Origin of the sequence: Aeromonas sp. 602658 (assembly GCF_049173005.1) — a bacterium.
Taxonomy (GTDB): Bacteria; Pseudomonadota; Gammaproteobacteria; order Enterobacterales; family Aeromonadaceae; genus Aeromonas; species Aeromonas veronii_A.
In genome coordinates, this window is the sequence record NZ_JAAKRF010000031.1 from 1 (window position 1) to 46,544 (window position 46,544).

General features: G+C 60.3%; 39 protein-coding genes and 1 tRNA gene. 23 read left to right on the top strand and 17 right to left on the bottom strand.

Features of this window, described 5'->3' with window-relative positions:
* Window position 1: 1 nt before the first annotated feature.
* A tRNA-Met gene (locus G5253_RS16660) sits at window positions 2-75 on the bottom strand.
* A 196-nt stretch (window positions 76-271) separates the two neighbouring features.
* Here G5253_RS16660 and glgX point away from each other — a divergent pair.
* The gene (glgX, locus tag G5253_RS16665; RefSeq protein ID WP_151285686.1) at window positions 272-2,335 is read left to right on the top strand and encodes a glycogen debranching protein GlgX; all 2,064 of its coding nucleotides are present in this window, start codon (window positions 272-274) and stop codon (window positions 2,333-2,335) included.
* Window positions 2,336-2,402: 67 nt separating this feature from the next.
* Here the strand turns inward: glgX and G5253_RS16670 are convergent, their stop codons facing one another.
* From G5253_RS16670 to G5253_RS16680, 3 genes are all read right to left on the bottom strand, one after another.
* Window positions 2,403-3,122 (bottom strand): hypothetical protein, encoded by a 720-nt coding sequence (locus tag G5253_RS16670; RefSeq protein ID WP_151285685.1) that lies wholly within the window; start codon window positions 3,120-3,122, stop codon window positions 2,403-2,405.
* Between the two features lie 168 nt (window positions 3,123-3,290).
* Window positions 3,291-4,928 (bottom strand): ATP-dependent endonuclease, encoded by a 1,638-nt coding sequence (locus tag G5253_RS16675; RefSeq protein WP_216953487.1) that lies wholly within the window; start codon window positions 4,926-4,928, stop codon window positions 3,291-3,293.
* 262 nt (window positions 4,929-5,190) lie between these two features.
* Window positions 5,191-6,069, bottom strand: coding sequence for a helix-turn-helix domain-containing protein (locus tag G5253_RS16680; RefSeq protein ID WP_266134870.1), 879 nt, complete (start codon window positions 6,067-6,069; stop codon window positions 5,191-5,193).
* 168 nt (window positions 6,070-6,237) lie between these two features.
* On the opposite strand from G5253_RS16680, the gene G5253_RS16685 reads away from it, so the two are divergent.
* Both G5253_RS16685 and G5253_RS16690 read left to right on the top strand, forming a co-directional pair.
* On the top strand, window positions 6,238-7,155 hold the full coding sequence (locus tag G5253_RS16685) for a DMT family transporter (RefSeq protein ID WP_266134869.1): 918 nt from the start codon (window positions 6,238-6,240) through the stop codon (window positions 7,153-7,155).
* Window positions 7,156-7,215: 60 nt separating this feature from the next.
* Window positions 7,216-8,082: a LysR family transcriptional regulator gene (locus tag G5253_RS16690; protein WP_266134868.1), complete on the top strand. Its 867-nt coding sequence runs from the start codon at window positions 7,216-7,218 to the stop codon at window positions 8,080-8,082.
* 76 nt (window positions 8,083-8,158) lie between these two features.
* Here the strand turns inward: G5253_RS16690 and G5253_RS16695 are convergent, their stop codons facing one another.
* The 4 genes from G5253_RS16695 to G5253_RS16710 all read right to left on the bottom strand — a co-directional run bounded on the left by G5253_RS16695 (window position 8,159) and on the right by G5253_RS16710 (window position 13,078).
* Window positions 8,159-8,935: a TSUP family transporter gene (locus tag G5253_RS16695; RefSeq protein WP_005333472.1), complete on the bottom strand. Its 777-nt coding sequence runs from the start codon at window positions 8,933-8,935 to the stop codon at window positions 8,159-8,161.
* Window positions 8,936-9,136: 201 nt separating this feature from the next.
* A complete protein-coding gene (locus tag G5253_RS16700; RefSeq protein WP_216953485.1) occupies window positions 9,137-9,892 on the bottom strand; it encodes a tRNA-uridine aminocarboxypropyltransferase in 756 nt (251 codons plus the stop codon).
* Between the two features lie 176 nt (window positions 9,893-10,068).
* Window positions 10,069-11,280: an ROK family transcriptional regulator gene (locus G5253_RS16705; protein WP_164536668.1), complete on the bottom strand. Its 1,212-nt coding sequence runs from the start codon at window positions 11,278-11,280 to the stop codon at window positions 10,069-10,071.
* 130 nt (window positions 11,281-11,410) lie between these two features.
* A complete protein-coding gene (locus G5253_RS16710; protein ID WP_266134867.1) occupies window positions 11,411-13,078 on the bottom strand; it encodes a methyl-accepting chemotaxis protein in 1,668 nt (555 codons plus the stop codon).
* Between the two features lie 123 nt (window positions 13,079-13,201).
* Between G5253_RS16710 and G5253_RS16715 the strand changes: the two genes are divergently transcribed.
* The 13 genes from G5253_RS16715 (at window position 13,202) to G5253_RS16775 (ending at window position 27,704) form a co-directional block, all read left to right on the top strand.
* Window positions 13,202-13,657 carry a YchJ family protein gene (locus G5253_RS16715; protein ID WP_216953484.1) on the top strand — a complete coding sequence of 152 codons (456 nt, stop codon included), beginning with the start codon at window positions 13,202-13,204 and terminating at the stop codon, window positions 13,655-13,657.
* Window positions 13,658-13,899: 242 nt separating this feature from the next.
* Entirely contained in the window at window positions 13,900-15,573 is a 1,674-nt protein-coding gene (glpA, locus tag G5253_RS16720) for an anaerobic glycerol-3-phosphate dehydrogenase subunit A (RefSeq protein WP_266134866.1), read from the top strand.
* On the top strand, window positions 15,563-16,828 hold the full coding sequence (gene glpB / locus G5253_RS16725) for a glycerol-3-phosphate dehydrogenase subunit GlpB (protein ID WP_266134865.1): 1,266 nt from the start codon (window positions 15,563-15,565) through the stop codon (window positions 16,826-16,828). The genes glpA and glpB overlap by 11 nt, the downstream gene beginning before the upstream one ends.
* Window positions 16,829-16,879: 51 nt before the next feature.
* On the top strand, window positions 16,880-18,082 hold the full coding sequence (gene glpC, locus G5253_RS16730; protein ID WP_266134864.1) for an anaerobic glycerol-3-phosphate dehydrogenase subunit GlpC: 1,203 nt from the start codon (window positions 16,880-16,882) through the stop codon (window positions 18,080-18,082).
* Between the two features lie 624 nt (window positions 18,083-18,706).
* Entirely contained in the window at window positions 18,707-20,152 is a 1,446-nt protein-coding gene (nrfA, locus tag G5253_RS16735) for an ammonia-forming nitrite reductase cytochrome c552 subunit (RefSeq protein WP_266134863.1), read from the top strand.
* Window positions 20,153-20,205: 53 nt separating this feature from the next.
* Window positions 20,206-20,805, top strand: a complete 600-nt coding sequence (nrfB, locus tag G5253_RS16740; protein WP_266134862.1) for a cytochrome c nitrite reductase pentaheme subunit — start codon at window positions 20,206-20,208, stop codon at window positions 20,803-20,805.
* Window positions 20,802-21,482, top strand: coding sequence for a cytochrome c nitrite reductase Fe-S protein (nrfC, locus tag G5253_RS16745; protein ID WP_266134861.1), 681 nt, complete (start codon window positions 20,802-20,804; stop codon window positions 21,480-21,482). Before nrfB ends, nrfC begins: the two co-directional genes overlap by 4 nt.
* 87 nt (window positions 21,483-21,569) lie before the next feature.
* Complete coding sequence (gene nrfD, locus G5253_RS16750; protein WP_266134860.1) at window positions 21,570-22,523, top strand: cytochrome c nitrite reductase subunit NrfD; 954 nt, start codon at window positions 21,570-21,572, stop codon at window positions 22,521-22,523.
* 172 nt (window positions 22,524-22,695) lie between these two features.
* A complete protein-coding gene (nrfE, locus tag G5253_RS16755; protein ID WP_266134872.1) occupies window positions 22,696-24,663 on the top strand; it encodes a heme lyase NrfEFG subunit NrfE in 1,968 nt (655 codons plus the stop codon).
* Window positions 24,660-25,274: a DsbE family thiol:disulfide interchange protein gene (locus tag G5253_RS16760; RefSeq protein ID WP_266134859.1), complete on the top strand. Its 615-nt coding sequence runs from the start codon at window positions 24,660-24,662 to the stop codon at window positions 25,272-25,274. The genes nrfE and G5253_RS16760 overlap by 4 nt, the downstream gene beginning before the upstream one ends.
* Window positions 25,271-26,476: a heme lyase NrfEFG subunit NrfF gene (nrfF, locus tag G5253_RS16765; RefSeq protein ID WP_266134858.1), complete on the top strand. Its 1,206-nt coding sequence runs from the start codon at window positions 25,271-25,273 to the stop codon at window positions 26,474-26,476. Before G5253_RS16760 ends, nrfF begins: the two co-directional genes overlap by 4 nt.
* A gap of 91 nt (window positions 26,477-26,567) precedes the next feature.
* Entirely contained in the window at window positions 26,568-27,197 is a 630-nt protein-coding gene (locus tag G5253_RS16770; RefSeq protein WP_266134857.1) for a DUF2268 domain-containing putative Zn-dependent protease, read from the top strand.
* Between the two features lie 54 nt (window positions 27,198-27,251).
* Window positions 27,252-27,704, top strand: coding sequence for an NUDIX hydrolase (locus G5253_RS16775; protein ID WP_266134856.1), 453 nt, complete (start codon window positions 27,252-27,254; stop codon window positions 27,702-27,704).
* Window positions 27,705-27,802: 98 nt separating this feature from the next.
* On the opposite strand, the gene phnX is transcribed toward G5253_RS16775, so the two are convergent.
* Genes phnX through phnW form a run of 3 tightly spaced genes read right to left on the bottom strand, consistent with a single transcriptional unit; the run spans window position 27,803 to window position 31,213 of the window.
* Window positions 27,803-28,642 (bottom strand): phosphonoacetaldehyde hydrolase, encoded by an 840-nt coding sequence (gene phnX / locus G5253_RS16780; protein ID WP_266134855.1) that lies wholly within the window; start codon window positions 28,640-28,642, stop codon window positions 27,803-27,805.
* Entirely contained in the window at window positions 28,635-30,074 is a 1,440-nt protein-coding gene (locus G5253_RS16785; protein WP_266134854.1) for an aspartate aminotransferase family protein, read from the bottom strand. The genes phnX and G5253_RS16785 overlap by 8 nt, the downstream gene beginning before the upstream one ends.
* Window positions 30,071-31,213: a 2-aminoethylphosphonate--pyruvate transaminase gene (gene phnW, locus G5253_RS16790; protein WP_266134853.1), complete on the bottom strand. Its 1,143-nt coding sequence runs from the start codon at window positions 31,211-31,213 to the stop codon at window positions 30,071-30,073. The genes G5253_RS16785 and phnW overlap by 4 nt, the downstream gene beginning before the upstream one ends.
* A 266-nt stretch (window positions 31,214-31,479) precedes the next feature.
* Here phnW and phnR point away from each other — a divergent pair, with 266 nt between their 5' ends.
* From phnR to G5253_RS16815, 5 genes are all read left to right on the top strand, one after another.
* Window positions 31,480-32,187, top strand: a complete 708-nt coding sequence (gene phnR, locus G5253_RS16795) for a phosphonate utilization transcriptional regulator PhnR (RefSeq protein ID WP_005300236.1) — start codon at window positions 31,480-31,482, stop codon at window positions 32,185-32,187.
* A 120-nt stretch (window positions 32,188-32,307) separates the two neighbouring features.
* Window positions 32,308-33,327, top strand: coding sequence for a putative 2-aminoethylphosphonate ABC transporter substrate-binding protein (locus G5253_RS16800; RefSeq protein WP_266134852.1), 1,020 nt, complete (start codon window positions 32,308-32,310; stop codon window positions 33,325-33,327).
* Window positions 33,328-33,599: 272 nt separating this feature from the next.
* Complete coding sequence (locus G5253_RS16805; protein ID WP_266134851.1) at window positions 33,600-34,694, top strand: putative 2-aminoethylphosphonate ABC transporter ATP-binding protein; 1,095 nt, start codon at window positions 33,600-33,602, stop codon at window positions 34,692-34,694.
* On the top strand, window positions 34,691-36,427 hold the full coding sequence (locus G5253_RS16810) for a putative 2-aminoethylphosphonate ABC transporter permease subunit (RefSeq protein ID WP_266134850.1): 1,737 nt from the start codon (window positions 34,691-34,693) through the stop codon (window positions 36,425-36,427). Before G5253_RS16805 ends, G5253_RS16810 begins: the two co-directional genes overlap by 4 nt.
* 18 nt (window positions 36,428-36,445) lie before the next feature.
* The gene (locus G5253_RS16815) at window positions 36,446-37,852 is read left to right on the top strand and encodes an FAD-dependent oxidoreductase (RefSeq protein ID WP_266134849.1); all 1,407 of its coding nucleotides are present in this window, start codon (window positions 36,446-36,448) and stop codon (window positions 37,850-37,852) included.
* Window positions 37,853-37,935: 83 nt separating this feature from the next.
* Here the strand turns inward: G5253_RS16815 and G5253_RS16820 are convergent, their stop codons facing one another.
* Entirely contained in the window at window positions 37,936-38,634 is a 699-nt protein-coding gene (locus G5253_RS16820; protein WP_266134848.1) for a TetR/AcrR family transcriptional regulator, read from the bottom strand.
* Window positions 38,635-38,830: 196 nt separating this feature from the next.
* Between G5253_RS16820 and G5253_RS16825 the strand changes: the two genes are divergently transcribed.
* Together G5253_RS16825 and G5253_RS16830 are read left to right on the top strand one after the other, a co-directional pair.
* Complete coding sequence (locus G5253_RS16825; RefSeq protein WP_266134847.1) at window positions 38,831-40,762, top strand: amidohydrolase; 1,932 nt, start codon at window positions 38,831-38,833, stop codon at window positions 40,760-40,762.
* A 251-nt stretch (window positions 40,763-41,013) separates the two neighbouring features.
* On the top strand, window positions 41,014-41,769 hold the full coding sequence (locus tag G5253_RS16830; protein ID WP_216953471.1) for an NYN domain-containing protein: 756 nt from the start codon (window positions 41,014-41,016) through the stop codon (window positions 41,767-41,769).
* Window positions 41,770-41,901: 132 nt separating this feature from the next.
* On the opposite strand, the gene G5253_RS16835 is transcribed toward G5253_RS16830, so the two are convergent.
* The 5 genes from G5253_RS16835 to odhB form a co-directional block, all read right to left on the bottom strand.
* Window positions 41,902-42,240, bottom strand: coding sequence for a hypothetical protein (locus G5253_RS16835; RefSeq protein ID WP_266134846.1), 339 nt, complete (start codon window positions 42,238-42,240; stop codon window positions 41,902-41,904).
* A gap of 291 nt (window positions 42,241-42,531) precedes the next feature.
* Window positions 42,532-42,999: a GNAT family N-acetyltransferase gene (locus tag G5253_RS16840; protein ID WP_266134845.1), complete on the bottom strand. Its 468-nt coding sequence runs from the start codon at window positions 42,997-42,999 to the stop codon at window positions 42,532-42,534.
* A gap of 126 nt (window positions 43,000-43,125) precedes the next feature.
* Entirely contained in the window at window positions 43,126-43,998 is an 873-nt protein-coding gene (sucD, locus tag G5253_RS16845) for a succinate--CoA ligase subunit alpha (protein ID WP_005333542.1), read from the bottom strand.
* Entirely contained in the window at window positions 43,998-45,164 is a 1,167-nt protein-coding gene (gene sucC, locus G5253_RS16850; protein ID WP_005346090.1) for an ADP-forming succinate--CoA ligase subunit beta, read from the bottom strand. Before sucC ends, sucD begins: the two co-directional genes overlap by 1 nt.
* A gap of 171 nt (window positions 45,165-45,335) precedes the next feature.
* On the bottom strand, window positions 45,336-46,523 hold the full coding sequence (gene odhB, locus G5253_RS16855; protein WP_266134844.1) for a 2-oxoglutarate dehydrogenase complex dihydrolipoyllysine-residue succinyltransferase: 1,188 nt from the start codon (window positions 46,521-46,523) through the stop codon (window positions 45,336-45,338).
* Window positions 46,524-46,544 lie beyond the last annotated feature (21 nt).

Genomic DNA, 46,544 nt, shown 5'->3' on the forward strand with positions numbered 1-46,544 from the left:
GTTGCGGGGGCCGGATTTGAACCGACGACCTTCGGGTTATGAGCCCGACGAGCTACCGAGCTGCTCCACCCCGCGTCTGAGGTCGCCAATAATAGGCGCCAGCGCACAGATTGCAAGTAAATATCTCAAAAAAAGTTTATTCGTAGATTAATCAGACAGAGAGTGAGGACATTAGCAGCATCATGCTGTTTTTTCAGGCAATAGAGTCAAAGCCACATACCAGGCACTACACTCAGTGAGATGAACACTCCTCATTTTGGGTAGGTATGATATGCGCATCTCCGCCGGTCACTGCCGTCAGTTGGGGGCGACACCCGACAACCGCGGCGTCAACTTCGCCATCTGGGCCCGCTTGGCCAGCCGGGTAGAGCTGCTGCTTTTCTCCAGTGCCGAAGATGATAGTCCCGAGGTAATTCCCCTCTCCCCCCGTTTCAACCGAACTGCCTACTACTGGCATATCCATATTGAAGGACTCCCCATCGGGCAACGCTACGCCTACCGTATCCAGGGACCATGGCGTCCCTATTGTGGCACCCGCTTTGATGGTGACAAGGTTCTGCTCGATCCCTATGGGCGCAGTATTGAACTGGGCCCCAACTATGACCGATGGGCGGCTGCACGCCCCGGCAGCAATATGGCTTGCTGCGCCAAAAATCGGGTAGTCGATACCCGCCACTACAACTGGGAAGGAGACAAACTGCCTGCTCACTCTCTCTCCCGCTCGGTGATTTACGAACTCCATCTGGGGGGGTTTACCAACTCCCCGAGCTCCGGGGTTGATCCTGCATTGCGGGGCACCTATCTTGGATTGATTGAGAAGATCCCCTATCTGCAATCTCTCGGAGTCACCGCCGTTGAACTGCTGCCGGTGTTTCAGTTCGATCCTCAGGATGCTCCCAGGGGGCTATCCAACTACTGGGGATACAGCCCCATGTCCTTTTTCGCCCCCCATGCCCAGTACGCCTGTGGCGATGATCCGCTGACCGAATTTCGCGATATGGTCAAGGCGCTGCACAGGGCCAATATCGAGGTGATCCTGGATGTGGTCTACAACCACACCGCCGAGGGGGGAGATGATGGCCCCACCTTCTCGTTTCGCGGCATCGACAACGAGGCCTACTACATCCTCGACAACAACCAGAAGGACACCAACTACTCGGGCTGTGGCAACACCTTCAACGGCGCACACCCGGTGGTACTGCGGATGATCATGGACAGCCTGCACTTCTGGCGCCAGGAGATGCACGTCGATGGCTTCCGGTTTGATCTGGCTGCCATTTTGTCGCGGGATGAATCGGGCCAGCCACAGGCCAATGCCCCGACCCTGCGCACCATAGATACCGATCCCAAGATCGCCGATATCAAGCTGATCGCCGAGGCCTGGGATGCAGGGGGGCTCTATCAGGTGGGATCACTGGCCGGCGCCCGCTGGCGTGAGTGGAACGGCCAGTTCAGGGACGACGTACGCCGGTTTCTGCGCGGGGATGACAACAGCGTCACCGCCTTTGTCGAACGGTTGTGCGGTAGCCCCGATATCTATCACTATCACCATGCAGATCCCGAGAAGAGCATCAATTTCGTCACCTGCCACGACGGCTTTACCCTGTGGGACTGGGCCAGCTACAACAACAAGCATAACGAGGCCAATGGCGAGCAGAACCGTGATGGCTGTGATCACAACTTCAGCTGGAACCACGGCCATGAAGGGGTAACGGACGATCCCCAGATCAATGCCCTGCGCACGCGCCAAGCCAAGAACATGATGGTGGCAACCCTGTTATCGGTGGGATCCCCGATGCTGTTGATGGGGGATGAACTGCTGCGCACCCAGCACGGCAACAACAACGGTTACTGTCAGGACAACGCGACCTGCTGGATGGATTGGCAACCAACTCCCCGCAGCCAGGAGATGTTCCGCTTCATGAAGGAGCTGATCCAATATCGCAAACATCTGTTCCAGCGCCCGGAGCAGGAGAGCATGCCACTGTCGCTCACCGAAATCCTGCGGCACAGCGAGATCTGCTGGCACGGAGTCAATGCCATGCAGCCAGACTTCAGTCCCCACTCCCATGCCATCGCCATGTCGGCCCTGTCAAGCGAAACCCGACTGGCCCTTTACGTACTGTTTAACGCCTACTGGGAGCCCCTCACCTTCAACCTGCCCAGCCCGCCCAAGGGAGTTGGCGGCTACTGGCGGCGGATCCTCGATACCGCCCTCCCCTCACCGCAAGATATCTGCACTTTCGGCATGCCACTGGAAGGGTTGACCAGAGAGTATCTGGCCCAGCCGCGCAGCAGTTGCCTGTTTATCTGCGGGGCCGATGACTTCTATTGATTCTCGAGAGTCAGATATGAAAAAGCCCCGGGCCTTGGCTCGGGGCTTGCTCTTTTCAGTACCAGTGTCAGATCAGCTGGTACAGCACGCTGGTAGCGGCAATCTGGGCGATAAGCAGGCCACACAGGGAAGTGGAAACCACCACAGGCGCGGTATCACGCTGCAAGTAGAGCGGGCTGAACCAGAGCAGCAGGGAAGCCACCAACAAGGCAGCCTGTGTCACCACCGCCGGGATCAGATCATCGAGATTGGCTTCAGCCCCTTGCCAGCCCACCAGCACGGCCAGCCAGATAAGGCTGGCCATGGCGCCCGCCAGCGCAGCCAGCGGCAGAAGAGTATTAAACGCCTTGAGGCGGTGACGGGCTCGCAACAGCATCAGGTGAGCAAAGGCCGCTCCCAGCATCACCATCTGCAATAAACCGCTCACCCAGCCCTGCAGCTGCAGCAGCCCGAAGCCATAAACAGCGAGTGGCAACGCCGGTAGCCAGAGCAGCGTTGAGGGGACTGCACGCTTGCCCTCCAGCCGTGACTGGGCCAGCGACAAGCCGACCCCGAGCACCAGTGCGGCACCACCACTCCAGATCAGCCAACTGGCCGCCTTGGCCTCTACCGCCAGCATCAAGGAGAGCGCGGTAATGACCCAGATGGAGAAGAGCTGCTGAGTGATGCGTGAGCGCTGGCCGGGGCAGATATCACCGCGCCATAACACGATACCGAGGGCAATGAGGGCACCAAGCGCCATCAAGCCGGTAAGGGGAAAGAGCCAAAGTGGGAGTTGGACGAACATGACGCCTCCAGCAGCAAGAATTCGGGAGCGCCACCGGGGCGCCGGAGAAGAGTGGGCGAGTATACCCAAACCTGCGGCTATCCCCAATCACGACAAACAGACCGGCAAAAAATGAGCAGATGCCCCGAAGGTCATGATGCAGCCGACAGGCCCATTATCACACCGACTTCACACCTGACCGCGAGCCAGTGCCACTACCCGCGCAAACATCTGACGCAGCACGGGAGGAATATGCTCGGCACCAAGCCGCTCGGCTTCTTCCACCACCGCCAGTGCCATCCCCGGCTTGCTGCGGTGATGAATCGCCTTATTGATGATATGACTGGCACTCCACATGGCTCGTCCGCCCACCCCTGCTTCCCGCCGGAACACGGCTTCAAAACCATTGTGATAGAGGTAATGTTCAATGTCAGAGGCTGGCAACTGAGTCAACCGATCCCGTTCCCGCTCCCCTTTGAGTTGGCCCCGGGCCGAAGCAGCATACTTGAGCCCCGCCTCGTCGCCATCGGTCAACAGGTGCCACTCGATACCAAAATCCCGCGCCACCTTGATCAGCGGTGACTGGCCGCACTGGGCAAACTCGATAATCCGCACCCCTTCGGCCCGCAAACTGTAACCACAGATCTGGGCCAGCTCGGAGAGCAGCCAGATCTCGGTCTCCCCCTCCACCAGCAGCCAGCAACGGGCAAACAGCGACATGGGGCGGTTGATCCGCACGTGGAAGGCGATCTTGCGCAGATCGTCGCTGCTGTAACGCTCGCCCCCCAGCTGGTGACAGAGGATATCCTGCTGACGGCGCACCAGTCGTCGCACCTGATTGAGCGGCAGGGAAGAGAGCAGATCTCCCGAGTTGGTGGTGAGCAGCTTCTGGCCCGGCAGTTGTTCCAGCAGCCCCCACGCCAGCGCCAGCATGGTCGGGTGCAGCCGGCTCTCAGGATCCTCCAGGATCATGATGGGACGGGCCCCCTCCTCCAGCTCGCGATTGCCTCGCGCCTGCAGCAGGGTCGCCGCCATCCCGGCCATCGCCAGTTGCAGGGTGCGGTTATCGGCATGGCGCAGCAGGGTGTGCAGGTTGCCAGGATTGCGCAACGTCATGGGACGATTGATGATGTCACGCTGGCTGCGCGGTTTGTTCTTGATGGGGGCCAGAGCGTTGAAATAGTGATCCATCAGCTGGCGCACTGCTTGCAGCGCCTCCTTCAACTCCGGCTCCCCGATGCGCTGGGGCTCATCGATCAGCTTGTCGGCCAGTTCACTGAGTCTGTGCTCCGAGAGATCTCCCCACTGCAGGGTTTCCACCCCGTTGCGGGCACTGCGAGCGTCCCGCAGCCGGAACACCGGGTTCATGGTGATCAGCAGGCTAACCAATTCGTTAGTATTGGCAATAGGCAGGCTCTTGCCCACCCCGTCGAGAAAGTCGTGAATGGTGAGCACAGAGCCATCAGCTTGCAGCTCGGCACTGGCACGATAGTGGATGCGATGAAACTTGTCCTTGTGCAGCACCCAGGAGGCGCCAAGACGAGCCAGACGGCGAGAATGCTGGCACATTTGTGGCCTGTGCTCACTGAAGGTGAGCACCAGTTGCAGATGACGCGAAGGGGCCAGCTCGGGATCTTCCGGTTGGTGAAAATCATCGGCGGTGAACTGATAGGGCTCGGCATTTTGCCCCAGCAGACACCAGAGCGCGCGCAACAGGCTCGACTTGCCCCAGGTATTCTCGCCAATCAGCACTGTGGTGTGATCCAACCCGAGCGAAAGACGATTTATACCACGAAAACCTTTTACTTCAATACGTTCCAGAAACATCCTGCAATGTCCACGTCACTCAGATTGAGCAATAGTGGCAAAGTTAACTGGAAAATCCTATCGGCAGCCGGGCTTTTTCAACGTGAACTGTGAGGCACTGCAGGTTCGGGAGGGGTGACGACAGCGGTGCGATCTTGCGGGGCATTCCAGTGGCTGAACCAAAGGTGACGGGTACGGATTTGACGTTTGCGATAATTCAATGGGCATTCCTTTCAATGGATAAGTGGTAGAGAGTACACCTCTTTTGCCCAAAGTCTCAGGCTTATCTGTGACGGGAAGATGACAATTGCGCCCGCCACTGCCCCGGCGTCAAACCAAACGCCTCGCGAAAACGATTACCGAAATGGGCCTGGGAAGAGAAGCCACACTGACTGGCGATGCTGGCCAGAGGCTCGGGGCCAGCCAACAGTTGCTTGGCCCGTTTGAGCCGCAGCCCCAGCAGGTAACGGTGGGGCGGGCAGCCGAGACTCTGGCCGAACATGCGGGCAAAGTGATACTCGCTCAGCCCCGCCTGCTGGGCCAGCTCTGCCAGCGTGACCGAGTCGGCCAGATGGGCCTGCAGATACTCCTGCACCCGTTTGATAACCACGGGCGCCAGCCCGCCGCGCAGAGGCGGCAAACCGGGAGCCTCCTCGGTGTGGTGGCGGTAGGCGTGGAGGATCAACATCCAGGCGCCGTGGGAGAGTGCCAGCCGATCGACCCCGTGCTGCCACTCCAGTTGCATCAACTGGCGCTGCACCAGTCCGGCCGCCTGCGGATCGTCGATAAAGGTCTTGTCCACCAGTTGCAGGTGGCGCCCCTCCTTGTCACACGCCTCCTCGGCGATACGGGTGAGGTGAGCCGGGGTGAAGTAGAGATGAAAGAAGCGAAACTCTTCGCGCACCAGCCACTCGGATCTGTGGTGATCCGGCATGATGCACACCTTGCCGGTGCCACCGTGGCCACCCGGCCCATCGAGTCGCTCGGTCTGCTCGCCTCCTTGCAGATAGACGCTCAGGGTGTGGTGGCCCGGCTTGTGATAGCGGGTCTGGTCATAGCAATTGCGCCAACTGGCCACCCCGAGCCCGGGTTCGAGCCAGCAGGCGTCCTCCAGCCGGGCGCCGGTGCTGACCAGTGCATCAAATACCCCTGCTGTTTTCATTCGCCCCTGCCGCCTGTTCAGGTGTACGTATTATGCCGCAGCCATCCATCTTACCAACCGCGCCCGCAGATGACAGCGCAAGGCGATGAAAAACCGCAAGATGGTGCAATCCAGCCATCAGGGCTCGCCCCATAGTGGGTCATCTCTCCCTGACTCACCGGAACTGTGATGAATCTGATGCTCTATTTTGCCACCGTACTTATCTGGGGCAGCACCTGGATTGCCATCGCCTGGCAACTTGGCCCCATCCCCATCGAGGTGTCGGTGCTCTACCGCTTCCTGCTGGCAGCGGTGGCACTGTTTGCCCTGCTCACCGCCAGCGGCCGCTTTCCACGCCTCCCCTTGCACGGCCAGCGTTACGCCGCGTTGCTCGGAGCCCTGCTCTTTTCCACCAACTTTCTCTGCTTCTACCACGCCACCCGTTACATCCCGAGCGGCATGTCGGCGGTGATCTTCGCCAGTGCCAGCATCTTCAACGGCCTCAACCTCTGGCTGTTCGAGCGCAAGCGCCCCACCCTGCGCTGGCTGCAAGGCTCCTTGCTGGGGCTCTTTGGCACCCTGTTACTGTTCTGGCCGGTGCTGGCAAATGCGCAACTGGGTACAAACGGCTGGAAGGGGCTGCTGCTCGCCTGCGGCGGCACCCTCTGTTTTTCGCTGGGCAATCTGGTCTCGGCCCGCGGCCAGCGCCACGGCTACCATGTGTTGCAGATGGTGCCCTGGGGCATGGTTTACGGCGTGGTGCTGTTGCTGGGCTGGGTCACATTGCTCGGTCAGCAGCTGGTGGTGCCGACCGACAGCCACTATCTGGCGGCCATGGTCTATCTCGCCCTGTTTGGCTCGGTCATCGCCTTTACCGCCTACCTGACCCTGGTGGGGCGCATCGGGGCCAGCAAGGCCTCCTACGCCACCGTGCTCTTTCCGCTGGTGGCGCTTACCCTTTCCACCTTTTACGAAGGTTTTGTCTGGCAGCCGGTCTCGGTGGCCGGAGTGGTGGTGAGCCTGATCGGCAATCTGGTGATCTTCGCTCCGCCCCTCAGCGAATGGCGCATTCGACCGGCCAAGGCAGCAAACGACCCTTGCTCCTGAACCAGTCAGCCCCTAAGGTAGCGCCATTCGATATGTATGGTGGCGACACGAGAGGGCGAGATGTTACTGGAAGGGCTGGAGACGCTGAGCCTGCTGGCGAGTGAAGGGACCATGGCCAAGGTGGCCAGTCGCCTCTATATCAGCCAGTCGGCGGTAAGCAAGCGGATTGCCCAGCTGGAGCTGCGCCTTGGCAAGAAGCTGATCGAGCCGGAGGGGCGCCAGATCCGCCTCACCCCGCAGGCGCAGGAGCTATTGGAGCGAGTGGCCCCGAGTCTGGCCGAAATGAAGGGGGTGCTTGCCGATAGTCAGGATCTGGCGGATCAGAGCCCCCTCCCCATCGCCTGCTCCGAAACCCTGCTGGCGGGTTATCTCGCCCACTTTATGCGCGACTATCTGGAGCGCGATCCCCACCTTGCCCTCTCTACCCACCACACCCCGGTCATTCTGGCGCGGGTGCGCAGCGGTGATGCCCTGCTCGGCATCTGCGCCGGTCGGCTCCCACCCGGCCATGGCCTCGGCGCCGATCTGCTGCTTGAGGAGCCCTTCTATCTGGTTGGCGAGGCGCAGCAGAGCCTGCCGCCAGCCAGCGCAGAAAGCAGGCGCAAGATCCTCACCATGGATCTGGAGAACCCCTCCAACCGCTACCTGCGCGAACCGCTGGCTGATTTGGGGCTGGAGCCCGCCATGGAGCTCGACTCCTATCTGGCGCTCATCGAACTCGCCAAGGCAGGCATTGGCCCTGTACTGCTCCCCGCTGGCCTGCTGGGGCTGGTGGGAGAACAGGGGGAGATGGCCCGCCCACTGCCCGGGCTGGGCCGTCCCCTGCATCTGGTCTACCGGCCAAACAGCCTAAAGCGAGAGCGGATCGCCAGGCTGGTGAGCGCCCTGCACCAACACTTTCGCCACTGCAGCGACACACCGCGCTAGCGCTGTAAAACACCAGATATGACAACGGGGCCCAAGGGCCCCGTAAACATCCGATTCGTCGTACACTCCCCGCAACTCAGATCCAGGCAAATAGCTCCGGATACTGGCTCCACACCAGCTTGGCAGACATCAGCAAGGAGACGGTCACCAACAGTGGCTTGATCAGCTTCACCCCTTTTTTCAGCACCATCTTGGAGCCAAAGCGGGCGCCGATAAACTGTCCCAGCGCCATGCAAAAACCGACACTCCACACCACCTTGCCACCGAGGGCAAAGAACAGCAGGGAGGCGATATTCGAGGTGAAGTTGAGCAGCTTGGTATGGGCGGTGGCGCGCGCCATGCCAAAACCCGCCAGCGCTACGAAACCGATGGCAAAAAAAGAACCTGTGCCCGGCCCGAAGAAGCCGTCATAAAAGCCGACACCGCCCCCCACCAGCAACGCAAACAGCATGGGAGTCAGACGGCGGGAGCTCTCGGCATCGCTTACCCGCGGCGAGAAGTAGAAGTAGCAGGCAAAGGCCATCAGCAGGAAAGGGAGCAGGCGCTCGAGAATGGCGGCGTCTATGGTCTGCACCGCCAGCGTGCCGATAGCCGCACCGATAAAAGTGCAGATCACCGCAGGCCAGATCATGGCCCACTCCAGCAGCCCCTTGCGGGCATAGAACCAGGTGGCGGAGAAGGAGCCAAAACTGCTCTGCAGCTTGTTGGTGCCGAGCACCAGCGCGGGCGGCATGCCGGTGGCGAGCAACGCTGGCACCGTCAGCAGACCGCCGCCACCGGCGATGGCATCGATAAAGCCGGCGACAAGCGCTACACCGAACAGGGCAAACAGGGTAACCAGTTCCAATTCCATCCATAGACCTCACGAGAGTGGGTTGCCCTAAGGGGTTGGGCAACCGGAGAACACCAAAACGACGTTGTGCGGGGAGCACAGGCTGTCCGCTATCCTAGCGGGCCACTGACCATGAATCTAACGAAACAGTGGCAGCCAATTGATTCCTGATTTTCATTAATTTGAGCGGCCACGCCCCTGCCCCAACCCTCAGAGGGCCCGTTACAGCGCGGGTGACGGGACTTCCGCTTCCTTGATGGCCGCCAGCGCCTCACATAGATGATCCTCATCGGCACCGGGGAAACGGCTGACCCGACCGGCCATGTAGCGTCTGCTGAACAGATTGAACCAGTGCTGCAATGCCTGCCCCGCCTTGAGCTCCCCCGCCACTTCCAGCACGCAGGCCGCCACTTCGGCGGTGCAGAGGTGCTCGTCGCAGTTGGCCACCCGCATCCCATAGGTCGAGAGCGCATCGGGCTTGATGGCGAGCACCGGAAATCCGTCGAGATAGGGGCTCTTGTTGAACATCTTGCGCGCCTCCGGCCAGGTGCCATCGAGCAGGATAAAGAGCGGTTTTTTACCCGGTGCCAGCGTCACCTCGCCGGTCAGGCGGGCAGGCTCCTTCTCGCAAGCGGGAAAGACCACATAGGGCTGCCAGGCTGGATCGGCCAGCAGGGCCAGCAGCTCGGGATGGGGCTGGGTACGTGACCAGAGAAACGCCCAGGTAGTGTCCGGCAACACATCGGCAATGAGGCGACCGGTGTTGGAGGGTTTCATCGGCTCACTGTCATACATCAGCAGGCAGAAACCTGCCTCTGCTTTGAGTTCGGGGCGCCACTCGCAGGCACACCAGTCTTCGCGCAGCTGACAGGCCGGACAGCGGGCCAGGGTGCCGCCACGGGCAAGAAACGGTCGAGTAGAGATACTCTTGCGCCAGGCCCGCAGGCGGTTGACGGCGTGATCAGGAACAGGCTTCATCTAGGTTCACAACTGGAGTCAAAACAGGAACGGCAGTGGTGCCAACATGTCACGGCGCTGTAAGCGCCCGAAAACAGGGGGGTCTGCCGGAAAAGGGCAAGATTGTACCGAGTTACGCGCTGGCGGAACAGCAATGCCTGCCCCTTTCGCCAGACACAGTGCCAACACCTCTTGCCTTACGACTCCTGACAGCTGCGCAGCAGCTCCAGCAACAGGCTGCCATCGCGCAGTGCCTTGTGCACCTGCACCGAAGTGGGCTTGGTGGGATCTTCGTAGAAGTGGGTCGATTCAATCTGCAGCCGCACCAGATATTCGGCGGGTAACTGGCTGGCCAGCGACTGGTGCAGCATGGGGAACAGCAGCCGATCGGCACGAGTGATCTCGCCCCCCAGCAGCAGCTTGCCCGGATTGAGCAGGCAGATGAGATTGGAGAGTACCTTGGAGAGGCGGCCCGCCGCCTGATGGAGAATATCCTGACAGAGGCCGTTGCCCGCCAGCGCCAGCTCGCACAGCTCGCGGATGGTGACGCTCTCGGGCAAGTCGTGCTCCTGCATCCGTTCGCGCAGATCCCGGTATTGCGCCTCCAGCGCCTGATTGGTCACTAGGGTGCAGGCGCAGCCAAAGCCACCGCAGTAGCAGCGCTGGCCATAGGGCTCGAGCTGCAGATGGCTGAGATCCCCGAGCAGCGCATTCTCGCTCTCGATGAGCTGGCCATTGACCACCATGCCAACCCCGATGTCGTTGTGGACAAACACCAGCACCGCATCGGCGCAATTTTTGGCGGCCCCCCACTCCCGCTCTGCCTGGATCCAGGTGCGCACATCACCACTCACCAGCACAGGTACCGAGAACACCTCCTGCAAGGTCGGCCCAAGCGGCCAGTTGCGCAGATCATAGAAGGGGAAATGTTTGACCATGCCGGAGTGACGCTCTACCTGTCCGGGTAGACAGAGAGCGATACAAGCCAGATTGAGGGACTTTCTCGGCAAGAACCCCTGGATCGCATGTACTAAGCTGCCCAGCAGGTCGTTACGCTCAAGCTCGGTAAAGAGATGGCGATGGCGGGCCAGGGAGCGGCCTGAAAAGTCGAACAGCGCCATATCCACGTAACCACGACCAAGACGCATGGAGAGAAACTGGAAGCGGCGCTCGTTGATGCGCAGCAGGGTCTGACGACGACCGCGCCCCACCGAACTTTCGCCACAGGTCACCACCAGACCACCATCGAGCAGTTCACGAGTGATCTTGGTGATGCTGGCAGGCGAGAGGCCGGTCAGGCGGGAGAGATCGGTGCGCGACAGCTCCTTGTGCTCCTCCAGACTGGCATAGACCAGGCCATAGTTGAGCTGACGGATCAAATCGATACTGCCTTTCACGATCTCATTCATAGGGTATGGATTAAGGGCTGAAACTGGGGCCACCGATTTTCACACATTATTGCTCGATCCCCAAATAAAGCGCGGTCTGAACCGGGGTTCAGACCGCATTGTTGAGTGAATATCACCGAGATGGTCGGGCTCAATAACGGAACTGGGAGACCAGTTTGCGCAATTTGTCACCGGTATTGGCCAGATCGCGGGTGGTGCTGTTGGACTCCATGGCTGCGTCGGTCAGCTCGCTGACGATCTGCTGGATCGCTACCAGGTTCTTGTTGATCTCCTCCGACACCGCATGCTGCTCTTCGGCGGCGGTAGCGATCTGGATATTCATATCGTTGATGGTACTGACAGCCATCACCATGCTGTCGAGGGAGCTGGCAATATGGCTTGCCTCCTGCACCGTCTCCTGACTGCGATCCTCGCTCGCCTGCATCACATCCACCGCCTGCTTCACCCCCCCTTGCAAGCGCTGGAGCATCTCATTGATCTCTTTGGTGCTCTGTTGGGTACGACCGGCCAGCGAACGCACTTCATCCGCCACCACCGCAAAGCCGCGACCCTGCTCACCGGCACGGGCCGCCTCGATAGCGGCATTCAGCGCCAACAGGTTGGTCTGCTCGGCAATGCCGCGAATGACCTCCACCACCGAGCCAATCTTGGCGGTCTCTTGGGCCAACTGTGCGATGACGCCAGCAGCAGTATGCACCTCCCCCACCAGTCGGTTGATGCTGTTGATAGCCGTACTGACCACACCACGAGCTGCGTCGGACTCACGGGCGGCATCACTGGTTGCTGTCGCGGCATTGGAAGCACTGGCCGCCACCTCCTGGGCAGTGGAGCTCATCTCGGTCACCGCGGTGACCACCTGATCGGTCTCGCGACTGTGACCCTGCATCTGATGGTCATAGTGCTCGCTCAGATGGTGCAACTTGTCGACCGCGCTAAAGAGGTGGTTGCTGGTCTCGCCCACCTGACTCACCACCGACTGGATCCGCTCGACAAAGCGGTTGAAAGCGCTGGCCAGCTGGCCAATCTCGTCCTGACTCTGCACCTTGAGCCGCTGGGTCAGATCCCCGTCACCATTGGCAATATCGTTCAATGCCAGCACGGCATCAGCCAGCGGCTTGGTAACCCGATTCCCCACGATCACGGTCGCCGCCAGGGTGACACCCAGGATCAGCAAGATCACCAGCACACTGCTCTGCAGCGACTCGTGCATATTGCTTTCGCGCTCGGCGCGCAGGGCCGCCAGCTCGTTGTCGATGTCATCGATATAGAAACCGGTACCGATAACCCACTGGTATTTGTCGAGCGCAATGTTGTAGGCGAGCTTGGGAGCATCACGACCAATGGAAGGTTTGGCCGTCCAGTACTCGGCAAAGCCATCCCCCTGACGGGCCACCTTGATAATGTCCTGGATCAGCAACTTGCCCTTGGCATCCTTGTCGTTCCAGCGATTTTTTCCCTCCAGCTCGGCACGGGTAGGCAGCAATATGGTATTGCCCTCGAAGTCATAGACAAAGAAATAGCCATCGCTGCCGTAACGCAACGGCCTGAGCAGCTCTTTGACCTTCTGACGATTTTCCGGAGAATCCGGCTGTGCATAAACGGCATCGACGGCGGTTTTGGCCATCATGATGTAACTGCTGAGCAGCGCTTTACGCTCCTTGATGGCATTCTCCCTCGCCACCACCAGCTCAGACTCCAGGTCGCTCTTGGAGACCATGTAGTTACTGAGATTGACCACCAGGGCCATCAGCAGCACGGGTACTGCACCCAATAACAGGATTTTCTGTTTTAGCGTCATCTTTCACATCCTTGCAGCTGTTTTTATTGGAATTCCTTGCTTACCCATCAGTATAGGTGCTGGCAGGGCGAGCCCAGCTTTCGTTACAATTCCCTTAAACAAATCGGCCAGAACGTGAAAATCATGAATCTTTGTCCTTGCGGCTCAACCCTTTCTCTCGAATTGTGCTGTGGCTTACGTCACAGTGGCGCGGTGGCTGACACCCCGGAGCAGCTGATGCGCTCGCGCTACAGTGCTTTTGTGCTTGGTCTGGGGGAGTATCTGGTCTATAGCTGGCACCCGGCCCACCTTGGCGGTCTCACCGCCGAAGAGCTTTCACGCATCGAAACCCGCTGGGATGGTCTCGAAATCATCGCCAGCCAGGGCGGCCCGGAGGATGAAACCGGGATGGTGGAGTTCAAAGCCTGGTTTCTGGAAGGGAATGAGCGTCACTGCCTCCATGAGCGCTCTCGCTTCGTGCGTTATCAGGGCCGCTGGGTCTACACCGAGGGAGAGCAGGATCCGGCGCCCCTCAAGGCGGGGCGCAACGATCCCTGCCCCTGTGGCAGCGGCAAAAAACACAAAAAGTGCTGCGGCTGACCCCTAACACACCCACCAGACTCGTCAAACAGTGACAAGGGGCATCCGATGCCCCTTTTTTGTGCCTGTTATTCGCCACCAACCCACAAACCGATGCGATAACAAGCGTGACAAATGTCACATAATGCTCATTAACGCGCGAGCAAATGAGCGTTTTCGAGCGCAAATTTGGCCCATATCAAACATTTCCACTCAGAAGTAGGCCACACTGGCCTCATCTGGAAGAGATGAGACGGGCAACAATGAAAAGAATAACTACACAAGTCGTCATCATAGGCGGCGGTGCCACAGGGGCCGGCATCATGCGCGATTGCGCACTGCGCGGCATCGACTGCATCCTGCTCGAGCGCGATGATATCGCCGCCGGCACCACCGGCCGCAACCACGGCCTGCTCCATTCCGGTGCCCGCTACGCGGTGACGGATCAGGAGTCCGCCCGCGAATGCATCCAGGAAAACCGCATCCTCAAGCGGATCGCCAGCCACTGTGTCGAGGACACGGGCGGCCTCTTCCTCACCCTGCCGGAAGATGACATCAATTTCCAAACCACCTTTATGGATGCCTGCGCTCTGGCCGGTATCGAAACCCGCCAGCTCGATCCCGGTGAAGCCCTGCGCATGGAGCCCAACGCCAACCCGGCGATGATCGGCGCCATCCATGTGCCGGATGGCACGGTCGATCCGTTCCGCCTCGCCGCAGCCAACGTGCTGGACGCGAAAGAACATGGCGCCCGCATTTTCACCCACTGCAAGGTGCTGGGGCTGCTGCGCACGCAAGATCGGGTACACGGGGTCAAGGCGATCAATACCCGCACCGGCGAAGCGTTCGAGGTGGAGTGTCAGGAGGTGATTAACGCCGCCGGCATCTGGGGCCAGCAAATTTGCGAATACGCCGATCTCGGCATCCGCATGTTCCCGGCCAAGGGCTCCCTGCTCATCATGGATTACCGGATCAACCAGCTGGTGCTCAACCGTGCTCGCAAACCGGCGGATGCGGACATTCTGGTGCCAGGCGACACCATCTCCCTCATAGGCACCACCTCGAGTCGCATCGATTACAACAAGATTGACCAGCTCACCGTCGAACCCGAAGAGGTCGAAGTGTTGCTGCGCGAAGGTATCAAGCTCGCCCCCATCATGGCGCGCACCCGTCTGCTGCGCGCCTACGCCGGGGTGCGCCCGCTGGTAGCGGTGGACGGTGACGACACCGGCCGCAACATCAGCCGCGGTATCGTGCTGCTGGATCACGCCGAGCGCGACGGTCTCAAGGGCTTCAACACCATCACCGGCGGCAAGCTGATGACCTACCGCCTGATGGCGGAATGGGCCACCGATCTGCTGGCCAAGAAACTCGACAACAGCAAGCCTTGCCAGACCGCCGAACTGAGCCTGCCCGGCTCACGGGATCCGGAAAAGGTCTCCGCTCCCGGTCTCTCGGTGCCGGTCGAAGGATCAGCCCAATACCGCCACGGCGAGCGGGTCATTGCCTTCTTCCGTGACAATCCCAAGGCCAACGCCCTGATCTGCGAGTGCGAAATGGTCACCGCGGGTGAAATCGAATACGCCCTGCGCGAGCTGGATGTGGACAACCTCATCGATCTGCGCCGCCGCACCCGTCTGGGAATGGGGCCCTGTCAGGGGGAGCTCTGCGCCTACCGCGCCGCCGGTCTGATGCAGGAGTACGGCAAGGCAGATGGCCGTCAGGCCTGCGTCATGCTGCGCCAGTTCCTTGAGGAGCGTTACAAGGGAACCCGCCCCGTTCTGTGGGGCGATGCCCTGCGCGAGGCCGAGTTTACCAACTGGATCTACGAAGGGCTGTTTGGCCTGGGGGAATGGACGACGCCGCAGCTGGTTGCCGATACCCCACGCGACCCAACCAGCGAGACCACTCACAAGGAGAGCCGTCATGAAGTTTGACAATATCGTTATCGGCGGTGGCATGGCGGGACTCTCGGCAGCCCTGCGGCTGGTGGAGGCGGGCCAGAAGACCCTGCTGATGGCCTCCGGCCAGAGTGCCCTGCACTTCTCCTCCGGCTCGGTCGATCTGCTCGAAAGCGAGGGGGATCCCCGCGCCGCCCTGCCTGCCTTTATGGCAGCCCATCCGGATCACCCCTACAGCAAAGTCGGAATGCAAAATATCGAAGCGAGCCTGGCCGATCTGCAGCGCCACTGCGCCGAGCAGGGGTTGCCGCTGGTGCGCCACGACACCAATCACCAGCGCCTGACCCCCATCGGCACCCTCAAGCGTACCTGGCTCTCCCCCGATACTTGTGCCTGCGTCACAGATGCGCCGATCCCGGATGTACTGCTGCTGGCCACCCTCGAGGGCTTTCGCGACTTTCATCCGGCACTGGCGGCCGCCAATCTGGCGACCCATCCGCGTTTTGCCCACTGCCACATTCTGACTGGCGAAATCCGCCTGCCCCAGCTGGCGGAATTCAGCCGCAATCCCCACGAGTTTCGCTCAGCCGACATCGCGCGCCTCTGTGACAAGCATCATCTGATGGCCGATCTGGCCCGCGAGATCAGCCGCATGGTGCAGGAGAGCGGTGTACCCGGCTGCCGCCATATCGTGCTGCCCGCCTGCCTTTCGCTGGGGCTGGTTGGCCCGCGTCTGGCGGAGCTGGAGCAGCGCACCGGCTGCACCATCAAGGAGGTGGCCACCATGCCGCCGTCTCTGATCGGAATGAGAATGCAGGAGGCGCTCAAGCGCCGCTTTATGGCCCTTGGTGGCACCTTCCTCACCAGCGAGCGGGTGCTGGGCGCCCGCTACGAAGGTGACCGGGTGGTCGGCGTACATACCCAGAATGGCGATGATCAGCTGTTCGAGGCGGACAACTTCGTGCTCGCCTCCGGCAGCTTCTTCAGCCGTGGGCTGGAATCCCGTCTGCGTGGCATTCGCGAACCCATCTTCGATGCCGATGTGTTGAGTCTGGAGGAGCGTGATGCCTGGGCCGGTCGCCGCCTGTTCGACCATCACCCTTTCATGGGCTTCGGGGTCAAGACCGACGACAAGCTCAGAGTGCTGCGTGGCGGCAAGCCGCTCACCAACCTCTATGGCGCGGGCAGTGTCTTGGCCCATTACGACCCAATTCGTGAAGGTTCCGGCTCCGGCGTTGCCGTTGCCACCGGCTGGCAGGCTGCCGGCCATATTCTGGGCGCGGCCCAATGATTACTACGTCCCATATCCCGTGTCTTCATCATCGCCGGGAGGAGAACTGACATGCTACTGGATCACGCCAACCAAACTTTCGATCAGTGCATCAAATGCACCGTCTGTACCGCCTACTGTCCGGTGGCCAAGGCCAACCCTGCCTACCCCGGCCCGAAACAGGCGGGCCCGGATGGCGAGCGGCTGCGGATCAAGAGCCCCGAGCTGTTCGATAGCGCCCTCAAGCACTGCACCAACTGCAAACGCTGCGAAGTAGCCTGCCCGAGCGGGGTGCGCATCGGCGATATCATCGCCAAGGCCAAGCACCAGTACAGCGGCTTCAAGCCGGGGATCCGCGAGTTCGTGCTCTCCCACACCGATCTGATGGGCAGCATGTCTACCCTGATGGCGCCGGTGGTCAACTTCACCACCGGCCTCAAACCGATGAAGCTGGTGCTGGACAAGGCGCTGGGGGTCTCCTCCCATCGCGATCTGCCCAAATACTCCCAGGGCACCTTCCGCGGCTGGTACAAGAAGCAGAAAGCGAGTCAGGCCCGCTTCGAGCGCCAGATCGCCTACTTCCACGGCTGCTACGTCAACTACAACCACCCGCAACTTGGCAAGGAGCTGGTGCAGGTGCTCAACGCCATGAACATCGGCGTTCAGCTGCTGGAACGGGAGAAGTGCTGCGGCGTGCCGCTGATTGCCAACGGCTTCATGGACAAGGCTAAGCAGCAGGCAGCCTTCAACATCAAGCAGCTGGAGAACACCCTGCTGGGCAACGAGATGCCGCTGCTGGCCACCTCCTCCACCTGCGGCTTTACCCTGCGCGATGAATATCCCCACCTGCTGGAGCAGGACAACCACAAGGTGCGGGATCGCATCTCGCTGGTGACCCGCTTCCTGTGGAACGAGTTCTACAAGGGCAACAAACCGGCGATGAAGCCGCTCAATCTGCACATCGCCTACCACACCCCCTGCCACATGGAGAAGATGGGCGGCGTCATCTACACCCTCGAATTGCTGCGCGCCATTCCCGGGGTCAAGGTGACGGTACTGGAGTCCCAGTGCTGCGGTATCGCCGGCACCTACGGCTTCAAGTCGGAGAACTACCAGACCAGCCAGACCATCGGCGAGGGGCTGTTTGATCAGATCAACCGCCTCTCCCCCGATCTGGTGATCACCGATTGCGAGACCTGCAAATGGCAGATCGAGATGAGCACCAGCTTCCGCTGCGAGCATCCCATTCATCTGCTGGCCCAGGCTCTGGCATAAGATGAGCGTGACCATATCCGCTGGTGTAAACCCCGAAGCCGGGGTATTCGTTGGTTCACCACCATGCCTTTGGGGCTGCAACCCAAACAGTATCTGATCACGATAAGACCTGAGAGGAGCCGGCATTGCCGGCTTCTCTCATTGATGTTGCCGACCATCTCGCCCATCGGCGGAACGCCCGGCCCGTACAGACTGTAACCGACAGCCCTCTCAAAAAAAGAATATTTATTCATTTATTATTTTTATACCCATAAATAGATAATTGATATGACAGATAACCCTGCATGCCTTGCCAAATAACACAGGCATACCTCAGGTGTCGCTCCGTCCCGCCACAGAGACTCATTACACTTCCAATATTCTGACTTTCTTAATAATTTAACCGGGATCTCATTTCTGTCTGTTGGTGCTCTCGGTAATTGATCTAGCGCAAGCCCCCCTCTGATAAATCATCATTCTTTTTACCCATTTGGTAATATCCAGCTCGAGCAATCGCATAAAAACATGGGTTTTATTCACTAATAACAATGAAGCGGCCTGCCTGCTCCTGCTTGGCGGGGGCGAACCAATGCCCACATCCAGGATGGAACTGTCAGGTCTGGCAATGAGATCGATTAGGGAGTGATGATCGTGAGTTCACGCAACAGACAGATCAAGCTGGGCCTCGCCGCCCTGCTGCTGACTACCAGCCTTGGCACCAGCGGCTGGGCACAGGCAGCCGATGAGACGCAACCCAAAGGCAAGATCGAGGCGCGCAGCGAGCTGTTCGCCAAGGATCACGCCGATCAGTTCACCAGCTGGCAAGCCACCAGCGAAAGCAAGGAACGCACCGACGCGCTGGCGGAAGATCCCAACATGGTGGTGCTGTGGGGCGGTTACCCCTTCGCCAAGGATTACAACAAGCCGCGGGGCCACTTCTATGCGCTGACCGATGTGCGCGAAACCCTGCGTACCGGCGCCCCGAAAACAGCCGAAGATGGTCCGCTGCCCATGGCCTGCTGGAGCTGCAAAGGCCCGGATGTGGCCCGCGTTATCGACGAGAAGGATGAGGATGGCTACTTCAAAGGGATGTGGGCCAAGGGTGGGCCGGAAATCGTCAACACCATCGGCTGCGCCGACTGCCACGACACCGCCTCGAAGGAGTTCAAGGAGGGCAAACCTGCCCTGCACCTCTCCCGTCCCTATGCCGATCGGGCCATGACCGCCATCGGCAAGCCGTTCAAGGATCAGGGGCGCTTTGATCAGCAGTCCCAGGTGTGCGGCCAGTGCCACGTGGAGTACTACTTCAGCGGCCCCACCAAGGCGGTCAAATTCCCCTGGGACAAGGGCACCACTGTGGAGCAGATGGAGGCCTATTACGATGAAATCGGCTTTGCCGACTGGACCCATGCCCTCTCCAAAACCCCCATGCTGAAAGCCCAGCACCCCGAGTACGAAACCTGGCGCGCTGGCATTCACGGCCAGAACAACGTCGCCTGTGTCGACTGCCACATGCCCAAGGTGCAGAACGAGCAGGGCAAGGTCTACACCGATCACAAGGTGGGTAACCCCTTCGATCGCTTCGAGCAGACCTGCCGCAACTGCCACACCCAGAGCAAGGAGATGCTGCAAGGGATTGTCAAACAGCGCAAAGAGGCGGTGATCGAAACCAAGCTGAAGGTCGAGAAGCAGCTGGTACACGCCCACTTTGAAGCCAAGGCGGCCTGGGATGCCGGCGCCACCGAGGCAGAGATGAAGGATATTCTGCAGGACATCCGGCACGCCCAGTGGCGCTGGGACTACGCCATCGCCTCCCACGGGGTGCAGATGCATGCCCCCGAAGTGGCCCTCAAGGTACTTGGCAGCGCGCTGGATAAAGCCGCTGACGCCCGCACCAAGTTGGCGCGCCTGTTGGCCAGCAAGGGGATCAGCCACGAAATCGCCATCCCCGACATCTCCACCAAGGAGAAAGCGCAAGCGGCCCTTGGCATGGATATGAAGCAGTTCAACAGCGACAAGGCCCAGTTCCTCAAGACCACGGTCCCCGCCTGGGATGCCGAGGCCAAAGCGGCCGGACGGCTGGCACAGTAACGGCGCCTGCGGGCCCGGCGCCAAGTCGGGCCCGCAGCGGATGGAGGCTTCCTATGGGTGATTTAACGATGGATTTTTTACGACTGATGCTGATGGCAGCCATGCTGTTCACCAGCCTGCAGGGTCAGGCGGCCGAGCCGGCAGCAGCCCCTGTTCCAGCTACACATGAGGTGGAATTTTTACGCAATCCCGACCAGGCCTGCACCGACTGTCACAAGGAGCAGAGCGAGGGAATGCACGGCAAGCATGGTCAGGCGACCAATCCCAACAACCTGGCACCTGTCACCTGCACCAACTGCCACGGCCAGCCCTCCCCCCAGCACAGGGAAGGGGTCAAGGATGTGATGCGCTTTAGCCACAGCCTGAAGGATAAAGAGAGCATCAAGCTTTATCCCATCAGCGAGCAGAACGGGGTCTGCATGAGTTGCCACGAGCCCAAAGTGCTGCGCGAGGCGCTCTGGGCCCACGACGTGCACACCACCAAGCTCACCTGCACCAGCTGCCACCAGTTGCATCCGGCCAAAGAGCCCATGGTGGGGATCCCGGAAAAATCCCGCATCAAGCTCTGCGTCGACTGCCACAGCAAGCAACATGAGGCCAGCAAGGCCCTGCAGGAGCAGTCCAAACCGGCTACCGGCAAGGAGGCATCATGAGCTGCTCTCGCCGTCACTTCATGGCGGGGATGAGCGCGGGGGCCCTTATAATGATGACGGGGCCGACTCGCTCCCTTGCCACCCCCCTCGCCCACAGCCAGACCATCGACGGGATCCGCTATGGCATGATCCACGATGAGACGGCCTGCATCGGCTGCACCGCCTGCATGGATGCCTGCCGGGAGGTGAATCAGGTACCGGAAGGGGTCTCGCGCCTCGAGATCATCCGTTCAGGTCCCATCGGTGAATTTCCCGACGCCGAGTACCGCTTCTTTCGCAAGTCCTGCCAGCACTGCGACAACGCCCCCTGCGTGCATGTCTGCCCCACCGGCGCCTCCCATATCCGCAAGGAGGATGGCATCGTCGATGTCGACGCGGATCTCTGCGTCGGCTGCATGTATTGTCTGGCCGCCTGCCCCTATCAGGTGCGCTTTATCAACCCTGTGACCCGGGTTGCCGACAAGTGCGACTTTTGCCGCAAGACCAACCTGGCGGCGGGCAAGGAGCCGGCCTGCGTGGAATCCTGCCCCACCAAGGCGCTGGTGTTCGGTAATCTGGATGATCCGGACAGCCCCATCGCCCAACGGCTGGTGAAGGAGACCACCTATCGCTACAAGCAGGCGCTCGGCACCTCGCCCAAGATGTACCGCGTGCCCAAAGGGGAGATAACGTCATGACCATGCAAGCGGCATTTTATTTTCCCTCCCTTGTCTGGGGATTTGTCCGATCGCCATCTACCGCAGTAACAGAGGGAGGAATGGATCATGTTGCATGACGCATTTCACTTCCCTTCCCTTGTCTGGGACTGGCCCATCGCTATCTATCTCTTTCTGCTAGGCATCTCCGCCGGAGCCACCACCCTCTCGGTGCTGTTGCGCCGCAAGGGGGCAGGCAGCGAGAGCGGCATCATCAAAGCGACCGCCATTCTGGCGCCAGCGAGCGTGATATTGGGGCTGCTGATCCTTATCTTCCATCTGGCCCGCCCCTGGACCTTCTGGAAGCTGATGTTCCACTACCAGTTCGACTCAGTAATGTCGATGGGGGTCATGCTGTTTCAGCTCTATATGGCGGTGCTGTTCGCCTGGCTGGCGGTGGTGTTTCGCACCGAGATCGAGGCAATGCGCAGCCAGTTACTGAAAGAGAAGTTCGCCTTTGTGGATGGTCTGATCGCTTGGCTCGCCCGCATCGAGCGGCTGCTGGCGCCGCTGTTGCTGCTGCTCGCCGTACTGCTAGGTGCCTATACCGGCTTTCTGCTCTCGGCGCTCAAGACCTATCCGCTCTTGAACAACCCGGTGCTGCCGGTGCTGTTTTTGGTCTCGGGCATCAGCTCAGGTATCGCCTCCACCATCTTGCTGGCGGTGACGCTCTTCAAGGAGAACCATCACAGCCAGGGGGTGAGCTTCGTGCATCGCTTCGAGCGACCGGTGCTGGCGGTGGAGGTGCTGCTGCTGGTCTGCTTCTTTACCGGCCTCTACTTTGGTGGCGGCCAGAAAGAGGTGGCCATGTGGGCCGCCATCGGCAGCGGCTTCTGGGCTCAGGTGTTCTGGCTCGGGGTGGTGGGGATCGGCATGCTGCTGCCCCAGCTGCTGGCCCTGCTGACCCCGGCGCCCCTGCGGGAGCGCAACGGCCATCTGGTGCTGGTCTGCAGCCTGACCCTGGTGGGGATCCTGCTGCTGCGCTACTTCGTGCTCTATGCCGGCCAGATGACGGTAGTTTAAAGGTATGATCACCAGCGCCAGCCACCCTCGGGTGACTGGCGCTGGCTTGTTGCTGGCCCAATGAATTTCTGGTGATGCCACACCCGTTGCTTGGCAATGTTCTCCGCCAAAGGGAGACGACGCAGCGTGTGTGTCATGACATGAATGACATCAAAGATTGACTGGAGGTTATGTGCTGGCGGAGCTCGGCTATCTCTCACTGTTGCTGGCGGCGGCACTCTCCTTGCTCCAGGGCACACTGCCCTGGCTGGGATTACGGCTCGCCTCCCCGACCCTGCTGCGCTGCGCCAAGCCGCTGGCGCTGATCAATGCCATCCTGCTGTTGACCGCCCTACAGCTGCTCGCCAGCTGTTTTGGCCTCGATGACTTCACCCTGGTCTATGTGGCCCAACATGCCAACAGCGCCCTGCCGCTGGGCTTCAAGCTGGCGGCGGTATGGGGCGGCCACGAGGGCTCCATGCTCTTTTTCGTCTTTGCGCTGGGGCTGTGGGGCGCGCTGGTGGCCCTTTGCTCCAAGCGGGTCGATCCGCTGATCACAGCCCGGGTATTGGCCATCATGGGGCTGATCGTCGGGCTGTTCGGCCTCTATACCCTGATCTTCTCCAGCCCGTTTGACCGCCAGTTCCCGGGGCCGCTGGAGGGGCGCGACCTCAACCCCATGCTGCAGGATATCGGCCTCATCATCCACCCACCCCTGCTCTATCTCGGTTACGTCGGCTTTGCGGTCAACTTCGCCTTCGCCATGGCGGCGCTGCACTCGGGCCGGCTCGATGGCGCAGTAGCCCACTGGAGTCGCCCCTGGGCGCTCGGCTCCTGGGTGTTTCTCACCGCCGGCATCGTGCTGGGCTCCTGGTGGGCCTATTACGAACTGGGCTGGGGCGGCTGGTGGTTCTGGGATCCGGTAGAAAATGCCTCCCTCTTGCCCTGGCTGCTGGGCACTGCCCTGCTGCACGCCCTGATTGTCTGCGAGAAACGAGGCGCTTACGGCCACGCCGTGCTGTTGCTCTCCATCTTCACCTTCGCCTTGAGCCTGCTCGGCACCTTTGTGGTACGCTCCGGGGTGCTCACCTCGGTGCACGCCTTTGCGGTGGACCCCAGCCGAGGCCTCACCCTCTTGCTGCTGCTCGGCTTGCTATTGACCAGCGCCCTCACCCTGTTTGCCCTGCGGGCAGACATTCGCGCCCCCTATACCCGCTTTGGCTTGCTGTCAAAAGAGGGGCTGCTCGGCGCCGCCATCCTGCTGCTCTGCGTGGCCTGCGCCAGCGTGCTGCTCGGCACCTTCTACCCCATGGTGTTCCAGTCGCTCCATCTGGGCTCGCTCTCGGTGGGTGCCCCCTATTTCAATGCCATCTTCGTACCGCTTGCCCTCTGCCTGATGGCGCTAATGACCCAGCTGCCACGCCTGCGCTGGCAGCAGCTTGCGCCACATTCCCGACTCAACGCTCTGTTGCCGCCGCTGTTTGGCCTGCTTGGCGGCGGGCTCATTAGCCTTGCCTATCTGGAACAGGGATCTTTTTCCGGTAACTGGAACGGCATCCTCGCCAATATAGTGAGCCTCTGGCTGATGGCTAGCCTGTTGCTCCCGCTCTTGCAACTGACGTCGCTGCGCGAGCTCACCCTCAATCGGTTCGGCAGCTTGCTGGCCCACCTCGGGGTGGCGGTGTGTGCCCTTGGCATCGCGCAGGTGAGTCACCACAGTCAGGAGGGGGGCACTGTGCTAAGTGCCAACCAGCCCTACCAGCTCGGTGCCTTCGAGTTTCGCTATGAAGGGCGCGAGCCGGTGATCGGCCCCAACTATACCGCCGAGCGGATCACGCTTAGCGTGCACAAGAATGGTAAAGAGGTGGCGCGGCTGACGCCGGAGCGGCGCCACTACAGCGTGCGCACCATGAACATGAACGAACCGGGCATCGCGTGGGGAATGCTCGGCGATCTTTACGTGGTGCTGGGTGAGAAGATGGGACCAGATGCCTATGCCATGCGGCTGCATTACAAACCTCTGGTGCGCTGGATCTGGCTCGGCGGCCTGTTGATGATGGCAGGCGGCACCCTGCGCCTGCTCGCCCGCCGCCCCTTGCTTGCCTCCCGCACCGTTGCGGTTGGCACCTCCCATCCCCGGCTCGAACAGGAGGCATTATGAGATCCCGCCTGCGCCTCTTTCTTCCACTGCTACTGACCCTGAGCCTCGGCATCCTGCTCTGGCTCGGCCTTGGCAACAATCCCTACAGCCAGGATGAGGCAACGCTCGGACGTACCCTGCCTGCGTGGCAGAGCGACAATCTGCTGGATGGGAGTCGGCTCCAGACCGCCAGCCTCAAAGGTGAGCCCTTTGTCCTTAACGTGTGGGCCAGCTGGTGCGTCAACTGCCGCGCCGAGCATCCGTTGCTCAGCGAGCTCGCGGGCACAGTGCCCCTCTACGGTCTCAACTACCGGGACAAGGGGGATGCGGCCCGCGCCTGGCTTATCCAGGCGGGCAACCCCTATCGCGCCGTGCTGGCCGACCCTGACGGCAAACTGGCGCTGGAGCTCGGCGTCTACGGCACGCCAGAGACCTATCTGTTTGATGCCGATGGTGCCCTGCTCGCCCGCCATACCGGCGAGCTTACCAAAGGGATCTGGCAACGCCAGTTTGCCCCGCTGCTCGACCAGGCGCGAGCGGATGCGCAGATCAAGGCCGCCACAACGGCACCCGCAATTGCGCCATCTATTGCACCAGCTATTGCAATATCAGCGCGGGAGACACAGCCATGATGCGCCGTTCTCTTGCCTGCACCCTGCTGGCCCTCGGCATGCTGCTGAGTGCAACTGCATATTCCAGCGGGGTCGATACCTATCAGTTTCGCCATCCAGAGCTGCAGACCCGCGCTCAGGAAGTGGCCCGCGCCCTACGTTGCCCCCAGTGCCAGAACCAGAACCTGGTGGAGTCCAACTCCCCCATCGCGCGGGATCTGCGACTCGAGGTCTACCGCTGGGTAGACGAGGGGCAGTCTGATGAACAGGTGATCGCCCGCATGACGGAGCGCTTCGGTGATTTCGTCCGCTACGATCCCCCCTTCAAGGCCAGCACGGCGCTGCTGTGGGGCGGTCCCCTGCTGCTGTTGGGGCTGGCGCTGTTGACCCTATTTCGCCGCCTGACACGCACAAAGGTGCAACCCATCCCTGCCGTTAAGGCCATCGTTGAGGCCCCCCCTCAACCCGCCGCCGATCCGCGCAGCGAATTGAATTTGCTGATCATGCACGGGGAGCAGGCAGGCCTCTCCCCCGACCAACCACTCTACAGGGAGCTGAGCGCCGCCCGTTTGGCCAACGCCATCCCGGCGGCTGAGCTGGCCCTGCGCACGCAACTGGCCAGCCAGCGTGACAATCGCGGCCGCAATAACCAGCACGGGCGGACCTTGTTGCTGCTTGGCATCATGGCCATCGCGGCCGTTGCCGCTGTGTATTTCAGCAGCGGCCGCTATCAGGCATGGCAGGATTATGCATCCCGTCCCGATCCGCTGGCGGGGTTGAGCCCGCGGGATCTGCAGGACAAGGAGCTGGGGAGTCTGCATCAGAAGCTTCAACGCAGCCCCGCCGATCTCGACAGCTGGGCGGCGCTCGGCCAGCTCTATCTCTATCGGGGTGAATATGACAACGCCCTGCTCGCCTACCAACGTCTCGCTCTGCTGGAGGGAGGCGCCAGCGCGGCGACCCAGGCCGCGCAGGCCACCGTGCTCTACTATCAGGCGGGCCAGCAGCTGACTTCCGAGGCAACCCGCCTGCTGGAGAGCGCCCTCAAGCAGGACGCGGGGGAAGTGAGCGCCCTGATGCTGCTCGCCTCCGATCACTTCCTGCATGGTCGCTACAGGCAGGCCATTGCGCTGTGGCAGCAACTGCTCGATGGCGAGCGCCCTCGCATCAACCGGGCCGCGCTGATCGAGGCGATCCAGACGGCAAGCATAATGGGCGGGTAAACCCTTGATTGAAGGAGGGTAATCGTGGTGATATGGCGCCGCGACCACGCAAGTGGTTCAGCACTCTCTTTCAATAGACAAGGATGTCTGGATGCAACTCACCCTGTTAAACGACTCGGGCAAATTCGATGGGCTCGATGACACCATTAGGCACGTCTTTGCCGAGACGGCGCACAAATTGAATGTCTTGTTCAATCTCTCCCAACTGGATGTCACCTTCAGCCCTTTTGCCGAGGGGGATGCTCCCGACTCGGGTATCGGTGGCTGGGCCATCAACATGTATCGAATAGAACTCCAGCTTGATCTGGAACGGCCTGATATCAAAGAGGTGATCATCACCGAATTGCCTGCCGTGCTGGCCCACGAAGTCCACCATATCGTGCAAAAGAAGAACAAGGTGGAAGCAGAAACACTGGCCGAAAACCTGATTTTTGAAGGGCTGGCCTGCTACTTTGAGCAGAGGTTCAATGGTGGCACACTCCCCTCGCTGTTCAAGGAGTCTCATCACCATGACTGGCAATCGATCCTGGCAGAGATGACGCCCCATCTATCCAGCAAGCAGTTCAACTATTTAGACTTTTTCTACTGCCGTGATAACCGGCCATTTCCCAAATATGCCGGTTACTGGGTGGGGTTCAATCTGGTGGCCAACTATCTGGCCAAAAATGGCCTGAATGAAATAGAGGTCATGGGCCTGCCCGCCGAGGCGTATTTCAATTAACACGCCTTCACAATGTTCGTGGCTATCACAGAGCCCAAACCCGGAGAGAAGATCATGATCCCCATTCGCTGCAAGGCCGTCTCTGGCGTTGCCCTTACCACTGTCGATGGCGAAACCAGATTGCTGGTGATGAAACGGGTCAAGGGGGGCTTCTGGTGTCATGTGGCAGGCACGGTGGAGGCGGGTGAAACCGGCTGGCAGACCATTATTCGGGAGTTTGGCGAAGAGACGGGGATCCGGGTCACCGAGCTCTACAACGGCCAGTATCTGGAGCAGTTTTACGATGCCGCCTTGAATACGGTGGAGGTGGTACCGGTTTTTGTGGTCTATTGCCCGGCCAATCAGGCGGCGACCCTCAACGATGAGCACACAGACTATCGCTGGTGTTCCCTGGCCGAAGCCAAGGCGCTGGTGAGTTTCCCCGGCCAGAAGGCGCTCTACGACCATATCTGGCACTACTTTGTCGACAACGCCCCCTCTCCCCTGATGCGGGTCGATATCCGCTGACCGCACACGGCTTCCCCCTGTAAATGCAACACGCCCCCGGATGGGGGCGTGTTGTATCTAAAGCCAGTCAAGCGCTTTTGTTAGACCAAGCAGATGGCCTATGGCCGCTCGCCAGCGGCCAGACGGCGGTTGATATCGGCGATAACCGGGGCGATGTCGGCCAGGGTATCAATCACATAGTGTGCCCCCGCCGCCCACAGTTTGGCCTCGGCCGGTGCGCGCCGGGCGGCGCTCTCCGCCTCGCTCATGGCGACAAACTCTTCCCAGGTGGCGCCAAACTCGTTGCCGGAAACCGACAGCCCCACAGTCCACATGCCCGCGTTCAACCCTTCGCTGATACCCGGCACGGCGTCATCCACCTTGATACAGCGATGCACCGCATTCACTCCCAGCTCAATTACGTTGGCCAGTGCCATCCAGGGGCCGGGGCGACCACCGGCTTTGAGGTCATCGGTGGCGACCCAGTGATCCGGCCGATAGCCGTGATCGGCCGCCGCAGGTACCAGCGCCTCCATCACCGGACGGGGATAACCGGAGCAGGAGCCGATGCGCAGCCCCTGACCCCGCAGAGCGTCCAGCACCGGCAGCACACCGGGAATGGGGGCTGCAAAGCGGGTCACCGCGGCAATCTGCAGCGGCATAAAGGTGTGATAAAGGTGGTCCACCTCGGCGGGGCTCATGGGGTGGCCGAAGCGGGCCTGCCAGCGCGCATCCACCGAGGGCAGACGGCCCAGCGCGGCGATATGATCCCACTTGCCAAGGCCCATGGGCTGGCGCGCCTCATCCAGGGTCACGGGGAAGTCATAGGCGCGGGCGAAGGCCTCGACGAAGATGGAGGTGGGGGCGAAGGAGCCGAAGTCGACGACGGTGCCGGCCCAGTCGAGGATCAGCGCCTCTACGTCGGTGGTCGGGTCTACAGCAATCTGCAAGTCAGTCATGGTGATGTTCCTGTTTCGGTGAAAGTGCGATCTCGCCAAGGGCGCGATCGAGAATAGTGATGGCCCGCACCAGATCGGCGCGGGCGATGTTGAGCGGCGGCGAGAGCTGGATGACATTGCCCTGAGAGACCTTGAAGCTGAGCCCCAGCTCCAGACAGCGGTAGAGCAGCCGCTCGGCGGCCTGGCTATTGCGGGTGCGACTCTGGTGATCGACCACCAGATCGAGTGCCCAGAGCAAACCGATACCGCGCACCTGCCCGATCAGCGGGTGACGTTCGGCAAGCGCCGCTAGCTCTGCCGCCATAAAGCGGCCATCCTCCTGCGCTTTTGCAAGCAACCCCTCTTCACGGATGGTACTGACGGTGGCGAGGGCAGCCGCGCAGCCGATGGGGCTCTTCTCGTGGGTGTAGTGACCGAGCGAAATAGCTGCGGCCTGATTGAAACGGTCGCGGGTGATGAGCGCCGCAAACGGTACCACCCCGCCCCCCAGCCCCTTACCCAGACAGATGATGTCGGGTTCGATGCCGAACTCTTCAAAGCTGAACCAGTGGCCGGTGCGACCCAGGGCATTCGGGATCTCGTCGACGATCAACAGCACCTTGTGGCGATCGCAGATCTCCCGCACCCGCTGCCAGTAGGCCTTCGAGGGCACCTGCACATCGGTGTTGCGGATGGGTTCGGCGATAAAGGCGCCGATCCCTCCCTCCTTCTCGATGACGTACTCCAGATAATCGGCGTAGTGCAGGTCATCCCCCTCCCCGCGGTACCAGACACCGCGATAACGGGTGGGGGGCGGGATGCGCTCCACTCCGGCCATCAGTGGGCCCATACCGGCGCGAAAACAGGCCTCGCCGCCGACCGAGATGGCATCGAGGGAGGCGCCGTGAAAGGCATCCCACAGGGACACCACCTTGCTGTTGCCAGTAATGAAGCGGGCAAGCTTCAAAGCAATCCCCACTACCTCGCTGCCACCGGGGGCGAACAGCACCCGGTTGAGATCGCCGGGGGCCAGTTCGGCCAAGGTGCGGGCACAATCGATGGCAACCAGATGGGTGTAGCGGCGGGGTGCAAACGGCAGATCGGCGAGTTGCTGCTGCACCGCGGCCACCACCCTGGGGTGGCCGTGGCCCAACTGATGTACGCTGTTGCCGTGAAAATCGAGGTAACGCGCGCCCGATACGCTGGTCAGCCAGCTCCCCTGCGCGCGCTCAAGCAGATCGAGACAGGGGGTGGAGAGCGCCTGATGGAGAAAGTAGCGGCTATCCTCCGCCAATCCGGCCTGTACCTCTTCGCTCTGACCCGCCCACCAGCGCGCCCGCCCCTCTCCGAGGTTGATATCCCCTTCGCTGTCGGCGCGGCCACTGCCGTGCAGCTTATGGTCGTGCAAATCGCGGCCACGCAGATCACGCCCCTGAGCCAGCATGCTGGTCATCGCGCGTCCCCTTGCCAGTAGCAGGCGCTGGCCATGGCGGCGAGCAAGCTGCGCACCCGCTCCGGGGTCACGTCGCCGATATTGCCGATACGGAAGCAATCGGCTTGGGAGACCTTGCCCGGGTAGATGACAAAGCCCTGCGCCTTGAGCCGCTGGTAGAAGTCGGCGAAGCGGTAATCAGGATGGGTCGGAGAGTAGAAGGCGGTGATGATGGGGGATTGCCACTGCTCGGGCAGCAGTGGCGCAAAGCCGAGGGCAGCCATCCCCGCCACCAGCGTGCGCTGATTTTCACTGTAGCGCTGATGGCGGGCTTCAATGCCCCCCTCTTCGTCCAGCTCGCGCAGCGCCTGGGCAAAGGCAAGCACAGTATGGGTGGGCGAGGTAAAGCGCCACTTGCCCCCTTGCTGCTCCATGGTCTGCCACTGGGCATGCAGGTCGAGGGAGACAGAGCGGGCACGACCGGCACAGGCAGTGAGCGCCACGCGGCGAGCGATGACGAAGCCAAAGCCCGGTACCCCCTGAATGCACTTGTTGGCGGAACTGATCAGAAACTCGATGCCAAGTCGCCCAATGTCGATGGGGATGCCGCCAAAGCTGCTCATGGCATCGACGATCAGGCGGATGCCGCGGCGCTGGCAGAGCTCAGCTACCTCCTCAAGGGGGTTGAGCATACCGGTGGTGGTCTCGCAGTGCACCATAGCCAGATGGGTGATCTCGGGGTGGCGCGCCAGCATCGCCTCGATGGCGGCGGGCTCCGGGCGGGTCGTCTCGCCGCAATCCAGCTCGTGGTGCCGCAGGCCAAGGCAGCGGGCCATCTCCCCCATGCGGGCACCGTAGGCGCCGTTGTTGATGATCAGCAGACACTCATCGACGCCGATCGCCGAGCCCAGCACGCTCTCCACCACATAGCTGCCACTCCCTTGCAGCAGCACGGCGCTGTAGTCACTTTGATATTCAGGGCCAGTTGCAAGCCGCACCAGCTCGCGGCGGATGGGCTCCACCACACCCAGGTTGTAGTCCGCATCCCAGGTACAGCTGTCTTGCAGCATGGCGGCGCGCACCGTCGCGGTGGTCGAGAGGGGGCCCGGGGTCAGCAGCAGGTAATCGACGGCGGCGGGGGCCGCAGGAATATGGGTCATGACTTCGCTCCTTTTTGGTATATACCAGAATGAGCGCATTGTGGGTAACTGCCCCGCCAAGGTCAAAGGGGTGGCGCTACGTGCAACAAAAAATTCATTTTCAGCGCCGGGATCGCGATAATCTAGGAAGCCTGAACAGCAGGGGCGATGCTGGTATCTACCAATGCATGTTGATGTCGCCGTTTAACGACCGGGCAAATGACCAGCCCTGTGCCCAGCCCATTGCCCAACTCATTGCACAACTTATTGCAAAACCAGGGATTTTCATGAGCAAGCCGCAATATCTGCAGATTAAGGATGCCCTCGCCAACCAGATCCTGGCGGGGGGGCTGGCCCCCAACGACAAGCTCCCCTCCGAGCGGCTGCTGGGGGAACTCTATGGCACCACAAGGGTCACCATCCGCGAGGCGCTGGTGCAGCTGGAGGCAAACGGCCTTATCTATCGGGAGGATCGCCGCGGCTGGTTTGTCACCCCGCCGCGCTTTCGCTTGAACCCCAGACGCACCTCCAACTTTCACCAGATAGTGCGGGAGCAAGGGGGTGAACCACGCACCGAGCTGCTGGAGAAAAGCCGCCAGGCGGTGCCGCCCGCGTTGATGGCGCAGTTGCAGCTCAAGCCGTTCGACAGCCTGTTTCTGCTCAAACGGCTGCGCTATGCCAACGGGCGAGCCATCTGCTACTGCGAGAACCACTGCCTGCCCGAGCGGGTACCCGGCCTGCTGGAGCTGGATCTCAACGGCAGTCTGACCGAGATCTACCAGGCCCATTACGATCTTCACTACGCCCGCATGCAGGTGCGTTTCTTCCCCACCGCCCTGCCGGACGAGGTGGCCAAGGCGCTGGGGGCCACCGCCGGTCTGCCCGCCCTGCGCCTCGAACGGCTCAACTTCGATCAGCACGGTCGGGTGCTCGACTTCGATCTGGAGTACTGGCGCCACGACAGTCTGGAGATCGAGGTGGATACCCAGGATTAGTCATGAACAAATCAGGGACGGCAAAACGTCACGGGGCTGTCACGGTCACGTCATAAAAAAACCCTAGCCTCTCTCTCGACCAATCTGGTTTATACCAAGCCAACTTATATGGAGAAGAGGATGAAACAGGGAACCCATCTGCTGGCCGCCGCCGTGCTGGCTGCCACGACAGCCCCGGCACTGGCCGCGACCGATCTCACCGTCTACACAGCCTTCGAACCGGAGCAGCTCAACGAGCTGAAAACCGCGTTCGAACGCCAGCATCCGGATATCAACATCAAGTGGGTGCGTGACTCCACCGGCGTGGTCACCGCCCGCTTGCTGGCAGAAAAAGCCCAGCCCAAAGCGGATGTGGTGTGGGGACTGGCCGCCACCAGCCTGATGCAGCTCGATCAGCAGCAGATGCTCAATGCCTATGCACCGAAAGGGCTGGATAAGCTCGACAGCCGCTTTCGCGACAGCAAGGCCGAGCCGCACTGGATCGGTCTGGACGCCTTCTTCAGCGCCATCTGCTTCAACAAGGTAGAGGCGGAAAAACAGGGGATCCCGGCCCCCACCAGCTGGGCCGACCTCACCAAGCCCATCTACAAGGGCAAAGTGATCATGCCCAACCCCAGCTCCTCCGGCACCGGTTACCTGAGCGTTGCGGGCTGGCTGCAGACCATGGGCGAGCAGCAGGGCTGGCAATTCATGAACGGCCTGCACCAGAACATCGACCGTTACACCCACTCGGGCTCCGCCCCCTGCAAGCTGGCCGCCAGCGGTGAAACGGTGATCGGTATCTCCTTCGACTTCCCGGCTACCAGCCTCAAAGCCAAGGGTGCCCCCATCGAAGTGGTGTTCCCGACAGAGGGGTCGGGCTGGGATATGGAAGCTGCCGCCATCATCAAGGGCACCCCCAAACTGGAAGCCGCCAAACAGCTGCTCGACTTTGCAGCCACCGAACAGGCCAACGCCCTCTACAACAAGTCGTTCGCCGTGGTCGCCATCCCCGATGTGGCCCAACCGAGAGCGGGCTATCCGGCGGATATCAAAGGCCAGATGATCGACAACGACTTTAGCTGGGCCGCCCGCGAGCGCAACGCCATCCTGGCCCAGTGGAGCGCCAGCTTCGACGGCAAGACCGAAGCCAAACAGTAAGCGTGAAGGGCGGCGGTTTGTTCACGCCAGACACACCGCTGCCAATACACTGCCAGTCGAAGGCCAACAGCTGTTGGCCTTCGCTTTTTGGTTTTAACTTCCCGAGTTTGTATTGCCTTCAATTAGCGATGCTTAGTCCATTCGCACAGTGCCCAGCCACTTGTTGGCGACCCGCCGTCATCTGACTGTCATCAAGCTGTCATCCCCCGATCACCTGACCGTCACACTTCACCCGCAAACTGGTATATACCAAATCAGTAGCGAGTCGAACCATGACCCAGCCCTATCTGGACATTCAACATCTCAACAAGCAGTTCGGTGCTTTTCAGGCCCTTAAAGGGATCTCTCTGACCATTGAGCCGGGGGAGTTTATCTGCTTTCTCGGCCCCTCCGGCTGCGGCAAAACCACCTTGCTCAGAGCCATCGCCGGGCTGGATCTGCCGGACAACGGCGAGATCTGGCAAGGAGGGCGCAATATCTCCCGCCTGCCGCCCCAGGAGCGCGATTTTGGCATCGTGTTTCAGTCCTATGCTCTCTTTCCCAACCTGACGGTTGCCCAGAACATCGCCTTCGGCCTTGAAAATCAGGGGTTGGCGCGGGATCTCATCAAGGAGCGGGTCGATCACTGGCTGGGGCTGGTGGATCTCACGGCCCAGTCCCACAAATACCCGAGCCAGATCTCCGGCGGCCAGCAGCAGCGGGTGGCGCTGGCCCGGGCGCTCGCCCTCTCCCCCGGTCTGTTGTTGCTGGACGAACCGCTCAGCGCGCTGGATGCGCTGGTGCGCACCCATCTTCGCAGCGAGATCCGCGCCCTGCAGCAGCGCCTTGGCATCACCACCATCATGGTGACCCACGATCAGGAAGAGGCGCTGACCATGGCCGATCGCATCGTGGTGATGGAGGGTGGCCGTATCGTACAGGTGGGCACCCCGCAGGAGATCTACCACCAGCCTGCCAACCGTTTCGTGGCAAGCTTTGTCGGTACCATGAACTTCCTCGAGACCCTGGTGCTGAGCCCCACTCAGGTGCGCCTCAACGAACAACCGCTGCAACTCGCCAACCGGGCCGCGGCCGGCAGCAAATTGCAGGTGGCGATCCGCCCCGAGGCAATCACCCTGAGTGCGCCGAGCGAGCCGTATCTTGGCCAACGTGGCGTTGAAGCAACCATCGATCAGGTGGAGTTTCTCGGCGCCGCCCAGCGCCTTATCTGCACCGCCGACACCTATCTGGGCCCGCAGCAGATCCTGGTGGAGCGCCCGACCCATGAGCTGCCCCGCCACGAACAGGGTGGCTGGCGCAGCGGCATGCGCTGCTCGCTGCACTGGCCTGCCGGGGCGATGCAGCTGTTTGAAGGAGAGCGCCCATGACAGCCCCCTTTGCGACCTCCTCCCTGTTGCCGCCAGCGACAGTCCGCCAAGACTCTCGCTGGCAGCGGCTCTGTCGCGGCTGGAGCCGGGATCAGCTGCTGCAACTGATCATGCTGGTGCTCGGCATCGCCCTGCTCACCGGCGGTCTGCTGCTGCCGCTGCTCACCATGCTGCAAAAGAGCCTGCAGGATGAGAACGGCCTCTGGGTGGGCCTTGCCAACTTCAGCGCCTACTTCGACTCCCCTCATCTGGGGCGCACCATCGGCAACACCCTCTGGCTCGGGGTGCTGATCACCGCGCTGGTGGTGACCCTCGCCTTTGGCTACGCCTACGCCCTCACCCGCACCTGTATGCCGGGCAAGAGCCTGTTTCGCCTCATCGGTTTGATCCCGCTGTTGATGCCCTCCCTGTTGCCCGCCATCAGTCTGGTCTACTGGTTTGGCAATCAGGGGATCGCCAAGGGGCTGCTCGGCGGCGAGAGCATCTACGGCCCCATCGGCATCGTCATCGGTCTTGGCTTCTGGTGCTTCCCCCACGCCCTGATGATCCTTATCACGGCGCTCGGCCAGAGCGACGCCCGCCTCTATGAAGCCTCCCGGGTGCTGGGCAGCAGCGGCTGGCGCACCTTTGTCACCGTCACCCTGCCTACCGCCCGTTATGGCCTGCTCAGCGCCGCCATCGCCGTCTTTACCCTCACCATCTGCGACTTCGGGGTGGCCAAGGTGATTGGCGGCCAGTACAGCGTGCTGGCCACCGACATCTACCGGCAGGTGATCGGGATGCAGAACTTCTCGCTGGGCGCCGTTGCCAGCGTCACTCTGCTGCTGCCGGCACTGTTGAGCTTTGCCCTGGAGCACAGAGTGCGCAGCAAGATGCAGGAGCAGAGCAGCACCAAGGCGGTGCCCTATCAGCCCAAACCCCATCGGCTGCGGGATCTGCTGGCGCTCGGCTGGTGTACCCTCTGGGCCCTGCTGTTTCTGGCGCTGGTGGGGATGGCCGTTTACGGCTCCCTGGTACAGTTCTGGCCCTACAACCTCGGGCTGACGCTGGATCACTACGCCTTTGACAGCAACAGCGTCTACGGCTGGCAGCCCTTTACCAACACCTTGCAGCTGGGCCTCTATACCGCGCTGATCGGCACCGTGCTGGTGATGGTGCTGGCCTGGGCGCAGGAGAAGGGGAGCCACTTTGCGCCGCTTCGCCAGCTGTTGCATCTGCTCGCCATGCTGTCGCTGGCGGTGCCCGGCATGGTGCTGGGGCTGGGTTACATCTTCTTTTTCAACGGCAATCCGCTCTTTGGCAGCCTCTATGGCACTCTGCCGCTGATGGTGCTCTCCTGCGTCATCCACTACTACACGGTGGGTCATATGACGGCGCTGACCAGCCTCAAGCAACTGCCCAAGGAGCTGGAGCTGGTGGCCATCTCATTGCGCATTCCGCTCTGGAAGGCGTTCTGGCGAGTCACCCTGCCCGCCTCCCTACCGGCGCTGCTGGAGATCTTCATCTATCTGTTCGTCAACGCCATGACCACCACCTCGGCGGTGATCTTCCTCTACTCGAGCGACAGCGTGCTCGCCTCCATCGCCGTGCTCAATATGGAGGATTCCGGCGACACCGCAGCAGCAGCCGCCATGGCCACCCTGATCCTGCTGGCCGCCGCCACCGTCAAGCTGCTCCAGCTCTTTTTGAGCCGCGCCCTGCTGGATCGCACCCAGCGCTGGCGCCACCAATAACCTTATCGAGGAGTCATCATGTCCACTATCCCCTTCTGGCTGGCCGAGGCGCTCGCCGCCGAACAGCCCGCGCCGCCCACGCCCCTAGTCGGCAACCACGAGGTCGATGTCTGCATCGTCGGCGGCGGCTTTACCGGGCTGTGGAGCGCCATTGCCCTTAAACAGGCCGAGCCCCACCTGCACGTCATAGTGCTGGAAAAAGATCGCTGCGGCAGCGGCGCCTCCGGGCGCAACGGCGGCTGTTTGCTCACCTGGTCGGCCAAATACCTGACCTTAAAGCGCCTCTTTGGCGAGCGGCAGGCCGCCTGGCTGGTGCAAAGATCCGAGCAGGCGGTGCACGAGATCGCCCGCTTCTGCGAAACGCACAACATAGAGGCACAGCTGAGGGTCGAGGGCACCTGCTACACCGCTACCAGCGAGGCGCAGCGCGGCCTGATGGAGCCGGTATTGCGGGAGCTACAGCGAGCCAACCTTAACCAGTGGCAGGCGATTGAAGAGGGTGAACTGGCGAGCCAGAGCGGCTCCCACGTTCATCTGGAGGGGCTCTATAGCCCCCACGCCGGTTCGGTACAACCGGCGCTCTTGGTGCGCGGCCTGCTGCGGGTGGCGCGGGAACTGGGGGTCGAGGTTTATGAGCACTCCCCCATGCAGCGCCTCGAAGCGGGTCAGCCGGCGCGGGTGCAAACGCCGCAGGGGGAGGTGCGCGCCCGCAAAGTGGTGCTGGCCCTCAACAGCGCCATGGTGCAGCACTTTCGCGAGTTTCGCCGCAGTATCGTGCTGGTCTCCTCCGATATGGTGATAACCGACCCCGCGCCGGATGCACTGGCCGCCCAGCAGCTTGCGCACGGCCGCTCCGTGGTGGATGGCCGCACCTTTGTCCATTACTACCGCTCCACCCCGCAAGGGCGGCTGATGCTGGGCAAGGGGGGCAACACCTTCGCCTTTGCCAACCGCCATCTGGCCGAGTTCGATGCGCCGAGCCGTTATCTTGCCCCCCTCACCCGCACCCTGCGCCGCTTCTTTCCGGCACTCAAAGAGGTGCCCATCGCCGCCAGCTGGTGCGGCGCCTCCGACCGCTCGGTAGATGGCCTCCCCTTCTTCGGCCACTGGCGAGGGCAGCCCAATATCGTCTATGGCCTCGGCTACTCCGGCAACGGGGTGGCCCAGAGCTGGATGGGCGGCCAGATCCTGGCGGCCCTGGTGCGCGATGAAGTGCGGGAGGAGGACAAGCCGTGGCGCGAATGCGCGCTGGTCAGCGGCCCGCGCGGCTATTTTCCGCCAGAGCCATTTCGCTGGCTGGGGGCAATGGCGGTACGCAATGCCATCCGTCGCAAAGAGCGGGCGGAAGATGAAAACCGCCCGGTGGCCTGGTATGACAAACAGCTGGCCAAACTTGCCGATGCGGCGGGCAAGGCGGATAAATAATCGCGCTGACATCGCTCTTGCACGGTTCAGCCACGTCTGGCTACAACAAGCAAAGCGCCGACCCGCACACCTTGCGGCGCCTGTTATGGCGCCGCCTTTGCCTGCACTTCCGTGCCCATAAGCAGGGCTGGCCTTGCCTGCCACACCCGTGCCGGGTCGGACTCGGCAATAGCGGCAGCGATCAGCTGCTCGCTCCAGCGACGATGCAGCAACCACATCCTCTGGCCCGCCTCCCCATCACCACGGGTGCACTGCTTGGTCACATCGGCGGTGCGATAGAAGTAGCGCACCAGACTCGTGAGCTCGGCCTCCGGCCAGCGGCAGCCAAAGTCGCGCAGCAGGGATGACCAGAAGTCAATCTGGCGCCGCTCGTGCTCCTGCTCGACCACGTGCAGTTCGGGGATGAGATCCATGGCGTGCCACAAGGCACCATAGCCGACAAAGCGACGATCAAGCTCTTCAAGCGCCAGATCCAGCAGCACCAGCACGTGCGGCCAACTGGTCGCCTGGGTTCGGATCTGCTCTTGCGCCTCACAGATAGCTGCCAGCCACCCCATAGCGAGACGGCAAATGATCGCCTCCTTGTTGGGATAGAGGTGGTAGAGCGATTTGATCCCGACACCGGCCCGATCAGCAATGGCATTGGTGTTGAGGGCGGCAAAACCTCGCTCCTGCAGCAACAGCAGGGTGGCCTGTTCAATGCGACTCGCCACCTCCTGACTGCGCTGCTGCCGGGGCTGACGCCGCATATGCAGGGCGGCAGGCACTCGTTGTTCTGACATCTTCTCTCCTTCGAACCACTGGGGTCCCCTCTTTGCCCGGGTCACGACCGGTAGTGGCTCATTGACATCCATGAGACAAAGTAAACAAAAAGTTAAATAAATGCAGTAATTACTGGATTTTTTCAGAATAGCTGCAATAAACATATCTGCTCAGATCTGCAGTAATTACTGCATTTACCCCAAGGAGAGCAGTGCAATGGATAGCAAACAGACCCCAACCCGATTTGGCATCACCCTCCTGTTGGCCGCAGGCCTGCTCGGTGGCTGCCGAAGTGACACCAATGATACGAATGGGGCAACGACCCTCTATCTCAATGGCAAGATCCACACCCAGGATGGGCAACGTCAGGTGGCCGAGGCCATGATGATCCGCGACGGCCAGTTTATCTATGTGGGCAACCGGGAGGGGGCCGAAGCGCTCAAACGCCCCACCACCCGAGTGGTGGACCTGCAAGGGCGTATGGTGCTGCCCGGCCTGCACGACAACCATATCCACTTGCTCGGTACGGTAGCACTGGACATGTGCGATCTCGATGGCAAACCCGTCACTCTGGATCAGCTGGCCGCCAAGATCAGCACATGCCTGCCCCGCTATGCGGCCAAGCCGGGGGAGTGGCTGGTGGTCAATCAGTGGTCCCCCTATGAGGGCAATACGGCAACCGCCAGCCATGCCACCCTGCTGGCGGCCCTCGATGCCGCCGCCCCCGACAATCCGGTGGTGCTGGCCGGGGTCGATGGCCATGCCAGTGCCTACAACTCCCGCGCCCTTGCCATGGCGCAGGATAACGACGGCAACACAATCGGCTTCAATGGAACTACGCTGGCCCCCGGCGGGGCCTTCGAGCCCTTTATCCCCTATGTCGACCTGACCAGCGGAGTGGTGCGTGACACGGCCCGCAGCGCCATTCCGGTGCCCGATAGCGGCCTGCTGAGCGCCAGCGATGAGCAGGCAGCCAGCCAATACGACCAGATCCTGCCCGCCATTGCCGAGCTGATGGCCTCTCGCGGTATCACCAGCATTCAGGATGCCTGCGCCACCGACTTTATCCGCCAGCGACTACTCACCATGCAGTCACGGGATCTGCTGCATATGCGTGTCACGGCCGCCACCTGCTTTAGCGATGATGATTATCAGGGCAAACTCGATATAGAGGGGCATCTTGCCAAGGCCAGCCAGGTGAGAGAATCCTTTGCCAACAACCCGCTGATCAAGGCCGATGCAGTCAAGATCTTCCTCGACGGTGTGCTGGAAGGGGATCCCTTCACAACCCCCCCCTTCCTGCCCAATGCCGGCATGCTGGCAAACTACCACACCCCCCATCTGGCCAGAGACCCGGCTACCGATGAAGTGACCATCACAGCCGACAGCGAGGAGTCCGGCAGCAACGGGATCGTCAACTACCGGGAGGCCGACCTCACCCGCTATATAGGGGCGCTGGACAAGGCAGGCTTCAGCATCCATATGCACAGCATCGGTGATCGCACCACCCGCACGGCGCTGGATGCCCTCACCGCCGCCCGCGCCAGCAACGGTGATAGCGGCATTCCCCACACCCTGGCCCACCTGCAGGTGGTCCATCCCGATGATCAAAAACGGCTCGGCGAGCTTGGGCTCTACCTCACCTTCACCTATGCCTGGACCTCCCCCCAACTGGCCTACGACATGCTGGTCGCCTCCTTTATCCAGCCGACCCGGGTGGGCCAATCCCTGAGCGATGCCCTCTATGATCCCCTCGGCTATCTGCACGACGCCCTCTACCCGGTCGAGAGTTCGCGCAAGGCGGGGGCCATACTGGTCGCAGGCAGCGATGCCCCAGTCGACAGCCGGGATCCCCGCCCCTTCGAAAATATGGCGACCGGGATCATCAAGGCTCCCCAAAGCGGCGATGACTATCGCGCCAGCCAGCGCATCACCCTGGACGAAATGCTGGCGGCCTACACCATCAATGGCGCCCGCGCGGTGCGCCAGCAGGCTATCAGCGGCTCGATCGAGGCGGGCAAATCGGCCGACTTTATCGTGCTGGATCGGGATCTCTACCAGCTGGTCGCCTCCGGCAAGCCGGAGCAGATCGCCGATACCCAGGTAGTCCAGACCGTCTTTCGCGGGCAAACCATCTTTAACCAGTAGGACTCTGGTAGTAAGACAAGTCATCAGCTGCGAACAGAATGATAATACCGACCCTTGGGTCGGTATTATCATTGTGGAGTTTTTTCTTAAGAAGACTCCTAATATTGAGAGGTTCAACACTGGCAGTCCAAAATACTTGTGGCATACTACATGACCCCAAGCGTCTGGATATGTTTTACTGCTCGCATTGAGGGCTAAGTGCTGTAATGGAGTCACAGCGCATAAAATAATTAAATAGCACGGAGGCCTTTATGAAAGATAAAGAAAAAATAGCCGTATTTATTGATGCTGATAATGCACCCGCAGGTAAAATAGACATAGTTCTTTCAGAATTAGCTAGATACGGCGTTGTAAATATTAGAAAAGCATATGGTAACTGGAAAAACCCTAATCTTAAACCATGGGAAGATGTCCTACACGACTATGCCATACAACCAGTACAACAATTTGATTTAACAAAGGGTAAAAATGCGACAGACATGGCATTAGTCATTGATGTAATGGACGTAATATATACAAAGGATATTGACATAATATGCCTTGTATCATCGGATTGTGATTTTACACCTTTAGTTACCAGAACACTTGCTGATGGGAAATTTGTCATCGGATTTGGAGAACGGAAAGCACCATTACCATTCGTTAATAGTTGTTCTCGATTTCTATATCTGGATGCCGAGCCAGTGCTGGAGCTACCCATTCAAAAACAAAGTAAAAACATAAAGGGTGACACAAAACTCATCAATTTACTCCGGCAGGCAATAGATGCTATTGGCGAAGATGATGGCTGGGCTATGCTTGGTGAGATTGGCAACCACATTTCAAACCATGCTTCATTTGATCAACGAAACTACGGATTTAGAAAGCTGAGCGATCTATTCCAGTCCATCGATCTCTTCGAGATGAAAAAAACAAATGGTTCAGTTATTTGGGTTAGAGACAAAAGAAAAGCAAAACAACTGAATAAGTCCACTCCACCCTTACAATCCGTAGCAAGTAAAAACTAATCATAAGTCTCTAGGGTCGAAGAACGACACGAATCCTGACATACGAAAATATACTCCCTAATAAAAACAGTTAATACGTTAGTGTCATCGTTAGGGAGTTATGTGAAGTGATAACAGAAAGCCATTGTCTTGTTAAATAGGTTTATGATTAATGACAACATCCTTATTTTTTAAATGATTAACGTGAAAGCACCAACCCCAAAAAAGTCTAGCGTTAGAATAAGAGATAATAATTCCGAACACGGCAATGCCCACCAGCTCCTGACAATACCCAATCAACTGTATATAGTTTGCAAATTTCCAGAGAAGACCACCCGTTCTCCTACTAAATGTCACTATTTCACATGTGTCAGCCAAAACAATATTGGTGCCGATAAGCAAAAATCCAGCGCCGACAAAAAAGACAAGCAGCACATGACCAACCACAAGTAACTGGGCGCGCTTATCTCCATCAGAAAAAATAAAATCCAAACCAGAACATAAGCAAAGATAACGGGATCAGGTTAAACGCAATGTCACCAATACTTTGGTAGATGAAGAATTATCAAAAATTGCTGCGTTGCCAACCACAACAAGCATCATGATAAACAGCAGAAAAAACCACCTCATTGTTTCCTCCAAGCACCGAGAGCGCGGCCATAAAAATGTTAGCACCTCATCGCCTCAACTTGTGACGTCAAATATCAAGTGCGCATTATTGCGCCAACAAAAGCGGAATAAATAAGGATGTGGTTAAGCCGTAAAACAGATTTATAGGCATATTTATGTGATGGCATGCCATACCATAATGGTCGTTTCCCAGTGACCGTGGGTTGATTTATGTATTGCGTTGAAGCCTTGCTCACGATAGAAGCCAACATTATGTGTTTCACACTGCAAGTAGAGTGTCGCAACACCACGGGAAACAGCCATATTCCTGGCAACATTCATCAATTTTTTAGCGATACCTTTTCTGCGGTGTACTGCTGAAACATAGATACCACCAATCCAGAACTCATATTCAGGGTGATTTTTATTTTCCTGAATTTTAATCTCCAATGTTCCAACCAGTTCTCTATCGTCATGCGCCACCAAGCTAAATGGGATATCTCTATTTAAGGCTGTGACTTCAACCTTTTTACGTACCATCTCTTTCGTAACGCCGGGCACATGAGAGGCCCATTCATCGAAATACCAGCCGACTATTGTCGATATATGATGCGGATGATCTGCAAGCAATGAAATTTCCATATATCCTTTTTCCCAAGGCAAAACATATTCTTTAATTCGCGAGAATAGATAATGATGTCCTATTATTAGGCATAAAAAACCGCCCATCGGGCGGCATTTTTATTAGAGATAACGGGCTAACAGAAATTACCAGCCGGTCACTTCGCGCAGGGCCTTGCCGATATCGGCCAGGGAGCGGACGGTTTTCACGCCAGCATCTTCCAGCGCGGCAAACTTCTCGGCGGCAGTACCCTTGCCACCGGAGATGATGGCGCCAGCGTGGCCCATCCGCTTGCCGGGAGGGGCAGTAACACCCGCGATATAGGAGACCACCGGCTTGGTGACGTGGGCCTTGATATAGGCGGCCGCGTCTTCCTCGGCGTTGCCGCCGATCTCGCCGATCATCACGATCGCTTCGGTCTGCGGGTCGTTCTGGAACATCTCCAGAATGTCGATAAAGTTGGAGCCCGGGATGGGGTCGCCACCGATACCGACGCAGGTGGACTGGCCAAAGCCTTCGTCAGTGGTCTGCTTGACCGCTTCGTAGGTCAGGGTGCCGGAGCGGGAGACGATGCCCACCTTGCCCGGCTTGTGAATGTGGCCCGGCATGATGCCAATCTTGCACTCACCCGGGGTGATCACGCCCGGGCAGTTGGGGCCGATCATCCGCACGCCGGTCTCTTGCAGCTTCACTTTGACGTCCAGCATATCCAGCGTCGGGATGCCTTCGGTGATGGTGACAATCAGCTTGATGCCTGCGTCGATCGCTTCCAGGATAGCGTCCTTGCAAAACGGTGCCGGAACATAGATGACGGAGGCGGTAGCGCCGGTCGCTTCGACCGCGTCACGGACGGTGTTGAACACCGGCAGGCCCAGATGGGTGGTGCCGCCCTTGCCCGGGGAGACGCCACCCACCAGCTGGGTGCCGTAGGAGAGCGCCTGCTCGGAGTGGAAAGTACCCTGACCGCCGGTAAAGCCCTGGCAGATGACTCGGGTGTCCTTGTTGATCAGTACGCTCATCAGTTGGCCTCCGCTGCTTTGACGACTTGCTGCGCGGCATCGGTCAGACTCTTGGCCGCAATGATGTTGAGGCCGCTCTCGGCCAGCTTGATACCACCCAGCTCGGCGTTGTTGCCTTCCAGACGGACCACGACGGGCACCTTGACCCCCACTTCCTTGACCGCACCTATGATGCCTTCCGCGATCATGTCGCAGCGCACGATGCCGCCAAAGATGTTGACCAGCACCGCTTTGACGTTGCTGTCGGAGAGGATGATCTTGAACGCCTCGGTTACGCGCTCCTTGGTGGCGCCGCCGCCGACGTCAAGGAAGTTGGCCGGCTTGCCGCCGTGCAGGTTGACGATATCCATGGTGCCCATGGCCAGACCCGCGCCGTTGACCATGCAGCCGATGTTGCCATCGAGGGCCACATAGTTGAGCTCCCACTGGGCAGCGTGCGCTTCGCGGGGGTCATCCTGCGACGGGTCGTGCATCTCGCGCAGCTTGGGCTGGCGATAGAGGGCGTTGGCGTCGATGTTGATCTTGCCATCCAGGCAGTGCAGGTTGCCCTGCGCGGTGATCACCAGCGGGTTGATCTCCAGCAGCGCGAAGTCGCAGTCGAGGAACATCTGGCCCAGACCCATGAAGATCTTGGTGAACTGTTTGATCTGATCGCCGACCAGACCCAGTTTGAAGGCCAGCTCGCGGGCCTGATAGGGCTGCGGGCCAACCAGCGGATCCAGGGTGGCCTTGTGGATCAGATGAGGGGTTTCGTGGGCGATCTTCTCGATGTCCACACCACCTTCGGTCGAGGCCATGAAGACCACGCGACGGGAGCCACGGTCAACCACGGCGCCCAGGTAGAGCTCTTTGGCGATGTCGGTGCAGGATTCAACCAGGATCTTGGTGACCGGCTGGCCGTTGGCGTCGGTCTGGTAGGTCACCAGATTTTTGCCAAGCCAGTTTTGGGCGAAGGCACGGATCTCATCCTTGCTCTTGGCCACTTTCACGCCGCCCGCTTTACCGCGGCCACCGGCGTGTACCTGGCATTTGACGACCCAGGTATTGCCGCCAATCTTGTCGGCCGCTTCGGCCGCTTCTTGTGGGGTAGCACAGGCATAACCTTCGGAGACCGGCAGGCCATACTCGGCAAACAGCTGTTTTGCCTGATATTCATGCAGATTCATAGATGCTCTATCCGTGTTGTAGGTATTTCCGTCCGGGGCTGGTGTTTCTCAATCCCCTGTGAATGGGGGCCTGGGCGGCCCCTCGTTATCTTTCAATCGCTCGGGTATTACTCAAACGTCCAGCAGCACACTCAGCTCGGGGCGCAAACCCCTTGCCCGGGTGCCACAGGCTTAGACGTCCAGCAACAGACGGGTCGGGTCTTCCAGCAGCTCCTTGACGGAGACCAGGAAGCCTACCGATTCGCGTCCGTCGATGAGACGGTGATCGTAGGAGAGCGCCAGATACATCATCGGCAGGATCTCGACCTTGCCGTCAACGGCCATCGGGCGATCCTGGATCTTGTGCATGCCCAGAATGGCGCTCTGGGGCGGGTTGATGATCGGGGTGGACATCAGGGAGCCGAACACGCCACCGTTGGTGATGGTGAAGTTGCCGCCAGTCAGTTCATCCACGGTCAGCTTGCCGTCACGGCCCTTGCCCGCCAGATCCTTGATGGCCTTCTCAATGTCCGCCAGGCTCATGTTGTCGCAGTCGCGCAGCACCGGCGTCACCAGACCACGGGGGGTAGAGACGGCGATGCTGACGTCGAAGTAGTTGTGATAAACCACGTCATCACCATCGAGCGCCGCGTTCACTTCCGGATAGCGCTTGAGGGACTCCACCACCGCCTTCACGTAGAAGGACATAAAGCCGAGCTTGATGCCGTGCTTTTTCTCGAAGATCTCGCCGTACTGCTTGCGCAGATCCATGATGGGCTTCATGTTGACCTCGTTGAAGGTGGTCAGCATGGCGGTGGTGTTTTTCGCTTCCAGTAGACGCTCGGCGATGCGCTTACGCAGACGGGTCATCGGTACCCGCTTCTCGCTGCGACCGGCCAGTGCGGCAACCGGAGCGACCGGAGCCGCAGCAACGGGAGCGGCGGCTGCAGGCTTGCTCAGGACCTTGATGTAGGCTTCCACATCATCCTTGGTGATGCGACCGCCCTTGCCGGTGCCGGTCAGCTTGGCCACGTCGATGTCGTGCTCGCCAATCAGACGACGCACCGAGGGACTCAGGCTATCGGCGCCATCATCGGCCACCGCTTCGGCCGGCTTCTCCTTGGTCTCTTCACCGGCTACGGCAGCCGCCTTGATGGTGGCGATCAGCTGGCGGGAGAGGACGGTCGCCCCCTCTGCCTGCAGGATGTCGCCCAGCACGCCAGCTTGCGGTGCCGGTACTTCCAGCACCACCTTGTCGGTTTCGATGTCGACCAGCACTTCATCACGGGCAACCAGATCACCCGGCTTCTTGTGCCAGGTGGCAATGGTGGCATCCGCCACTGATTCCGGCAGATCCGGTACCTTGATCTCGATAGTCATCTAATCAGTTCCTTGTTACTT

What these genes read in the sequence shown, in the direction of transcription:
- G5253_RS16700 (WP_216953485.1), bottom strand. Translation starts at nt 9,892, where the DNA reads ATGAAGCCTGTTCCTGATCACGCCGTCAACCGCCTGCGGGCCTGGCGC.
- G5253_RS16840 (WP_266134845.1), bottom strand. Translation starts at nt 42,999, where the DNA reads ATGGAAATTTCATTGCTTGCAGATCATCCGCATCATATATCGACAATA.
- G5253_RS16695 (WP_005333472.1), bottom strand. Translation starts at nt 8,935, where the DNA reads ATGGAATTGGAACTGGTTACCCTGTTTGCCCTGTTCGGTGTAGCGCTT.
- sucC (WP_005346090.1), bottom strand. Translation starts at nt 45,164, where the DNA reads ATGAATCTGCATGAATATCAGGCAAAACAGCTGTTTGCCGAGTATGGC.
- G5253_RS16760 (WP_266134859.1), top strand. Translation starts at nt 24,660, where the DNA reads ATGAGATCCCGCCTGCGCCTCTTTCTTCCACTGCTACTGACCCTGAGC.
- G5253_RS16825 (WP_266134847.1), top strand. Translation starts at nt 38,831, where the DNA reads ATGGATAGCAAACAGACCCCAACCCGATTTGGCATCACCCTCCTGTTG.
- G5253_RS16820 (WP_266134848.1), bottom strand. Translation starts at nt 38,634, where the DNA reads ATGTCAGAACAACGAGTGCCTGCCGCCCTGCATATGCGGCGTCAGCCC.
- G5253_RS16675 (WP_216953487.1), bottom strand. Translation starts at nt 4,928, where the DNA reads ATGTTTCTGGAACGTATTGAAGTAAAAGGTTTTCGTGGTATAAATCGT.
- G5253_RS16690 (WP_266134868.1), top strand. Translation starts at nt 7,216, where the DNA reads ATGTTACTGGAAGGGCTGGAGACGCTGAGCCTGCTGGCGAGTGAAGGG.
- nrfA (WP_266134863.1), top strand. Translation starts at nt 18,707, where the DNA reads ATGATCGTGAGTTCACGCAACAGACAGATCAAGCTGGGCCTCGCCGCC.
- phnX (WP_266134855.1), bottom strand. Translation starts at nt 28,642, where the DNA reads ATGACTGACTTGCAGATTGCTGTAGACCCGACCACCGACGTAGAGGCG.
- G5253_RS16680 (WP_266134870.1), bottom strand. Translation starts at nt 6,069, where the DNA reads ATGAAAACAGCAGGGGTATTTGATGCACTGGTCAGCACCGGCGCCCGG.
- G5253_RS16705 (WP_164536668.1), bottom strand. Translation starts at nt 11,280, where the DNA reads ATGAATGAGATCGTGAAAGGCAGTATCGATTTGATCCGTCAGCTCAAC.
- glpA (WP_266134866.1), top strand. Translation starts at nt 13,900, where the DNA reads ATGAAAAGAATAACTACACAAGTCGTCATCATAGGCGGCGGTGCCACA.
- G5253_RS16670 (WP_151285685.1), bottom strand. Translation starts at nt 3,122, where the DNA reads ATGTTCGTCCAACTCCCACTTTGGCTCTTTCCCCTTACCGGCTTGATG.
- G5253_RS16800 (WP_266134852.1), top strand. Translation starts at nt 32,308, where the DNA reads ATGAAACAGGGAACCCATCTGCTGGCCGCCGCCGTGCTGGCTGCCACG.
- glpC (WP_266134864.1), top strand. Translation starts at nt 16,880, where the DNA reads ATGCTACTGGATCACGCCAACCAAACTTTCGATCAGTGCATCAAATGC.
- nrfF (WP_266134858.1), top strand. Translation starts at nt 25,271, where the DNA reads ATGATGCGCCGTTCTCTTGCCTGCACCCTGCTGGCCCTCGGCATGCTG.
- glpB (WP_266134865.1), top strand. Translation starts at nt 15,563, where the DNA reads ATGAAGTTTGACAATATCGTTATCGGCGGTGGCATGGCGGGACTCTCG.
- phnW (WP_266134853.1), bottom strand. Translation starts at nt 31,213, where the DNA reads ATGACCCATATTCCTGCGGCCCCCGCCGCCGTCGATTACCTGCTGCTG.
- G5253_RS16830 (WP_216953471.1), top strand. Translation starts at nt 41,014, where the DNA reads ATGAAAGATAAAGAAAAAATAGCCGTATTTATTGATGCTGATAATGCA.
- nrfC (WP_266134861.1), top strand. Translation starts at nt 20,802, where the DNA reads ATGAGCTGCTCTCGCCGTCACTTCATGGCGGGGATGAGCGCGGGGGCC.
- G5253_RS16785 (WP_266134854.1), bottom strand. Translation starts at nt 30,074, where the DNA reads ATGACCAGCATGCTGGCTCAGGGGCGTGATCTGCGTGGCCGCGATTTG.
- G5253_RS16815 (WP_266134849.1), top strand. Translation starts at nt 36,446, where the DNA reads ATGTCCACTATCCCCTTCTGGCTGGCCGAGGCGCTCGCCGCCGAACAG.
- nrfB (WP_266134862.1), top strand. Translation starts at nt 20,206, where the DNA reads ATGGGTGATTTAACGATGGATTTTTTACGACTGATGCTGATGGCAGCC.
- G5253_RS16805 (WP_266134851.1), top strand. Translation starts at nt 33,600, where the DNA reads ATGACCCAGCCCTATCTGGACATTCAACATCTCAACAAGCAGTTCGGT.
- nrfD (WP_266134860.1), top strand. Translation starts at nt 21,570, where the DNA reads ATGTTGCATGACGCATTTCACTTCCCTTCCCTTGTCTGGGACTGGCCC.
- G5253_RS16810 (WP_266134850.1), top strand. Translation starts at nt 34,691, where the DNA reads ATGACAGCCCCCTTTGCGACCTCCTCCCTGTTGCCGCCAGCGACAGTC.
- G5253_RS16775 (WP_266134856.1), top strand. Translation starts at nt 27,252, where the DNA reads ATGATCCCCATTCGCTGCAAGGCCGTCTCTGGCGTTGCCCTTACCACT.
- G5253_RS16715 (WP_216953484.1), top strand. Translation starts at nt 13,202, where the DNA reads ATGAATCTTTGTCCTTGCGGCTCAACCCTTTCTCTCGAATTGTGCTGT.
- glgX (WP_151285686.1), top strand. Translation starts at nt 272, where the DNA reads ATGCGCATCTCCGCCGGTCACTGCCGTCAGTTGGGGGCGACACCCGAC.
- phnR (WP_005300236.1), top strand. Translation starts at nt 31,480, where the DNA reads ATGAGCAAGCCGCAATATCTGCAGATTAAGGATGCCCTCGCCAACCAG.
- G5253_RS16710 (WP_266134867.1), bottom strand. Translation starts at nt 13,078, where the DNA reads ATGACGCTAAAACAGAAAATCCTGTTATTGGGTGCAGTACCCGTGCTG.
- sucD (WP_005333542.1), bottom strand. Translation starts at nt 43,998, where the DNA reads ATGAGCGTACTGATCAACAAGGACACCCGAGTCATCTGCCAGGGCTTT.
- odhB (WP_266134844.1), bottom strand. Translation starts at nt 46,523, where the DNA reads ATGACTATCGAGATCAAGGTACCGGATCTGCCGGAATCAGTGGCGGAT.
- G5253_RS16770 (WP_266134857.1), top strand. Translation starts at nt 26,568, where the DNA reads ATGCAACTCACCCTGTTAAACGACTCGGGCAAATTCGATGGGCTCGAT.
- G5253_RS16685 (WP_266134869.1), top strand. Translation starts at nt 6,238, where the DNA reads ATGAATCTGATGCTCTATTTTGCCACCGTACTTATCTGGGGCAGCACC.